This window comes from Nonomuraea mangrovi, assembly GCF_042681425.1.
In the GTDB taxonomy this organism is placed as follows: Bacteria; Actinomycetota; Actinomycetes; order Streptosporangiales; family Streptosporangiaceae; genus Nonomuraea; species Nonomuraea mangrovi.
Window position 1 is genome coordinate 56,965 of record NZ_JBHUFV010000041.1, and the last position, 57,671, is coordinate 114,635.

Annotated in this window: 57 protein-coding genes (2 of these 57 only partly in view); 43 read left to right on the forward strand and 14 right to left on the reverse strand. The window is 69.8% G+C overall.

Annotation, left to right across the window (positions count from 1 at the left end):
- The 4 genes in view from ACFSKW_RS27460 to ACFSKW_RS27475 are tightly spaced (at most 12 nt apart) and all read left to right on the forward strand, a layout consistent with a single transcriptional unit that may run on beyond the window.
- Positions 1–461, forward strand: the 3' portion of a protein-coding gene (locus ACFSKW_RS27460; protein ID WP_379575337.1) for a sensor histidine kinase. Its footprint begins 2,476 nt before the window's first position; the window shows 461 of its 2,937 coding nt (coding positions 2,477–2,937); the start codon falls outside the window, past its left edge; it ends in the stop codon at positions 459–461.
- Entirely contained in the window at positions 458–880 is a 423-nt protein-coding gene (locus ACFSKW_RS27465; protein WP_379575338.1) for a roadblock/LC7 domain-containing protein, read from the forward strand. Before ACFSKW_RS27460 ends, ACFSKW_RS27465 begins: the two co-directional genes overlap by 4 nt.
- Positions 881–892: 12 nt before the next feature.
- Entirely contained in the window at positions 893–1,336 is a 444-nt protein-coding gene (locus ACFSKW_RS27470; protein WP_379575340.1) for a DUF742 domain-containing protein, read from the forward strand.
- Positions 1,317–1,898: a GTP-binding protein gene (locus tag ACFSKW_RS27475; protein ID WP_379575341.1), complete on the forward strand. Its 582-nt coding sequence runs from the start codon at positions 1,317–1,319 to the stop codon at positions 1,896–1,898. Before ACFSKW_RS27470 ends, ACFSKW_RS27475 begins: the two co-directional genes overlap by 20 nt.
- Positions 1,899–2,002: 104 nt before the next feature.
- On the opposite strand, the gene ACFSKW_RS27480 is transcribed toward ACFSKW_RS27475, so the two are convergent.
- Both ACFSKW_RS27480 and ACFSKW_RS27485 read right to left on the reverse strand, forming a co-directional pair.
- Positions 2,003–2,956 (reverse strand): SIS domain-containing protein, encoded by a 954-nt coding sequence (locus ACFSKW_RS27480; RefSeq protein WP_379575342.1) that lies wholly within the window; start codon positions 2,954–2,956, stop codon positions 2,003–2,005.
- The gene (locus tag ACFSKW_RS27485) at positions 2,953–4,074 is read right to left on the reverse strand and encodes a hypothetical protein (protein ID WP_379575343.1); all 1,122 of its coding nucleotides are present in this window, start codon (positions 4,072–4,074) and stop codon (positions 2,953–2,955) included. Before ACFSKW_RS27485 ends, ACFSKW_RS27480 begins: the two co-directional genes overlap by 4 nt.
- 214 nt (positions 4,075–4,288) lie before the next feature.
- Between ACFSKW_RS27485 and ACFSKW_RS27490 the strand changes: the two genes are divergently transcribed.
- The 4 genes from ACFSKW_RS27490 to ACFSKW_RS27505 are packed head-to-tail and all read left to right on the forward strand — an operon-like array spanning position 4,289 to position 8,070.
- Positions 4,289–5,410, forward strand: coding sequence for a polyamine ABC transporter substrate-binding protein (locus ACFSKW_RS27490; RefSeq protein ID WP_379575344.1), 1,122 nt, complete (start codon positions 4,289–4,291; stop codon positions 5,408–5,410).
- 48 nt (positions 5,411–5,458) lie between these two features.
- A complete protein-coding gene (locus ACFSKW_RS27495; protein ID WP_379575345.1) occupies positions 5,459–6,286 on the forward strand; it encodes an ABC transporter permease in 828 nt (275 codons plus the stop codon).
- A complete protein-coding gene (locus tag ACFSKW_RS27500) occupies positions 6,279–7,058 on the forward strand; it encodes an ABC transporter permease (RefSeq protein WP_379575346.1) in 780 nt (259 codons plus the stop codon). Before ACFSKW_RS27495 ends, ACFSKW_RS27500 begins: the two co-directional genes overlap by 8 nt.
- A complete protein-coding gene (locus ACFSKW_RS27505; RefSeq protein ID WP_379575347.1) occupies positions 7,045–8,070 on the forward strand; it encodes an ABC transporter ATP-binding protein in 1,026 nt (341 codons plus the stop codon). The genes ACFSKW_RS27500 and ACFSKW_RS27505 overlap by 14 nt, the downstream gene beginning before the upstream one ends.
- Before the next feature lies 1 nt (position 8,071).
- Here the strand turns inward: ACFSKW_RS27505 and ACFSKW_RS27510 are convergent, their stop codons facing one another.
- A complete protein-coding gene (locus ACFSKW_RS27510) occupies positions 8,072–8,686 on the reverse strand; it encodes a TetR/AcrR family transcriptional regulator (RefSeq protein ID WP_379575348.1) in 615 nt (204 codons plus the stop codon).
- Between the two features lie 116 nt (positions 8,687–8,802).
- Between ACFSKW_RS27510 and ACFSKW_RS27515 the strand changes: the two genes are divergently transcribed.
- From ACFSKW_RS27515 to ACFSKW_RS27555, 9 genes are all read left to right on the forward strand, one after another.
- Entirely contained in the window at positions 8,803–10,074 is a 1,272-nt protein-coding gene (locus ACFSKW_RS27515) for a glycosyltransferase (protein ID WP_379575349.1), read from the forward strand.
- Positions 10,075–10,185: 111 nt separating this feature from the next.
- On the forward strand, positions 10,186–11,595 hold the full coding sequence (locus tag ACFSKW_RS27520) for an aminobutyraldehyde dehydrogenase (protein ID WP_379575350.1): 1,410 nt from the start codon (positions 10,186–10,188) through the stop codon (positions 11,593–11,595).
- Positions 11,596–11,767: 172 nt separating this feature from the next.
- The gene (locus ACFSKW_RS27525) at positions 11,768–15,046 is read left to right on the forward strand and encodes a sensor histidine kinase (RefSeq protein ID WP_379575351.1); all 3,279 of its coding nucleotides are present in this window, start codon (positions 11,768–11,770) and stop codon (positions 15,044–15,046) included.
- Complete coding sequence (locus ACFSKW_RS27530) at positions 15,043–15,465, forward strand: roadblock/LC7 domain-containing protein (protein WP_354923062.1); 423 nt, start codon at positions 15,043–15,045, stop codon at positions 15,463–15,465. The genes ACFSKW_RS27525 and ACFSKW_RS27530 overlap by 4 nt, the downstream gene beginning before the upstream one ends.
- 107 nt (positions 15,466–15,572) lie before the next feature.
- Entirely contained in the window at positions 15,573–15,899 is a 327-nt protein-coding gene (locus ACFSKW_RS27535) for a DUF742 domain-containing protein (protein ID WP_358140927.1), read from the forward strand.
- Positions 15,900–15,903: 4 nt separating this feature from the next.
- Positions 15,904–16,455, forward strand: coding sequence for a GTP-binding protein (locus ACFSKW_RS27540; protein ID WP_379575440.1), 552 nt, complete (start codon positions 15,904–15,906; stop codon positions 16,453–16,455).
- A gap of 73 nt (positions 16,456–16,528) precedes the next feature.
- Positions 16,529–17,875, forward strand: coding sequence for an aldehyde dehydrogenase family protein (locus tag ACFSKW_RS27545; protein WP_379575352.1), 1,347 nt, complete (start codon positions 16,529–16,531; stop codon positions 17,873–17,875).
- Between the two features lie 2 nt (positions 17,876–17,877).
- Positions 17,878–18,321, forward strand: a complete 444-nt coding sequence (locus ACFSKW_RS27550; RefSeq protein WP_379575353.1) for a DUF3598 family protein — start codon at positions 17,878–17,880, stop codon at positions 18,319–18,321.
- A complete protein-coding gene (locus ACFSKW_RS27555; protein WP_379575354.1) occupies positions 18,318–19,331 on the forward strand; it encodes a nitrilase-related carbon-nitrogen hydrolase in 1,014 nt (337 codons plus the stop codon). Before ACFSKW_RS27550 ends, ACFSKW_RS27555 begins: the two co-directional genes overlap by 4 nt.
- Here the strand turns inward: ACFSKW_RS27555 and ACFSKW_RS27560 are convergent.
- The 8 genes from ACFSKW_RS27560 to ACFSKW_RS27595 all read right to left on the reverse strand — a co-directional run bounded on the left by ACFSKW_RS27560 (position 19,300) and on the right by ACFSKW_RS27595 (position 26,182).
- Positions 19,300–20,067, reverse strand: coding sequence for an ABC transporter permease (locus tag ACFSKW_RS27560; RefSeq protein ID WP_379575355.1), 768 nt, complete (start codon positions 20,065–20,067; stop codon positions 19,300–19,302). The genes ACFSKW_RS27555 and ACFSKW_RS27560 overlap by 32 nt on opposite strands.
- Positions 20,064–20,822, reverse strand: coding sequence for an ABC transporter permease (locus tag ACFSKW_RS27565; protein WP_379575356.1), 759 nt, complete (start codon positions 20,820–20,822; stop codon positions 20,064–20,066). The genes ACFSKW_RS27560 and ACFSKW_RS27565 overlap by 4 nt, the downstream gene beginning before the upstream one ends.
- Positions 20,819–21,769 carry an ABC transporter substrate-binding protein gene (locus ACFSKW_RS27570; RefSeq protein WP_379575357.1) on the reverse strand — a complete coding sequence of 317 codons (951 nt, stop codon included), beginning with the start codon at positions 21,767–21,769 and terminating at the stop codon, positions 20,819–20,821. Before ACFSKW_RS27570 ends, ACFSKW_RS27565 begins: the two co-directional genes overlap by 4 nt.
- A complete protein-coding gene (locus ACFSKW_RS27575; protein WP_379575358.1) occupies positions 21,766–22,539 on the reverse strand; it encodes an ABC transporter ATP-binding protein in 774 nt (257 codons plus the stop codon). Before ACFSKW_RS27575 ends, ACFSKW_RS27570 begins: the two co-directional genes overlap by 4 nt.
- Positions 22,540–22,630: 91 nt before the next feature.
- On the reverse strand, positions 22,631–23,635 hold the full coding sequence (locus ACFSKW_RS27580; RefSeq protein WP_379575359.1) for a methyltransferase: 1,005 nt from the start codon (positions 23,633–23,635) through the stop codon (positions 22,631–22,633).
- A 20-nt stretch (positions 23,636–23,655) separates the two neighbouring features.
- Positions 23,656–24,435 (reverse strand): ABC transporter permease, encoded by a 780-nt coding sequence (locus tag ACFSKW_RS27585; protein ID WP_379575360.1) that lies wholly within the window; start codon positions 24,433–24,435, stop codon positions 23,656–23,658.
- Positions 24,432–25,205, reverse strand: coding sequence for an ABC transporter permease (locus ACFSKW_RS27590; protein WP_379575361.1), 774 nt, complete (start codon positions 25,203–25,205; stop codon positions 24,432–24,434). The genes ACFSKW_RS27585 and ACFSKW_RS27590 overlap by 4 nt, the downstream gene beginning before the upstream one ends.
- A complete protein-coding gene (locus ACFSKW_RS27595) occupies positions 25,202–26,182 on the reverse strand; it encodes an ABC transporter substrate-binding protein (protein ID WP_379575362.1) in 981 nt (326 codons plus the stop codon). The genes ACFSKW_RS27590 and ACFSKW_RS27595 overlap by 4 nt, the downstream gene beginning before the upstream one ends.
- Positions 26,183–26,564: 382 nt before the next feature.
- Between ACFSKW_RS27595 and ACFSKW_RS27600 the strand changes: the two genes are divergently transcribed.
- The 18 genes from ACFSKW_RS27600 (at position 26,565) to ACFSKW_RS27685 (ending at position 45,760) form a co-directional block, all read left to right on the forward strand.
- Entirely contained in the window at positions 26,565–29,519 is a 2,955-nt protein-coding gene (locus ACFSKW_RS27600) for a sensor histidine kinase (RefSeq protein WP_379575363.1), read from the forward strand.
- Positions 29,516–29,938, forward strand: a complete 423-nt coding sequence (locus ACFSKW_RS27605; RefSeq protein ID WP_358140687.1) for a roadblock/LC7 domain-containing protein — start codon at positions 29,516–29,518, stop codon at positions 29,936–29,938. Before ACFSKW_RS27600 ends, ACFSKW_RS27605 begins: the two co-directional genes overlap by 4 nt.
- Before the next feature lie 5 nt (positions 29,939–29,943).
- Positions 29,944–30,339, forward strand: coding sequence for a DUF742 domain-containing protein (locus tag ACFSKW_RS27610; protein ID WP_379575364.1), 396 nt, complete (start codon positions 29,944–29,946; stop codon positions 30,337–30,339).
- A gap of 7 nt (positions 30,340–30,346) precedes the next feature.
- Positions 30,347–30,904, forward strand: coding sequence for a GTP-binding protein (locus ACFSKW_RS27615; protein WP_379575442.1), 558 nt, complete (start codon positions 30,347–30,349; stop codon positions 30,902–30,904).
- A gap of 55 nt (positions 30,905–30,959) precedes the next feature.
- On the forward strand, positions 30,960–32,519 hold the full coding sequence (gene ffh / locus ACFSKW_RS27620; protein ID WP_379575365.1) for a signal recognition particle protein: 1,560 nt from the start codon (positions 30,960–30,962) through the stop codon (positions 32,517–32,519).
- 276 nt (positions 32,520–32,795) lie between these two features.
- Entirely contained in the window at positions 32,796–33,245 is a 450-nt protein-coding gene (gene rpsP, locus ACFSKW_RS27625) for a 30S ribosomal protein S16 (protein WP_379575366.1), read from the forward strand.
- Between the two features lies 1 nt (position 33,246).
- Complete coding sequence (locus ACFSKW_RS27630; RefSeq protein ID WP_192780433.1) at positions 33,247–33,492, forward strand: RNA-binding protein; 246 nt, start codon at positions 33,247–33,249, stop codon at positions 33,490–33,492.
- A gap of 65 nt (positions 33,493–33,557) precedes the next feature.
- Positions 33,558–34,061: a ribosome maturation factor RimM gene (gene rimM, locus ACFSKW_RS27635; protein WP_379575367.1), complete on the forward strand. Its 504-nt coding sequence runs from the start codon at positions 33,558–33,560 to the stop codon at positions 34,059–34,061.
- Entirely contained in the window at positions 34,058–34,831 is a 774-nt protein-coding gene (gene trmD, locus ACFSKW_RS27640) for a tRNA (guanosine(37)-N1)-methyltransferase TrmD (RefSeq protein WP_379575368.1), read from the forward strand. Before rimM ends, trmD begins: the two co-directional genes overlap by 4 nt.
- Before the next feature lie 126 nt (positions 34,832–34,957).
- Positions 34,958–35,323, forward strand: coding sequence for a 50S ribosomal protein L19 (rplS, locus tag ACFSKW_RS27645; protein ID WP_379575369.1), 366 nt, complete (start codon positions 34,958–34,960; stop codon positions 35,321–35,323).
- Positions 35,324–35,530: 207 nt separating this feature from the next.
- Positions 35,531–36,247, forward strand: coding sequence for a signal peptidase I (gene lepB / locus ACFSKW_RS27650; protein WP_379575371.1), 717 nt, complete (start codon positions 35,531–35,533; stop codon positions 36,245–36,247).
- A 10-nt stretch (positions 36,248–36,257) separates the two neighbouring features.
- A complete protein-coding gene (gene lepB, locus ACFSKW_RS27655; protein WP_379575373.1) occupies positions 36,258–36,833 on the forward strand; it encodes a signal peptidase I in 576 nt (191 codons plus the stop codon).
- Positions 36,834–36,863: 30 nt separating this feature from the next.
- On the forward strand, positions 36,864–37,526 hold the full coding sequence (locus tag ACFSKW_RS27660; protein WP_379575374.1) for a ribonuclease HII: 663 nt from the start codon (positions 36,864–36,866) through the stop codon (positions 37,524–37,526).
- 18 nt (positions 37,527–37,544) lie between these two features.
- Positions 37,545–37,868: a DUF2469 domain-containing protein gene (locus tag ACFSKW_RS27665; protein WP_067184127.1), complete on the forward strand. Its 324-nt coding sequence runs from the start codon at positions 37,545–37,547 to the stop codon at positions 37,866–37,868.
- A 1,745-nt stretch (positions 37,869–39,613) separates the two neighbouring features.
- Complete coding sequence (locus tag ACFSKW_RS27670; protein ID WP_379575375.1) at positions 39,614–39,967, forward strand: YraN family protein; 354 nt, start codon at positions 39,614–39,616, stop codon at positions 39,965–39,967.
- Positions 39,968–41,701, forward strand: a complete 1,734-nt coding sequence (locus tag ACFSKW_RS27675) for a YifB family Mg chelatase-like AAA ATPase (protein WP_379575376.1) — start codon at positions 39,968–39,970, stop codon at positions 41,699–41,701.
- A 1,255-nt stretch (positions 41,702–42,956) separates the two neighbouring features.
- Positions 42,957–44,090 (forward strand): DNA-processing protein DprA, encoded by a 1,134-nt coding sequence (gene dprA / locus ACFSKW_RS27680; RefSeq protein WP_379575377.1) that lies wholly within the window; start codon positions 42,957–42,959, stop codon positions 44,088–44,090.
- A gap of 785 nt (positions 44,091–44,875) precedes the next feature.
- Positions 44,876–45,760 (forward strand): tyrosine recombinase XerC, encoded by an 885-nt coding sequence (locus ACFSKW_RS27685; protein WP_379575378.1) that lies wholly within the window; start codon positions 44,876–44,878, stop codon positions 45,758–45,760.
- A 254-nt stretch (positions 45,761–46,014) separates the two neighbouring features.
- On the opposite strand, the gene ACFSKW_RS27690 is transcribed toward ACFSKW_RS27685, so the two are convergent.
- Positions 46,015–46,446, reverse strand: coding sequence for a M23 family metallopeptidase (locus ACFSKW_RS27690; RefSeq protein ID WP_379575379.1), 432 nt, complete (start codon positions 46,444–46,446; stop codon positions 46,015–46,017).
- A gap of 802 nt (positions 46,447–47,248) precedes the next feature.
- Here ACFSKW_RS27690 and ACFSKW_RS27695 point away from each other — a divergent pair.
- Entirely contained in the window at positions 47,249–48,745 is a 1,497-nt protein-coding gene (locus tag ACFSKW_RS27695) for a CoA transferase (RefSeq protein WP_379575380.1), read from the forward strand.
- Here the strand turns inward: ACFSKW_RS27695 and ACFSKW_RS27700 are convergent.
- Positions 48,729–50,051 carry an MFS transporter gene (locus ACFSKW_RS27700; protein ID WP_379575381.1) on the reverse strand — a complete coding sequence of 441 codons (1,323 nt, stop codon included), beginning with the start codon at positions 50,049–50,051 and terminating at the stop codon, positions 48,729–48,731. The genes ACFSKW_RS27695 and ACFSKW_RS27700 overlap by 17 nt on opposite strands.
- Before the next feature lie 60 nt (positions 50,052–50,111).
- On the opposite strand from ACFSKW_RS27700, the gene ACFSKW_RS27705 reads away from it, so the two are divergent.
- The 6 genes from ACFSKW_RS27705 (at position 50,112) to ACFSKW_RS27730 (ending at position 55,855) form a co-directional block, all read left to right on the forward strand.
- A complete protein-coding gene (locus ACFSKW_RS27705) occupies positions 50,112–50,849 on the forward strand; it encodes an ArsR/SmtB family transcription factor (protein ID WP_379575443.1) in 738 nt (245 codons plus the stop codon).
- A 689-nt stretch (positions 50,850–51,538) separates the two neighbouring features.
- Positions 51,539–52,477 carry a 30S ribosomal protein S2 gene (rpsB, locus tag ACFSKW_RS27710; RefSeq protein ID WP_379575382.1) on the forward strand — a complete coding sequence of 313 codons (939 nt, stop codon included), beginning with the start codon at positions 51,539–51,541 and terminating at the stop codon, positions 52,475–52,477.
- Positions 52,478–52,600: 123 nt separating this feature from the next.
- On the forward strand, positions 52,601–53,434 hold the full coding sequence (tsf, locus tag ACFSKW_RS27715; protein WP_379575383.1) for a translation elongation factor Ts: 834 nt from the start codon (positions 52,601–52,603) through the stop codon (positions 53,432–53,434).
- A gap of 131 nt (positions 53,435–53,565) precedes the next feature.
- Positions 53,566–54,264 carry a UMP kinase gene (gene pyrH / locus ACFSKW_RS27720; RefSeq protein ID WP_358140623.1) on the forward strand — a complete coding sequence of 233 codons (699 nt, stop codon included), beginning with the start codon at positions 53,566–53,568 and terminating at the stop codon, positions 54,262–54,264.
- Positions 54,265–54,364: 100 nt separating this feature from the next.
- Positions 54,365–54,922, forward strand: a complete 558-nt coding sequence (gene frr, locus ACFSKW_RS27725; RefSeq protein WP_379575384.1) for a ribosome recycling factor — start codon at positions 54,365–54,367, stop codon at positions 54,920–54,922.
- A 108-nt stretch (positions 54,923–55,030) separates the two neighbouring features.
- Entirely contained in the window at positions 55,031–55,855 is an 825-nt protein-coding gene (locus ACFSKW_RS27730) for a phosphatidate cytidylyltransferase (protein ID WP_379575385.1), read from the forward strand.
- A 24-nt stretch (positions 55,856–55,879) separates the two neighbouring features.
- Here the strand turns inward: ACFSKW_RS27730 and ACFSKW_RS27735 are convergent, their stop codons facing one another.
- Positions 55,880–56,797 (reverse strand): suppressor of fused domain protein, encoded by a 918-nt coding sequence (locus ACFSKW_RS27735; RefSeq protein ID WP_379575386.1) that lies wholly within the window; start codon positions 56,795–56,797, stop codon positions 55,880–55,882.
- A gap of 110 nt (positions 56,798–56,907) precedes the next feature.
- Between ACFSKW_RS27735 and rlmN the strand changes: the two genes are divergently transcribed.
- Positions 56,908–57,671 carry the 5' portion of a dual-specificity RNA methyltransferase RlmN gene (gene rlmN, locus ACFSKW_RS27740; protein WP_379575387.1) on the forward strand. The gene runs 346 nt beyond the window's last position, so only the first 764 of its 1,110 coding nucleotides appear in the window; the start codon lies at positions 56,908–56,910; the stop codon falls past the right edge of the window.

The following is a 57,671-nucleotide window of genomic DNA, read 5'->3' on the forward strand; positions in this document are numbered from 1 at the left end:
AGCGCCCGGCGAACATCGCCGACGCCGCCGACGCCCCCTCGCTCGACACGGGATCCGCGCAGGGCAAGTCCTCCGTGGAACACCCCACGGAGCCGCCGCCCGCCGGAGCCGACCGCCACACCGGTCAGCAGGCCGGTCAGCAGGCCGGTCAGCAGGCCGGCCAGCAGGCCGCGGCGTCTCAGGACCCCTGGTCGTCGCCCGCCGACGCGGGCTGGCAGGCGGCCCGCGCGGCCAACGACCCCAGCCTCGGCGGCATCACCACCTCGGGCCTGCCCAAGCGCAAGCCCAGGGCGAACCTGGTGCCCGGCACCGCCGCCGCCCCGCAGGCCCAGGCCCCCGCGCCGCCGATGCCACCCGTCTCTCCCGACCGGATCAGGAGCAGGCTGGCCAGCTACCAGCAGGGTGTGCGGAAGGGCCGCGCCGAGCTCGGGAACGCCGGCGAGGAAGGGGCGCAGCGGTGAAGGAGCTGAGCCAGGCCGCCAGGGATGTCAACTGGCTGGTCAGCGGCTTCGTCGAGGAGGTGCCCGGCGTCGCGCACGCCGTGGTCGTCTCCTCGGACGGGTTGCCCATGGCGTTCTCGAGGGGGTTCCCCAAGGACCGCGCCGACCAGCTCGCCGCCGTGGCCGCCGGGCTGATCAGCCTGGTCCAGGGCGCATCGAGGGTCTTCGAAGGCGGCGGAGTCACTCAGACCGTCGTCGAAATGCAGCGCGGGCTGTTGCTGGTGATGTCCATCAGCGACGGGTCCTGCCTCGCCGTGCTGGCCGCGCCGGAATGCGACATGGGACTGGTCGCCTACCAGATGACGGTTCTGGTGGAAAGGGCCGGCCAGGTGCTCACGCCTGCCGTACGGGCGGAACTGTCATCCGCGCGCCCTTGGTGATGGGAGACGATCGTGGCTTCGTGGAATGACGGCCCTTCTTACGGGCCTCCGCCGGACTACGGCAGGGGGTACGGCCAACCGGCCTCGGGCTACGACCCTGCCCCCAGCCCTCCCGAGGAGGAGCGCAGCTCGCTGGTGCGGATGTACTCGCTCACCGGCGGGCGCACCGCGCCGCGCACCAACCTGGCCATGGAGGCGCTGGTCTCCTCGGCCACCTCGGCGCAACTCGGCATGAACCACACCCGTGAATACCGCGCGATCAGCGAGCTGTGCCGGCAGATCAGGTCGGTCGCCGAGGTGTCGGCGCTGCTGGCCATGCCACTGGGCGTGGCCAGGGTGCTGATCGCGGACATGGAGGCGGAGGGTCTGGTGCGGATCTACCAGCCGCAACTGGATGCGGGCATGCCGAACAGGAACCTGCTGGAAAGGGTGCTAAGTGGACTTCGCAGGCTCTAGCGGCCTGACCTCGACGAAGATCGTCGTGGCGGGCGGGTTCGGTGTGGGCAAGACGACGTTCGTGGGTGCGGTGTCGGAGATCCTGCCGCTCACCACCGAGGCTGTCATGACCAACGCCTCGGCGGGCGTCGACGACCTCAGCCTCACCCCTGACAAGACCACCACGACCGTGGCCATGGACTTCGGCCGGGTGTCGCTGGACAGGGACCTGATCCTTTACCTGTTCGGCACGCCGGGTCAGCACCGGTTCTGGTTCATGTGGGACGACCTGGTCCGCGGCGCCATCGGCGCGGTCGTGCTCGTCGACACCCGCAGGCTGGCCGACTCCTTCCCCGCGATCGACTACTTCGAAGAGGCCAAGCTGCCCTTCGTGATCGGGCTCAACGGCTGGAACGGGCACTTCCCGCACGTGGAGAACCAGGTGAGGGACGCGCTGACGCTGGCACCGCACGTGCCGATCGTGCGGACGGACGCGCGCTCCCGGGACGCGGTCAAGACCACGCTCATCACGCTGGTGGAGCACGCTCTGACCGTCCGCTCCGCCTACGGCCCCACCTACTGACCCCGCGGCGACGGCTCGACTCCGCTCCTGGATCTCCAGGAGAGGTTCCGTCGGGAGCGCGGCGCCGGCGACCGGCGCCGCGCCGTCAGGCTCAGGCCCCCGGATCAGGCGGCGCGCCACCAGTGGGCGGCGACGAGCTCGGCGACGAGTGTCTCGGTCAGCAGGGCGACGTCGGGATCGTCGTCGTGCCGGTACCTGATCGAGGCGCGCTCGCCCTCCACGTGCCCGCCCACCGTGAGGACGGTGGAGCCGCGCTGCCGTACCCAGTCCATGGCCTGCTCGTCGTAGCGCGAGCCGGGGAACAGCAGGGCGCGGTAGTCGAGGGTCTTGGTGAGGTAGACGTCCACGTGCGACCAGTCGCCGCTCTCGCACGCGTCGGCGGGCCTGCGCGGGCCCTCTCGGACCATCAGCGCGGACTGCTCGGCCGACGACATCCGCTCGGCCGGCGCGATCGCGTAGACCCCGTGCGCCCCGTCGAGCAGCTCCAGCGCGGTGGCGAGCCAGTCGTCCCTCCGGTCCAGCAGGTCGGAGGTGGCCGCGGCGGCCCGCCGTACCAGCTCGGGGATGTCGCGGGCCGCCCCGGTGAGCCGCGACTCCAGCGCCAGCAGCAGCACCAGCGTGTGCTGGAAGGTACGGCAGGCCACGCCGCCCCGCTCCTCGCCTGCCAGCATCGGGATGACCTGGTCGGCCCCCTCTGCGATCTTCGAGCCTTCGACGTTGGTGAGGGCGACGACGGGGGAGGGGCCTCCGGCGTAGCGGGCCAGGGCGTCGAGGGTCTCCCTGCTGCCTCCCGTCGCCGAGATCGGCACGACGAGCGTCTCGGGCCCCGCGGGGAAGGTGGCGGCGGCCGAGCCGTACTCGGCGTAGGCGTCGAAGCCCCTGGCGCGCAGGCGGAGCGCGGCGACGCCTGCCGCGTAGCGGGAGCTGCCCATGCCGAGGAACACCACGCGTCTGAGCCCCTCGGGCAGGGTCAGCGGCTCCTTCTCCAGCCACGCGGCCAGGTCGGCGAGGGCGGAGGGCTTGGCCTCCAGGTCGGCGTGGAACAGCTCGGGGTTCACGGGTTCTCCTCGGTGAAGCGGGTGCGCAGGACGCCCATGGGGGCGTAGCGCCAGCGGGGCAGGTGGCGTGCGGAGTAGATCAGTTCGCGGCACTCCTGCTCGATCTCGAACGGGCCGAGCAGGCGGTCGTCCAGCAGGTCGGGCCTGCCCGCCTCCGCGAGGCGCGCGCGGTAGGCGGCCAGGAGGCCGGCTCGCGCGATGGCGGCCCACGCGGCGGCCGCGGACGGGGCGGTGCCGCGCCGCTTGACGGCCACCTGGGCGACGTGTTCCAGGCTGGTGGTGAGCTGGGCGACGTCGCGGGCGGCGGGCTGGTACGGGTCGGCCTCGGTGACGGTCGGATTGCCGTCGAAGTCGATCACCGCGTACCCGTCGCGCCACTGAAGGATTTGGCCCACGTGGAAGTCACCGTGGATGCGGATCCGTGAGGTGGTGACGATGCCGGAGAGGGGCGCGAGCTCGGCCCGCAGCGCGGGCTCGTGGGCGCGCAGCCAGGCGCCGTCCTCGCCGTCGGTGAGCGTGAGCGCCTCCTCCAGCGCCCCGGCCGCCCGCTCCATCGCGGACCGCTCACGCGAAGGAGGGAGCGCGGACTCCGTGGCGGGGAAGGTCGCGAGGGCCAGGTGCAGGTCGGCGGCCAGGTCGCCGAGCGTGGCCGCGAAGCCGGTACGGCCCGCCTCCGCCTCGTCCACGCACCACTCCCACCCGTCCCTCGCCTCTGGCAGGTAGCCGGTCACCAGGGCGAGCAGCGTCTCGGCTCCCGAAGGGGCGACCCTGGTGAGCGCCGCGTAGGGCGGGGCCGTGTGCGCGAAGCCCGTCTCCGTCAGGTGCGCGAACGCGGCCAACGTCGGGTGGGGCAGCGGCGCGGGCTCGGCCAGCCACTTCACCACGATCCGCTCGCCGACCACGACCGAGTGGTTGGTCTGGTCGACGTCGATGCCGCGCTCCTGCCACGGCGACGCGGGCGTGGGCCCTTCGGCGGGGCCGTAGGGCGCGGGCATGGGCAGGTAGCGGCGGAGCGCGAACGGCTCGGGCACCGGCTCCGACAGCGCCGCCAGGAAGGCCGCCGTCAGTCCTTCACCGGCCCTCGGCGCACCGATCCGGGCCAGGGCGGAACTGGTCACGGCGCCGTCCCGATCGGTAACGTGATTCTTACCGAGAGCCAACAGACGCCGCCAAATTGAATCGCGATTCAACACGTTCATCAAACTTCCTGGTGACAATGTCCGGAAAAGTCTTGCTCATGTTGATGTTGGCTGCAACACTCCTGCTTTGGTCTGCAGTGCCCGGTTGGTCGCGAGACCCCTCGTACATCTGAATCCAGAAGGAGTAGCGGCCGTGTCCCGTATCCGGTACACCCGTCGTTTTCCGGCCGTCGTCGCGGCGGCCGGACTCACGCTCGCCGTAGCGGCGTGTGGCGGCGAGTCGTCGACCAACAACGCCAACCCGGCACCGAGCGCCGCCGCGCAGCTGAACGCGAAGGCGGATCTTTCCAAGCAGAGCCTCACGGTGACCGTCTGGCCCGGGTACACGCCCAAGGAGCTGCCGGAGAAGGCCAAGGCCAAGCTCGGCGTCGCCGACGTGAAGATCGTCGAGCACGACACCAACGAGACCGCGATGACGAAGCTGACCAGCCAGGGCGGCGAGGGCATCGACGTCGCCTTCGTCTCCGGCCAGTACGCGCAGGCGCTGGCCGCCGCGGGCCTGCTGGAGCCGATCCACGCCGAGCTGATCCCGAACCTCAGCAACCTCTACCCCGAGGCCACGCAGCTGTCCTACGACAAGGGCAACAAGATCTCCGTCCCCTACACCTGGGGCACGACGGGCATCTGCTACCGGAGCGACCTGGTCAAGGCCGAGCCGACCAGCTGGAAGGACATCCTGACCCCGCCTGCCTGGGCCGAGAAGAAGGTCACGATGATGACCACCGAGCGCTGGCTGGCGCTGCCCGCGCTCAAGTCGCTCGGCTACTCGGTCAACACCGACAAGGACGAGGAGATCGCCAAGGCGAAGGAGCTCCTCGTCGCGGCCAAGCCGCACCTGCTGGGCTACGACGACGTCACCTTCGGCGAGAAGCTGAAGACCGGCGAGGCGATCATGGTCGAGGCGTGGGACGGCTGGTGCCCCACCACGGACGAGAAGAAGAACATCAAGTTCGCGGTCCCGAAGGAGGGCAGCGACCTCTGGGTGGACACCATGGTGATCATGAAGTCCTCCAAGAACAAGGAGGCCGCGCACGCCCTGATCAACTACATCCTCGACCCCGAGATCCACCGCTGGGCGGCCGAGAACATCAACTACAAGGTCCCGAACAAGGCCGCCATGGACAAGGTCCAGGTGGCCGAGGGGTCCCTGCTCGGCACCTCCCCCGCCGAGCTGCTGCAGGGCGAGTCGATCATCGACCTGGGTGAGGCGTCCACCAAGTACACCCGCCTGTCGACCGAGGTCGCGGCCAAGTAAGCCGTGAGAGCCAAGTAAGCCGTGAAATCAGTTGGCAAGGCCCGGCCGGTGTCCCCTGCGTGGGGGCGCCGGCTGGGCGCGTTCGTCTTCCTGGGCCCCGGCGTCGTCTACCTGGCGGTGCTGCTCCTGGTCCCTCTCGCGCTGATCCTCAGCTACACCGTCTTCAGACGCGGCCGCTTCGGCGGGATCGTCTACGAGTTCACGACGGAGAACTTCAGCAGGCTGCTCGACCCCCTTTACCTCGACGTCGTCCTGGTGTCGGTCAAGCTGGCCACGCTGACCACCGTGTTCGCGCTCCTGCTCGGCTACCCCACGGCGTACCTGATCGCCAGGCTGCCGCGGACGTGGAAGACGATCGCGCTGGTCGCGATCGTCCTGCCGTTCTGGACGAACTTCATCATCAGGGTCTACGCCTGGACGATCCTGCTGAGCGGGCCGGGCCTGATCAACTCGACGCTCGGCACGCAGTTCGAGCTGCTCTACAACCAGGGCGCGATGGTCACGGGACTGCTCTACTCCTACCTGCCGCTGATGGTGCTGCCGCTGTACGCGGCCATCGAGAAGCTCGACCCGCAGCTGCGTGAGGCCTCGGCGAATCTGGGCGCCTCGGCCTTCACCACCTTCAGGCGCGTGACGCTCCCGCTGACGCTGCCGGGGGTCGCCACCGGCTGCCTGTTCGTCTTCGTGCCGAGCTTCGGCAACTTCGTCGTCCCCGAGATCCTCGGCGGCGGACGGTCGGCCACGGTCGGCACGCTGATCCGCACGGAATTCCTGAAGTCGCGTGACTGGCCGTTCGGCTCCACGCTGGCGCTGGCCGTGATCCTGGTCCTGATCGTGCTTCTGGTGATCCAGTCGTGGGTGAACCGCCGTGGGTAGGCCGCGTTTCCTCTACGTGCCGTTCTGGCTGACCTACGTCTTCCTCTACGCGCCGATCCTGGTGCTCGTGGTGATGTCCTTCAACGCGGGCCGCTCGCCGTACGTCTACGAGGGCTTCAGCTTCAAGTGGTACGGCGTGCTCGCCGAGGACGACAAGATCATGAAGGGCCTGGTCAACACGCTGATCGTGGCGGCGGGCTCGACCGCGCTCGCCACCGTGCTGGGCACGCTGCTGGCGGTGGGCCTGGCCAGGCACACCAGGTCCAAGCTGCTCGACGCGCTCGGGCTGATGCCCGCGATCCTGCCCGACCTGGTGCTGGCCATCGGCCTGCTGGTCTTCTACGACCTGGTGAAGTTCAGCCTCGGCCTCCACTCGGTGATCCTGTCGCACGCGCTGTTCGGAATGGCCTTCGTGGCCGCGGTCGTGCGTACCAGGCTCACCCACGCCGACTCCTCGCTGGAGGAGGCCTCGCGCGATCTCGGGGCGGGACCCGTCACCACCTTCGTCAGGGTGACGCTGCCGCAGCTCGCGCCCGGCATCGTGGCGGGCGCGCTGCTCGCCTTCACCCTGTCGATCGACGAGTTCGTCATCGCGTTCTTCACGGCGGCGCCGACCGAGCCGACGCTGCCGATCGTCATCTACTCAATGGTCAGGTTCGGGGTGACCCCGGAGATCAACGCGCTCGCGTCGATCCTGCTGCTGGTGAGCTTCACCGTGGTGATCGCCGCCCAGCGCATGACGAAGATCGGGGAGATTCGTGCTCAAGATTGACGGCGTCACCCGCAGGTTCGGGGACGTCACCGCTCTCGACGACGTCTCGCTGGAGATCGAGCAGGGCGAGTTCTTCGCCCTGCTCGGCCCCTCGGGATGCGGCAAGACGACGCTGCTGCGCATCCTGGCCGGCTTCGAGACGCCCGACGCGGGCACGGTCACCCTTGACGGCGACGACCTGCTGTCGATGCAGCCCAACCGGCGGCCGATCAACCTGATGTTCCAGTCCTACGCGCTGTTCCCGCACATGACCGTGGCCAAGAACATCGCCTACGGCCTGGAGCAGGAGAAGCTCGGCAAGGCCGAGATCAGGCAGCGGGTCGGCGAGGTGCTGGAGACCATCGGCCTGGCCGAGATGGCGGGCCGCAAGCCCGGCCAGCTGTCCGGCGGCCAGCGCCAGCGCGTGGCCCTGGCCAGGGCGATCGTCAAACGTCCTCGGCTGCTGCTGCTGGACGAGCCGCTGTCGGCGCTGGACAAGAAGGTCCGCGCGGGCATGCAGCTGGAGCTCAAGCGGCTGCAGCACGAGGTGGGCATCACCTTCGTCGTGGTCACCCACGACCAGGAGGAGGCGATGTCGCTCGCCGACCGCATCGCGGTCTTCGAGTCCGGACAGGTGCGCCAGGTGGACGAGCCCGTCGAGCTGTACGAGCGGCCGCGCACGCCGTTCGTCGCCGACTTCGTCGGGGCCAACAACATCTTCGAGGGTACGGCGGTGCCCGAGGGTCTCGACGTGCCCGACCTCGGAGTCCTGCCGGGGGAGGGGGCCGAGCTCGCGGGCGTCAAGGCGCTGCTGGCCGTACGCCCGGAGAACGTGCGGCTGGCCGACAAGGGTCTGCTCGGCACCGTGCTGGACGTGAGCTTCTACGGCGGCATCTCGCACATCGCGGTCGCCGTGGAGGGAAGGGCCAAGCCGGTCCTCGTGGCCCAGCAGGGCGCCGCGAAGGTCGAGGTGGGCGCCCAGGTCAGGCTCGGCTGGGACGCCCACGACGCGGTGCTGATCCAGGAAGGCTGAGTCAGTGGGCAGCCAGGTCGCAGCCGGTGGCCGTTCGGGCGTAGCTGAGGATCAGCTCGACGGCCTCCTCGGGGCCGATGAGGGGGTGCCTGGCGGTGATGCGATAGCCGTAGGCGTCCTCGAGGGCCACCAGGTTGCGCGCGATCGTCAGGGAGTCGGAGGTCGGGGCGAACACGCCGAGTGCCGTCCCCGTGTCCAGGACGGCCTGGTACATCGACACCTGGCGGTCGTACAGGGTGGTCAGCAGCAGGCCGTAGATCCTGTTGCGGCCGGCGGCCCCGCCCAGCTCGTTCAGCAGCCGCACGTCCGGGTCGAGCGGCCCGGTGGGCAGCCCCGAGCGGATCGTGATGACCAGCTTGCGCGCGGGATCGCTGACGGCCGAGATCTGCCGCATGCGGTGCTCGTAGAAGCGCTCCACGCTGGCGTGGTGCGCCTCGACCAGCAGCTCGCTGAGGTCGGGGTAGTGGTAGAGCACCGCGCCCGAGGTCAGTCCGGCCTCCTCGGCCACGTGGGCCAGCTGCACCCCGTCGATGCCGTGGCGGACGATGGCCCGCCGCGCCGCCTCGATGAGGTCGATCCGCCGGTCCGAGCGACTCTTGCGCGCGGTCACCAGCACCCCCGTTCCTGTGGCGTCATTAAGGTCATTCGGGCACATACTGCCTTGAAGTTGACCATCCCGCTAGACAAGTATTTGAATCGAAATTCAACTGAGCGTTCCCTCCGGAGTTGATCATGTCTCTCACCATTCTGTTCATGCCCGAGAGCGCGTACGGGCCCACGAACAACAGCATCGGCATCGGCGACATCCTGCGCCGTAGGGGCCACCGGGTGGTCTTCGCCGCCGAGGCGTCGTGGAAGGGCAAGCTCGAGGCGCTCGGCTTCGAGGAGGACCTGGTCGACCTGGCGCCCCCCGCCGAGGAGGCCGAGGAGCAGGACCCGGGCCAGTTCTGGAAGGACTTCATCCGCGACACCGCGCCCGAGTACCGCAAGAGCACGAGGGAACAGCTCGAGACCGTCACCAAGCCCATCTGGGACGCCCTGATCGACGGCGTGAAGTACTGCGAGCCCCAGCTCAAGGCGATCATCGAGCGGGTCAGGCCCGACATCATCGTCGAGGACAACGTCATCACCTTCCCCGCGCTGCTGACCGCGGGCAAGAAGTTCGTCAGGATCGTCTCCTGCAACCCGCTCGAGGTCCGCGGCGAGGCGGTCGCGCCCGTCTTCTCCGGTCTGCCCGCCGACGACGGCTCCGAGTGGGGCGCCTTCCGCGCCGAGTACGACCGCACCCACCGCGAGATCTGGACCGCCTTCAACGAGTGGTGCGTCGAGCAGGGCACCCGGCCGCTGCCCGACCTGGACTTCATCCATGAGGGCGACCTGAACCTCTACGTCTACCCCGAGCTGCTCGACTACACCGACGCCCGCCCGCTGGGCCCGAGCTGGCACCGCCTCGACTCCTCGGTCCGCGAGACCGACGAGGACTTCGCGCTGCCCTTCGAGCGCAACGGCGGCGCGCTGGTCTACTTCTCGCTCGGCTCGCTCGGCTCGGCCGACGTGGAGCTCATGCAGCGCGTCATCGACGTGCTCGCCACCACGCCGCACCAGTTCATCGTCTCCAAGGGCCCGCTGCACGAGGAGATCAAGCTCGCCGACAACATGTGGGGCGCGGAGTTCCTGCCGCAGACCAAGATCATCCCGCAGGTGGACCTGGTCATCACCCATGGCGGCAACAACACCACCACCGAGGCCCTGCACTTCGGCAAGCCGATGATCCTGCTGCCGCTGTTCTGGGACCAGTACGACAACGCCCAGCGCGTGGACGAGCTCGGCTACGGCGTGCGCCTGTCCACCTACACCTTCAGCGACGACGAGCTCAAGGGCGCCCTCGACCGCCTGCTCGGCGACGCCGAGCTGCGCGCCAGGCTGACCGCCGAGGGCGAGAAGATCCGCGGTCGCGACGGCCTGCGCAAGGCCGCCGACCTGATCGAGCAGCTCGGCAAGTAGGCCGCGTCCGAACAGCACGACCCCGAGGGAGCACCCCAGCGCGTTCCCTCGGGCCCGGTCCCCGGCCGTCACGGCAGGCGACCGACCCGATCGTTTCCGAGGGAAGACACGATGCGTCAACTGATCAACCCGGCCACCGGCCGGCCGTTCGCCGAGGTGCCCGACACGCCCGTCGCGGAGGTGGCGCACGCCGTACGGCGGGCGAAGAAGGCCTTCGACGAGTGGTCGCAGGCCACCCCCGCCGACCGCGCCCGCGTGCTGCTGCGCCTTGCCGACCTGGTGGAGGCCGACGCGGAGGAGCTGACCAGGCTCGAGGTGGAGGAGACGGGCAAGCCCGCGGCCGTCTTCAGGGACGGCGAGCTGCCGTTCGCCGCCGACAACCTGCGCTTCTTCGCCGGTGCCGCGCGCTCGCTCGACGGCAGCGGTGCGGGGGTGCTCAGCGCCGGCTACACCTCGGTGCTGCTGCGCCGCCCGGTCGGGGTGGTGGGCTCGATCGCGCCGTGGAACTTCCCCTTCGTCATGGCGGTGTGGAAGCTCGGTCCGGCGCTGGCCGCGGGCAACGCGGTGGTCATCAAGCCCGCGCCGCACACGCCGCGCACGACGATCCGGCTGGCCGAGCTGATCGCCAAGGCGGGTGCGCCGGAGAACCTGGTGCAGGTCGTGACCGGCGACGCCGAGGTCGGCGAGGCCCTGGTGACCGACCCCGGCGTGGACATGGTGAGCGTCACCGGTTCCACCGAGACCGGCCGCGCGGTCATGACGGGCGCGGCGCGCACGCTCAAGCGCGTGCACCTGGAGCTCGGCGGCAAGGCGCCCGCCCTGGTCTTCGAGGACGCCGACCTGGCGGAGACCGCGCGTGGCGTGGCCATGGGCGCCACGTACAACACCGGCCAGGACTGCACCGCGGCCACGAGGGTCTACGTCGCCCGCCAGGCCTACGGGGACGCGGTGGAGGCCATTCGCGCTACGCTTGCCGAGATCCAGGTCGGCGATCCGTGGAGCCCCACGACGGACATCGGTCCGCTGATCTCGGCCGCGCACCGCGACAGGGTGCACGGCTTCGTCTCCCGCGCGGCCGCCGACTCGGGAGGCGAGGTGATCTTCGGCGGTGCACCGATCGACGCGCCCGGCTTCTTCTACCCGCCCACCCTCATCGCGGGGCCCCGGCAGGACAGCGAGGTCGTGCAGGGCGAACTTTTCGGCCCCGTCCTCGTGGTGCTGCCCTTCGACGACGAGGACGAGGCTGTCAGGCTGGCCAACGACACCCGCTACGGGCTGGCCTCCTCGGTCTGGTCGCGCGACGTGGCCAGGGCCATGCGCGTCTCGCATCGGCTGGATGTCGGGGTGACGTGGGTGAATGATCATCTGCCGATCGCCAGTGAGGCTCCGCACGGCGGCGTCAAGGGCAGCGGGTTCGGCAAGGACATGAGCCAGGAGGCGGTGCAGGAGTACTCGGTGACCCGTCACCTGATGATCAAGCACGCGGCTCCGGCGGAGCGGGACTCGTTCCGGCCGGCCTAAACAGCATGTGGCGTTATGGGCGAAAAGGCCGGACTTGTGGGTGTTTAGCGAACTTTGTCTCGTTCGCTGATCTGGTCAGGTTGTGTTCCAATTACGATCGCTCCTGCAATCCCATGCGCCACATGCGTGTCAGAGATTTTCGAGCACGCATGGCGAGAGGTAGCGACACTCAGTGAGGACGGAAAACCCCCGGCACGCCGCCCCGGGGGAGGACACAGGAAAGAAGCCCGGGTCGGGCAGTCGTTTCCAGCTGGGCAACTGGCGGGTGCGATCGCGCCTCATCCTGCTCATCCTGATTCCCACGGTCGTGGGCGTCCTCCTCGCGGGCATCCAGCTTGCCAACTCCATCGGAACCGCAGCCGAATACCGCCGCCTGACCCAGGTGGCCGAACTCGTGCAGCGGCTCGGCTCGCTCTCCCACGAGCTGGGCAAGGAACGCACGCTCACCGCCTGGTACATCGCCGACAACCGTCGTGCGGGCCGGCTGTCCCAGCTGCGCAACCAGCGTGACGTCGTAGACGCCGGCAAGAAGAAGGTGCTCGAGAGCGCCAGGGCGATCGACGAGGCCCACCCCCTCCGCGTGCGCCACGAGGTCGACGAGGCGGTCCGCTGGCTCGACGGCCTCGACGGCCTGCGCGAGTCGATCCTCGGCGACAGCGTTCCCGCCCGAGCGGCGATCCGAACCTTCACTTCCATGATCGACGTCATGGAGGGCCTGCAGGGCGAGCTGGTGGCCGCGGGCAACAACGAAGGCCTGCTCGGCGACGCCACCGCGCTCGGCGCGCTGGAGCGCGCCAAGGAGGAGGTCTCGCGCCAGCAGGTCATCCTCGTCGTCGCGCAGATCGAGCGCCGCCTCGACTACGACGACCTGTCGGACTTCCTCGGCTCATGGAACGCCCAGCAGGCCGAGCTCACCGTCTTCGAGGCCGAGTCCCAGGCAGACGACCTGGCGTTCTTCCGCAAGACGGTCAGAGGCCAGGAGATCGACCGCGGCGACGCCATGCGCCAGCGCGCGCTGGCCCAGATGCGCGAGTACAAGGAGATCCGCGACCTCGACATCACCTCGCGGCGCGACCTCAAGCTCTGGTACGACAGCACCGAGCAGACGGTCGACGCCATGCGCAAGGTCGAGGACCAGCTGGCCACCTCGATCGTGGCGCAGACCAGGATGCTGGCCGACGCCGAGCAGCGCAACGCCATCGTCTCGGGCGCCGTCATCCTCGTCCTGCTGCTGCTCGTCCTGCTGATCACCACCCGGGTCGCAGGCTCGCTCGTACGGCCCCTGCGCAAGCTGCGCGCCGAGGCGCTGGAGGTGGCCGGCAGCACGCTGCCCGACACGGTCCGCATCCTGCGCGAGTCCGGCGACGGCGCGGCCATCCCTGAGGTTCCCTCCATCGGGGTGCTCACCCGAGACGAGATCGGTGAAGTGGCGCGGGCCTTCGACGAGGTCCACCGCGAGGCCGTACGGCTGGCCGGTGAGGAGTCCAAGCTCCGCGCCAACGTCAACGCCATGTTCGTCAACCTCTCCCGCCGCAGCCAGACGCTCGTCGAACGCCAGCTCTCGCTCATCGAGGGTCTGGAGAACGGCGAGGAGAACGAGCAGCGGCTGTCCGACCTGTTCAGGCTGGACCACCTGGCCACCCGTATGCGCCGCAACAGCGAGAACCTGCTGGTCCTCGCCGGCCAGGAGGCCGCGCGCAAGTGGACCCAGCCGGTCGAGCTCGTCGACATCGCCCGCGCGTCGCTGTCGGAGGTCGAGGGCTACGAGAGGGTCAACATCCAGGTGCCGACCGGCACACTGGTGGCCGGTCCCGCCGTCACCGACGTCGTCCACCTGCTCGCCGAGCTGATCGAGAACTCCATCTCCTTCTCCCCGCGCGAGACCAAGGTCAGCGTCTCCAGCAACCGCGCCGAGGGCGGCGTGATGATCGCGGTCGTCGACCTCGGCATCGGCATGACCCCTGACGAGGTCGCCCAGGCCAACTGGCGCCTGGCCAACCCGCCCGTCGTCGACGTGTCGGTCTCGCGCCGCATGGGCCTGTTCGTGGTCGGCCGCCTGGCCCTGCGCCACGGCATCAAGGTGCAGCTGCGCTCGCAGCCGACGGGCGGTGTCACGGCACTCGTCGTGCTGCCCGACACCCTGCTGGTGTCCGCGTCGGCTCCCACCCAGACGGGCTTCCCTTACCAGCAGACCCCGGGCTCCTTCAGCCCGTTCGACTCGCCCGTCATGGCGGCCCCTGTCGCCCAGTTCGGCATGGACAGCCCCGACGTTCGCGGGTTCGACGAGCCGATGCACACGCCGTGGCCCGGCACGCTGCCGCCGCCCGGCAACACGGCCTGGCCGTCGATGGGCGAGGACCATGCCTTCGGCGCGGCCGACACGGGGACATCGAGCAACGGGTTCTCCGGCGGCGCCTTCGCCGACGGCGGGACGCGCGACACGGGCTTCCCCGACAGCGGGACGCGTGACGGCGGGCTCGCCGACGGCGGGTTGAACAGCGGCTTCCGGGACAGCTCCTTCCAGGACGGCGCCTTCCAGGACAGTAGGTTCCAGGACGGCTTCCAGGACAGCGGCTTCCAAGACAGTGGCTTCCAGGACGGCTTCCAGGACGGCGGGCTCCGCGACGGCGGATTCGCCGACGCCGGCTGGCCGCCTGCCGCGCCCGCCACGTCCGAGCCCGCCTTCGACCCGTTCTCCAGGAGCCTGCCCGAGCCCGAGCCGCGGCCGATGGACGCCTTCGGCCGCACGCCAGAGCCGGAGGCCCACCCCACCTTCGACCACGTCTCGCGCGAGTCCGCCGGCGCCTTCGGCACCCTGGGCAACGAGTCCCACAGCTCGTTCATGGGGCTGCCCGAGTCCGACATGACCGGCCCGCTGCCCGTCGTCCGTTCATCGCCGATGGACGAGGACGGCGAGGAGTTCCTGCCGATCTTCTCCTCGGTCGGCTCCGACTGGTTCCGCAGGCCCGACCCCGAGCAGCTGAAGGCCGCGAAGGAGAGCCTGGAGGAGGAGCCGAGAGAGGCAGCGGACAGCGCGTCCGCCCAGTACAACGGCCGTTCCTCGCGGCTCGCCGACGAGCAGCCGCCCCCGCAGGACAGCCGCCCGCAGGACAGCCGCCCGCAGGACAGCCGCCCGCAGGGGCTGCCGCAGCGCAGGCCTGGCGAGAGCGTGACGCCGTCGTGGTCCTCGCCCGCCGACAGCGGTTTCCAGGCCGCGCGCGCCGCCGCGCAGCCCGCCCAGGGCGGCACGACCTCCTCGGGCCTGCCGCGAAGGGTCCCCAAGGCCAACCTGGTTCCCGGTACGGCGATCGCGCCCGAGAGCGCGGCTCCCGAACCGCCCGCGCCGATCTCGCCCGACCGGGTGCGCAGTCGCCTGTCCAGCTTCCAGCAGGGAGTTCGGCAGGGCCGTGAATTCACTCGCGACACCCGCGAGAACAAGGAGGACAGATGAGAGAGCTGAGTCAGGGCGCCCGCGGCGTCAACTGGCTGATCACCGACTTCGTGAACAACGTGCCGGGTGTCGCGCACACCGTGGTCGTGTCGTCCGACGGTCTGCCACTTGCCTACTCTGAGGGTTTCCCCAAGGACAGGGCCGACCAGCTCGCAGCGGTCGCCTCCGGTGTGATCAGCCTCACCCAGGGTGCGGCCAGGGTTTTCGAAGGCGGCATGGTCACCCAGACGGTGATCGAGATGCAGCGCGGCCTGTTGATGATCATGTCGATCAGCGACGGGTCGTGTCTTGCGGTCCTCGCCGCGGCCGACTGCGACATGGGTCTGGTGGCGTACCAGATGACGCTGCTGGTGGAGCGGGCGGGACAGGTTCTCACGCCTGCCGTACGCGCCGAGCTGCAGGCGGCGCGCCCCCGCTAGCGGGGGCGTGAGATGGGGGACAGGAGAAGGCTGTGACAGATCAGGGTTGGGCTGGTGATAACAATCAGGGGCGTCAAGGAGCCCCACGCCCGCAGGGGTCGAGCTCGCTGGTCAGGCCGTATGCCGTGACCGGAGGGCGCACGGCGCCCAGGGTGAAGTTCGCGATGGAGGCGTTGGTCTCCTCCGCCACATCCGAACATCGCGATCTTTCTCTCCTCAGTCCGGAGTATCAAGCGATCATCCAGTTGTGCCGGTCGGTCAGGTCGGTCGCCGAAATCTCCGCCCTCTTACGAGTTCCGCTCGGCATCACCCGGGTGCTGATCGCGGACATGGCGTCCGAGGGCCTGATTCGCGTCCACCAGCCTCAGCTGGAAGCGGGTAAGCCGGATCTCAACCTGCTCGAAAGGGTGCTAAGTGGACTTCGCAGGCTCTAGCGGCCTGACCTCGACGAAGATCGTCGTGGCGGGCGGGTTCGGTGTGGGCAAGACGACGTTCGTGGGTGCGGTGTCGGAGATCCTGCCGCTCACCACGGAGGCGGTCATGACCGACGCCTCGGCGCACATCGACGACGTGTCGCTCACGCCGAACAAGACGACCACCACGGTGGCCATGGACTTCGGTCGCGTGTCCCTCGACCGCGACCTGATCCTGTACCTGTTCGGCACGCCGGGTCAGCACCGGTTCTGGTTCATGTGGGACGACCTGGTCCGCGGCGCCATCGGCGCCGTCGTACTCGTCGACACCCGCAGGCTGGCCGACTCCTTCCCCGCGATCGACTACTTCGAAGAGGCCAAGCTGCCCTTCGTCGTCGGGATCAACGGGTGGGACGGCCACTACCTCCACGCGGAGGAGGAGATCAGGGAGGCGCTGACGCTCTCCCCGCACATCCCGCTGGTCCGTCTCGACGCCAGGTCGCGCGACTCGGTGAAGAGCACGCTGATCACCCTGGTGGAGCACGCGCTCACCAGCCACGTGGGTCCTCGCGGCTGATCGCCGCGAGGGCCCGCGGCCCGATGGTGGAGATCCACCGGGCTTGCGGCTATTGTCGGCTCTGATCATGGTGGTGAACCCCCTCACTGGAGAGCCCGACCGCCCGCTGTCGCCGATGCCGCCCGAAGAGCTGGCCGCGACGGCGGGCGAGCTGCGCTCGCGGTCGGCGACCTGGCGCGCGGCCGACAGGGGCGAGGCGCTGTCCGCCTTCGGCGCGGCCATCGCGGGTGACGAGCACCTGCTGGCCGCGCTGGTCGCCGACACCGGCCGCCACGCGGAGTCGGAGCTGGAACGGCGCGCCGTGGCCGCCGTCATCGACCGGTGGGTACGGCAGGCGCCCGCGCTCCTGGCCGACCGGCCCGACGAGCCCGCCGCGATCCCGGGGATCGTGGTAGGCGGGCAGGCGGTGCCGTACGAGTTGGTCGGCGCCATCAGCCCGTGGAACTTCCCTCTCCTGCTCGGCCTGATCGACGCGGTCCCCGCGCTCGCCGCGGGATGCGCGGTGCTGGTGAAGCCCAGCGAGCTGACGCCCAGGTTCATCGAACCCCTCATGCGGCTGGTGCCGCCCGAGCTCCCCCTACGCGTGGTCGAAGGCGACGCCAGGACGGGGGAGACTCTGGTGGGGCTCGTCGACGCGCTGGTGTTCACCGGCGGTGTCGCCACGGGCAGGAAGGTCGCGCAGGCCGCCGCCAGGGCCTTCATCCCCGCCTTCCTCGAGCTGGGCGGCAAGGACCCCGCGATCGTGCTGGCCGGCGCCGACCTCGACAGGGCCGCCACGGCGATCCTGCGCGGCGGCACGGCGAACGCCGGCCAGGCCTGCCAGTCCATCGAACGCGTCTACGTCGCCCGCGAGATCTTCGACGACTTCCTCGGCCTGCTGGTGGCCAAGGCGGAGGCGACATCGCTCACCTGCGAGGGAGGGCCCGTGGGTCCGCTGGTCAGGACCGGGGTGATTCCCGCCCAGCTGGCCGAGGCGGCCGCGCGCGGAGCCGTCGTGCACACCGGCGGGCAGATCGAGCGGCACGGCGGCGGCCACTGGATGCGGCCGACCGTGCTGTCCGGCGTCGACCACTCCATGCGGGTCATGACCGAGGAGACCTTCGGTCCCGTCCTGCCCGTGATGGCCTTCGACGGCGTCGACGAGGCGGTCGCGCTGGCCAACGACTCCGACTACGGCCTGTCGGCGGCGGTGTTCGCGGCCACCGAGGAGGAGGCCAGGCAGGTGGCCTCCCGCCTGCGGGTGGGCGCGGTCAGCGTCAACGACGCCGCGCTGACCGCCTTCGTCCACGAAGGCGAGAAGCACTCGTTCAACCTGTCGGGGCTCGGCGGTTCCCGCATGGGCCCTGCCGCCGTCAACCGCTTCGTCAGGCGCAGGGCCCACCTGGTGAACCGGTCACCCCGATCCGTCTGGAGCGTGTAGCGATGGGACTTCGCGCGGAGATGCCGCTGCTGGCCAGGCACGAGGGCGAGTGGGAGGGGACCTACCGCCACCTCGACAGCATGGGCCAGGTGGTGGACCTGCACCGCTCCCGCCTGACCTGCTCGATCGTCGACGACAGCGTCTACCACCAGGTCAACGAGTACACCTGGGAGGATGGCAGGAGCGAGCGTCACGAGTTCCCCGGCACCTACCTCGGCGACGGGCGCTGCGCCTTCGACACCGAGCGGATCAGGGGCGAGTTCTGGGAGGTCGACGCCTCCACCATCTACCTCACCTGGGCCTTCAAGGCCGAGGACGAGGACCTGCGGCTGTTCGAGCTGATCGTCCTGAGCGAGGACGGCACGACCCGCAGCAGGGTGTGGCAGTGGATCCAGGCCGGGCAGTGCGTGCGCCGCACGCTGATCGACGAGAAGCGCGTCGGGTGACCGCCTACCGGGCGCTCGCCCTCCAGGTCAGGACCCAGGCGGTCAACGGCTCGGCAGAGCCGCGCGCGCTCATCGCCTCCGCGATCGGCAGGATCGCCGCCCAGACCGCCGCGGCCAAGGCATGGGTCGGTCCCGACCTGCGTCTCGTGGTGCTGCCCGAGTACGTGCTCACCGGCTTCCCCTTCGGCGAGAGCGTCGCCGAGTGGCGGACCAGGGCGGCCCTGGCCCCCGAAGGCTCCGAATACCGGGCGCTGGGCGAGATCTCCCGGAGCAACGACCTCTTCCTGTGCGTCAACGCCTACGAGAGCGACCCGCACTTCCCCGAGCTGTTCTTCCAGGCCACGGTCATCCTCGACCCTGCGGGCGAGTGCGTCCTGCGCTACCGGCGGCTGCACTCGATGTTCTCCCCGACCCCCTACGACGTGTGGGAACGCTACCTCGACGTCTACGGCCTGGACGCCGTGCTGCCCGTCGCCCGCACCGAGCTCGGCAACCTCGCCGTGATCGCCTCGGAGGAGATCCTCCACCCCGAGCCGGCGAGGGCTCTGGCGCTGCGCGGCGCGGAGGTGTTCTGCAACCCCACCGCCGAGGCCTCCTCGCCCGCCCTCACCCCGAAGGCGATCGCCCGGCGGGCCAGGGCCATCGAGAACCTCGCCTACGTCGTCTCCGCCAACAGCGGAGGGCTGGACGGGCTGCCCATCCCCGGCGACTCCACCGGCGGCGGCTCCGAGCTCATCGACTTCGAGGGCCGCCCGCTGGCCCAGGCGGGACACGGGGAGTCGCTGGTGGCCGCGGCCGAGCTCGACCTGGCGGCGCTGCGCCGCTTCCGCCGCCGCCCAGGTATGGGAAACCTGCTGGCCAGGGTGAAGCCCGCGCTCTGGGCCGAGGAGTACGGCCGGCACGACGTCGAGCGCCCCGACGAACTCGCCTCGGGGCCGCCCACCAGGCAGTGGTTCCTGGAACGGCAGCGGGCGGCGATCAGGCGGCTGTACGGCCCCGATGCCACCTGAGCGCCCGGCGCTCCACCGCGAGGAACACTCCGTTCAGCACCACGCCGAGGATGCCGAGCAGCACGATGCCCGCCCACATCGCGGGGATGTCGAAGCTGCCCTCGGCCTCGCGCATGCGGTGCCCGATCCCCTCGCTGCTCGCGTACAGCTCGGAGATCACCATCATGATCAGGGCGAGCGCGACGCTCAGCCTCAGGCCCGCGAAGATCTTGGGCCCGGCCGCGGCCAGCACGACCGGCCAGCGTCGCAGGTGGAAGACCTGGGCCGTGTCGAGATACTGCCTGTCGACGTAGCGGGCTCCGTCCATGGCGTTGATGAGCACCGGCCACAGCACGCCGTACACGATCGCGGCCAGCTGGATCGGCGTGCCGACCCTGAAGAAGACCAGGAACACAGGCAGCAGCGCGGCGGGCGGCACCGACCTGCCGAAATGGACGAGCGGCTCCACCAGCGCCGACAGCAGTCTCGAGCGGCCCAGCGCGACCCCGAGCGCCACGCCGGCCGCGGCGGCCACCGCCCATCCCGCGGCCAGCCTGCCCAGGCTCGGCAGCAGGTCGCCCGCGGCCTCCTCGGTCAGGAACAACCGGGTCGGCGGCCCGGCGAACCACATCTCGTGCATCCTGGCCAGGATCGTGGAAGGAGGAGGGAAGTAGACCGCGCCGATCGAGCGGGTGGCCACCTCCCACGCGATCGCCGCGACGGGCAGCAGCCAGTACCAGGCGAGTCGCCTGATCACGCGCCCTCACCCGCCCTCGCCCTGTGCCAGCCGAACAGCCGGCGCTCCGCCGCCGTGAACAGCGCGTTGGCGCCCAGCCCTATCGCGCCGGCCCAGACGGTGGCCGCCAGCATCCTGTCGACCCTGTTGGCGCTGCCCGCCTGCACCAGGAAGGTGCCGATGCCGCCCGCACCGCCCGCGATCAGCTCGACGCTGACCGCCACGATCAGCGTGACGGACACGGCGATGCGCACGCCCGTCGCGATGAACGGCGCGGTGCTCGGCAGGGAGACGCGCCACAGGATCGCCAGGGGTCCGAAGCCGAAGCCGCGCATCGTGTCCTTGGCGACGGGGTCGACGTCGGCCAGGCCGTACATCGTGTTGATCAGCAGTGGCCAGGAGCAGGTGTAGACGACCAGGGCCGTCTTGGCGTCCTGGCTGTCGGTCCAGACGAACATCGCCAGCGGGATCAGCGACAGCGAGGGGATCGGGCGCAGGAACTCCACCAGCGGACGCACCGAGCGCTCCACCGCCGGCACCGTGCCGAGCAGCAGCCCCGCGGGCACCGCCGTGACGATCGCGATCAGCAGGCCTGTCGCGCAGGCGGCGAGCGTCACGCCGACGTCGGCGAGGAAGACGCCGTCGACCACCAGGCCCGCCGCCGTCACGAGCACGGCGGACACCGGCGGAAGCACCTCGATCAGTCCGGTGCGCCCGGCGACCTCAAGCAGGAGCAGGAAGCCGAGCACGCCCGCGACGCCCAGCGCCTTGGTCATCCGATCCTGGCGGGGATCAGCGTGGTGACGTCGGGCTTGGCCTTCAGGTAGCCGTAGCCGTGCAGCAGGTCGGCCAGCTTCTGGAACTCGCCCTTGTCGACGTCGGCGGAGAACTGGCCGAGCTTCATCGCCGCGGCCGTCTCCGCGGGGATCTGCGTGTATGTCGGGATGACGGCGTTGATCGCCTCCCGGTCCGTGCTGGCGATCTGCTGCGCCTTGGCCAGCGCGCGGTGGAAGGCCGCGGCCGTCTTCGGGTTCTTGGCCAGCCAGTCCTCCGACACGCCCCACGCGTCGAGCGGCAGTCCGTCGGTCGGCCCCGAGGTGGTGTCGATGATCTCGACGGCGCCGTCCTTCTTGGCGGCGCTCAGGAAGGGTTCGACCAGCCACGCGGCGTCGATCTTCTTGGTCGACAGCGCCGTGAGCTGGTCGGCGAACGGCACCGCGACGAACTTCACGTCCTCGGGCTTGAGACCCGCCTGCTGCAGGTGCGCGTTGGTGACGGTCTGGCCGAGCGCCCTGAGCACGTTGACGCCCACCGTCTTGCCCTTGAGGTCGGCCGCGCTCTTGACGGGGGAGTCCTTGGGGACCACGACGCTGGCGATGCCCGGCGCCGCCGTCTGAACGTGCTGGAACAGCTTCAGCTTGGCCGCGCCCGAGTCGTTGATGGCCAGCAGCGAGACGTAGCTGGTCAGGAAGGCGTCCATGCTGCCGTTGAGGATCTTCGGCATGACGGCCTGCGGGGCCTGGATGATCTCGGTCTTGACCGTGAGCCCCTCCGCCTTGAAGAAGCCGTTCTTCTCGGCGATGAACAGCGGTGCCGACGAGGGCACGGGGACCACGCCGACGGTCAGCGTCGTCTTCTCCTGAGCCGTGGCGCCGTCACCGCCGCCCCCACCGCAGGCGGCCAGGGCCGACACCAGGACGATCGCCAGTGCTGCTCGCTTCACGCGTGGGTCCTTTCGACGCCGCGCACGAGGCGTCCTACCTCGGCGCGCAGGTGGACGAAGTCGGGATGCTCACGGGTGGAGATCTGGTCGCGCGGGGAGGGGAGCTCCACCTTCAGATCGCCGACGACGTGGGCGGGCGCCTTCGACAGCACCACGACCCTGTCGCCGACGTAGACGCTCTCGTCGATGTCGTGGGTGATGAGCACGATGGTCATCTGATGGTGCCCGCGCACCTGCAGGACCAGGTCCTCCAGGTCCTCCCTGGTCTGCGCGTCGACCGAGCCGAACGGCTCGTCCATCAGCATCAGCGTGGGCCGGTAGGCCAGCGCCCTGGCGATCGCCACCCGCTGCTGCATGCCGCCGGACAGCTGGAAGGGGTACTTCTTGCCCGCGCCCTCGAGGCCGACGGACTCCAGCGCCTCCTGCGCGGCGGCCCTGCGCTGCCGCTTGTCCATGTCCTTGCGGCGCAGGGGCAGCGCCACGTTCTCGGCGACGGACATCCAGGGGAAAAGGGAGCGGCTGTAGTCCTGGAAGACGACGGCCAGGTTGTCGGGGGTCTGCCTGACCAGCTCGCCCGCGATGCGCACCTCGCCGCCCGTGGGCTGGATGAGCCCGGCGATGGAGCGCAGGAGGGTGGACTTGCCCGCGCCCGAAGGGCCCACGACGCACAGCAGCTCGCCCTCGGAGACGCTCAGATTCAGCCCCTCGATGGCATGGTGGGCGCTGGGACCGCTGCCGTAGACGTGGGAGAGGTTCGATATCTCAAGCACGCTGAATCCTCAGGCCGCTGGGGGGTTGGAGTTGTGATCCGGACTCTATCGGAGCATGTGATCGAACGGCCATCGCCTTGACACCTTCCTGTCAGACGGGCACGGCTTCCACGAGGCTCGCCCCGGCGGACAGGTCGAACACCTCGCTCAACCTGAACCCGGTCTTCTCCAGCAGGACGGCGTACTCCTGGCGAGTCCGCTCGGTTCCGCCGTCGAACAGGGCGAGCATCCGCATGTCCATGTCCTTGCCGACGTGCGGCTCGTCCTCGTCGGGGAGGACCATCTCGAGGATGAGCAGGCGCCCGTCCTCCCTGATCGCCTCCCTGACCCTGCGCAGGATGCGCTCGGCGTCGTTGTCGTCCCAGTTGTGCAGGATGCTGGCCAGCAGGTAGGCGTCAGCCCCCTCGGGGACGCCCTCGAAGAAGTCCCCCGCCAGCACCTCGCACCGGTCCGTCAGCCCGTGCGCGCCCAGCGCCTCCGCCGCGCCGGGAACCACGTGCGCCAGGTCGACCAGGACGCCGCGGACCCCAGGGTGGGCGTGCAGCACCGCCGCCAGGATGTGGCCCTTGCCTCCCGCCACGTCCACGAGCGTGTCGACGGCGGAGAAGTCGTACCGCTCGGCCACCTGCCGGGCGAACGGCATGGCTCGGGAGGTCATGTAGTCGTCGAAGACGGCGCCCACCTCGGGGTGCCGCCCGAGGCGCTCGTAGAGCGGGCCGTACCGCTCGACGAACGCCGAGCGGCCCTGGCGCACGGTCGAGGGCAGGTTGCCGAGGGCATACCAGAAACCCTCCTCGGCGATCATCCGTACGGCGGGCAACGTGGAGTCGGGAGCGTCGGAGCGCAGGGAGGAGCCCTCCTCGGTCAGCTCGTACCGGTCGGGCTCGACCGATCGCACGATCCCCATGCCGGCCAGCTCGCGAAGGACCCGGCGCAGCGAAGGGGCGTGCGCGCCGCACCTCAGAGCGAGCTCCTCGGCGTTCAACGGTCCTTCGGCCAGGTGGTCGGCGCATCCCAGCTCCGCCATCGTCGCCAGGGCGGCGAACCTGGAGATGCCCGAGATGGCGTTCCAAATGGGGCCGGCCGGGTGTGACACGATTTCCTCCAACGCGTGATCTAGTGAGTGCGCCTGGCATGGTGGTGCCAGACCAGTAGTCGTCGTTCGGCCACGGTGAACAGCCCGTTCACCAGGTAGCCCAAGAGGCCGAGAAGCGCGATGGCGCCCCAGACCGCAGGGGTGTCGAAGCCGCGCTGCGCCTGCAGGAGCTGGTATCCGATGCCGTCCGCGCTGCCGAACAGCTCGGAGATGACCATCAGGATGAGCGCGAGCGACAGGCTCAGGCGCAGCCCCGCGAAGATCTTCGGCGCGGCCGCGGGAATGACGACGTTCCGCAGCTGCTGCGCCCTGGTCAGGCCGAAGACGATGGCGGTCTCGGTGTAGGTCCTGTCCACGGCCTTGGCGCCGTCGATGGAGTTGAGCAGCACGGGCCACACGACGCCGAAGACGATGGCCGCGATCTGCATGGCCAGGCCCGCGTGAAGGAGCACCAGGAGCAGCGGCAGGAGCAGCGGCGGCGGGATGACCCTGGCGAACTGGATGAGCGGTTCGACGTAGTCGGCGGCGGTGCGGGACCGGCCGAGGACGACCCCGATGATCACGCCGAGCACGGCGGCGAGGATCCAGCCGGTGAACATGCGGCCCAGGCTGGGCAGGATGTTCTCGATCGCGTCATCGGTCAGGAAGAGCCTGCTGACGGGGCCCGAGAACCACATCTCGTGCATTCTGAGCACGATGGTGGAGGGCGGGGGGAAGTCGGTGTCCTGGAGGATCCGCGTCGTCAGCTCCCAGAGCGCCACGACCAGCGGAACCAGCCATACACGCTTGAGAGCGTTCACGTCGTCGCTCCGGTTCTGGCCTGGTGCCAGTGGAAGAGCCGCCGCTCGGCGGCCACCAGCAGGAGGTTGGCCACCAGGCCGATGATCCCGGACCAGAACGTGGCGGCCATGATGAGGTCGGTACGGTTGCCGCTGCCCGCCTGGATGACGAACACGCCGATCCCGCCGGTGCCGCCCGCCAGGAGTTCGGAGCTGACCGCGAGGATGAGCGCGATGCCCGCGGCGATGCGCACGCCCGTGAGCATGAACGGCGCCGCGCTCGGCAGGCTCACCCTGCGCAGCACGTCGACGGGGCCGAAGCCGAAGCTGCGCAGCGACTCCTTGGCGAGGGGGTCGACGTCGTGCATGCCGTACAGGGTGTTGATCAGCACAGGCCACAGCGAGGCATAGACGATGACGGACACCTTCATCAGCGAGTCCGTCGAGATCAGCAGGATCGCCAGCGGGATGATCGCCACGGAGGGGATCGGCCGCAGGAACTCCAGGAGCGGCCTGGTGGCCCGTTCCACGGACGGCAGGCTCCCCAGGAGCACGCCGAGCGGCACCGCGACCACGACCGACAGGAGCAGGCCCAGGGCCCAGTTGGTGAGGGTGGTCGCGACCCCGGACAGGAAGACGGGGTCGGCGAGCAGGCCCGCCGCCTCCCACAGGACCTGCGAGGGGGGCGGGAAGACCACGTCGTCGGTGAGCGCGAACCTGACGGTCAGCTCACCGACGAGGAGGAACCCCGCGACGCCTGCGGCGCCGCGGAGGATTCGCGCCCTGCTCATCCGGTGGCGCCGACCAGAATGGTCTTCACGTCCAGCGGGCTCTGGATGTACTTGTACTCGAGCATGAGGTCGGCGACCCGCTGCAGCCGCGTCTCGTTGAGCGAGGTCGGGAACGTCCCGAGGGTGATCACCGAGGCGGTCTTGGCGTCGATCTTGGTGTAGGTGGGCAGCACCGCCTCGACCTCCTTGCGGTCACTGGCCACCAGCTGCTGGGCCTTCGCGATGGCGCGCTGGAAGGCGGCCAGCGTCTTCGGGTACTTCTTCGTCCACTCCTCGGTCGCCATCCAGGCGGCGATCGGCAGGTCGGCGGTCTGGCCCGAGATGGTGTCGGCCAGCTTGCGGAACCCGGCCTGGCTCTGGGTGGCGGTGATGAACGGCTCGGTCATCCACGCCGCGTCGCCCTGGCCGGTGCTGAGGGCGTTGGCCATGTCGGGGAAGGGCTTCTCGATGAACTTGATGTCGTCCTTCGTGAGTCCCGCGACCTTCAGCGTGGCTTCCACGGTGAGGGTGCCGATGTTGTTGAGGGTGTTGACCAGAACGGTCTTGCCCTTGAGGTCGGCCACCGAGTTCAGCGGGGAGTCCTTGGGGACCATGAGGTTGAAGGTGTTCGGCGCGGCCTGGTAGACGTCACCGACGACCTTGATCTTCTCGCCCTTGCTTGCGGCGAGGAAGGTCGAGACGTAGTTGGTGTGCGAGATGTCGAGGGCGCCGTTCTTGATCTGCGGAAGCGCGGCGGCGCCGCCCTGGATGATCACCGGCTCGACGGTGAGTCCCTCTGCCTTGAAGAACCCCTTGGCGTTGGCGATGTAGAGCGCGGCCGGGTCGGGAATGGGAAGGGCGCCGACCTTGATCGTGGTCTTCTCCAGCCCCTTTCCCCCGGCGGGGGCGCTGGCCGTATCCGATCCACCGCAAGCGGCTAGGGAGAGCGCCGCCGCCAAGCCGAGAACGAGCGCGCGGGCGCGGACTATGCGAGTCATCGAGGAGCTCCTGCGAGGGGGGGAAGCGTGGATGTCCGTTATGACGGGCGTGAAGCGTACAGGAGCGCGATCTTTCCTGGAAGACGGGTGTCTCGTATAGGGGGTCATGCGCGAAAAGGAGGAATTACGACATGTCCCCAATGTGGTGATTGCTATACGTAACGGGATGTATGTCTGATTTATTGGCGGATGTGGCAGGGCGTCCTGTGGGCGGAGTGGCAATAAATGCGTAACCCCTTGGAGCGTTCCAAAAGTTGCATTGCATTGGCGTGAGATAGAAGGTTGTGCTCCAATTGCCCCGATACTTGCCTGCAACCACTCGTCTCACCGGCGAATCGGTTCGCTCCGCACAAGCGCAGGCATCCGCGAGAGGTTACGACTTGTGAGGACAGCAACGACCGGCTCCGGTCGTGGCATCGCGCCGGAACCCCCGGGCCCCAAAGCGGCTCGCGAGCCGATGCCCGAGCCGGGCGAGGACGCCGGTAGCAAGATCGCCCTGCGCAACTGGCGGGTGCGCACGCGGCTCGTGGCGCTCATCGCCGTCCCGACCGTCGTGGCCGTTCTGCTCGGCGCGCTCCGCGTGACCACGTCGATCAGCAGCGCGGAGGAGTACGGACGAGTCGCCGACGGGGCGGAGCTGGTGGTCGCGCTCGGCGGGCTCGGTCACGAACTCGCCCTCGAACGGGACCTCTCGGCCAGGTTCGTCGCGGCCAACAGGGACGACGGCGACCTCCAGGGCCTCAAGACCCAGTACCAGGCGGTCGACGCCGCGGTCACCAAGGTCAAGTCCGCCGCGCGGACGGCAGAGGAGTCGATGTCGGAGCTGGGCCGCCGCGAGCTGGCGCAGGTCCGGATCCGGCTCGACCAGCTGCCCACCCTGCGGACGACGGTCACCGACACCCAGCTGCCCCCCGTGCCGGTCATGGAGAAGTACTCCGAGACCATCGCCGAGATGCTGCAGCTCTACGACGAGACCGTCCAGGGTGTCTCCGACGACGAGCTCATCGTCACCAACGCGGCCCTCGGCGCCGTCGCGAGGGTCAAGGACGAGGTCTCGAAAGAGCGGGCACTGCTGACGATCGCCCTCGTGCGGGGCCGCTTCGACGGCACTGAGTTCGACGCCTTCCTGGCCGCCCGATCCGGCAGGGACAGCGAGCGCAACGCCTTCCGCGCCGCGGCCACGCCCGCGCAGCGGCAGTTCTTCGACGACACGGTGACCGGCCAGGAGGTCGGCCGCGCCGAGCTGTACGTCGCCAGGGCCGTCTACCTGCACAACCAGCGGACGTCGCTGCGCGCGCTGGACACCTCCACGACCCAGGACGCCCAGCGCTGGTTCGACGCGATCTCCAAGACCGCGGACCGGCTCTACGCGGTGGAGAAAGCGCTGTCCGGCTCCATCACGATCAAGAGCACCGAGCTGAAGGCCGCCGAGCAGCAGGTCGCCGTCATCAACATCGCGCTCGTCCTCGTGCTCCTCATCATCGTCCTGGTCATCACCGCGATCATGGCGCGGTCGCTGGTCCGCCCGCTCCGCCGGCTGCGCGGTGACGCGCTGGAGGTCGCGGGCAGGACGCTGCCGGGCATCGTGCAGCGGCTACGCGAGGAAGGGCACGGCACGGAGACCGTGGAGGTCCCGCCGATCGGCGTCTCCTCCCAGGACGAGATCGGTGAAGTGGCGCGGGCCTTCGACGAGGTCCACCGCGAGGCCGTACGGCTGGCCGGTGAGGAGTCCAAGCTCCGCGCCAACGTCAACGCCATGTTCGTCAACCTCTCCCGCCGCAGTCAGACGCTGGTCGAACGGCAGATCACCCTCATCGACGGCCTGGAACAGGGCGAGCAGGACGAGCAGCGGCTCGCGAACCTGTTCAAGCTGGACCACCTGGCCACCCGTATGCGCCGCAACTCCGAGAACCTCCTGGTCCTCGCCGGGCAGGACCCGCCGCGACGGTGGAGCCAGCCGGTGCAGCTCGTCGACGTCGCCCGTGCCTCCCTTTCCGAGGTCGAGAACTACGACAGGGTGAACCTCCAGGTGCCGGGCGGCGCGGCCGTCGCGGGCCAGGCCGTCAACGACGTCATCCACCTGCTGGCCGAGCTGGTCGAGAACGCGCTTGCCTTCTCCCCCCGCGAGACCCACGTCGTGGTCTCGGGCAACAGGATCGACGGCGGCGGCATGATGGTGTCGATCACCGACTCCGGCATCGGCATGACCCAGGAGGAGCTCGTCCAGGCCAACGCGCGCCTGGCCGAGGCGCCGACCGTGGACGTGTCGGTGTCGCGGCGCATGGGTCTGTTCGTGGTCGCGAGGCTGGCCCACCGGCACGGCGTCAGGGTGCAGCTGCGCCCGCACGGCGGCGGCGGCCTGACCGCGATGGTGCTGCTGCCCGAGTCGCTGCTGGGCGGCGCCACGCCCGCCATGGCGGGCACGGGAGCCAGAGGCGTGGAGACGCACTCGCCCGCGGGCTGGCCCGCCGACACCCAGCGACCCGCCCCCTTCACGGCCGACACCGGCCCCGCCTGGGCCTCCGAGCCAGGGCCGGGCACCGGCGGGCCCAGTGGCTGGAGCTCCGACCCTGGGTCCGTGCCGAGCTGGGGCGGCGCCGACACGGGCGGCGGCATGGGTTCGTGGCCGTCCTCGGCCCAGTGGCCCTCCTCCGACGGCGGCGCGCCGCAGTGGCCCTCTTCCGACGGAGCCGCCCCCCAATGGCCCTCCTCCGACGGAGCCGGGGCCCAGTGGCCGTCCGAGAGCGGCGCGTGGGCCTCGGGCCCCCGCGTGGCGGGCGGCACCTTCGACAGCGGCGAGGCCGACGTATGGGCGCCCAGCAAGGGGGCGTGGCCCGAGTCCACGCCCGCCGAGCAGCCCTCCACCTGGTCGTTCCAGGACAGGGCGAGCGCCGCGCCGGGCACGGGACGGTACGACTTCCCCGAGGTCGAGTCGAACCCGACGGGACCCATCCCCGCGGTGAAGGGCGCCAAGGGCGACGAGTTCCTGCCGATCTTCGCCTCCGTCGAGTCGGCCTGGTTCGACAAGGGCGAGGAGTGGGGCGCGGCCAAGGCCGACGCGGGCTGGTCGGCGGCGGAAGCCGTACGCGAGCCCGTCAAGGACGGGTCCACGGCCGCCGGGCTGCCCAAGCGGGTGCCCAAGGCCAACCTTGTCCCCGGCTCCGCCGACACCTCGGCGCCCAAGGGAGTCGCGCCCATGCCGGCGATCTCGCCGGAACGGGTGCGCAACAGGTTCTCGAGCTTCCAACAGGGGTTCAGGGCCGCACGTGACGACATCAGCGAAGGCCGCTACACGGGCGGCCCGAGGACCGTTGATAGCAGGGAGGAGGACGAGTGAACGACCTGAGTCACGCGGCACGCGGGGTCGACTGGTTGATCACCGACTTCGTCAGTGGCGTTCCCGGAGTCGCCCACGCGGTGGTGGTCTCTTCGGACGGCCTGCCGCTGGCGGCCTCTTCTGGATTCCCGGCCGACCGAGCCGACCAGTTGGCCGCCATCGCCTCAGGGCTTATCAGCCTGACGCAGGGAGCCGCACGGGTCTTCGAGGGAGGGCCCGTCACCCAGACGATCGTCGAGATGCAGCGCGGGCTGATGCTGATCATGGCGATCAGCGACGGCTCGTGCCTGGCGGTGCTGGCAGCGCCCGACTGCGACATGGGGCTGGTGGCGTACCAAATGACGCTGATGGTGGAGCGGGCCGGTCAGGTGCTCACGCCTGCCGTACGCGCCGAGCTCCGCGCGACCCAGACCAGGTGATGTAAGTGACGGACCCCAGATGGAATCCCGGCGGCGGCTGGCAGCCCCCGCAGCCCGTCCATGCCGAGCCGGCCTCACCGGTCCGTCCATACGCCGTGACGGGCGGGCGTACGGCGCCGCGGGTGAAGTTCGCGATGGAGGCGCTGGTCTCCTCCGCCACGGTGGAGCCGCGTGATCTCTCGCACATGCCGGAGTACGCGGCCATCAGCCAGCTCTGCCGCAGCGTGCGGTCGGTGGCGGAGATCTCGGCGCTGCTGCGGATCCCGCTCGGCGTGGTCAGGGTGCTGATCGCGGACATGGCGACGGAGGGACTCGTGCGGGTGCACCAGCCACAGCTCGACGCTGGAAAGCCCGACATCAACCTGCTCGAAAGGGTGCTCAGTGGACTTCGCAGGCTCTAGCCGCGGGCTGACCTCGACGAAGATCGTCGTGGCCGGCGGCTTCGGCGTGGGGAAGACGACGTTCGTGGGTGCGGTGTCGGAGATCCTGCCGCTCACCACCGAGGCTGTCATGACCAACGCCTCGGCGGGGGTGGACGACGTCTCGCTCACCCCGAACAAGACCACCACGACCGTCGCCATGGACTTCGGCCGGGTGTCGCTGGACAGGGACCTGATCCTCTACCTGTTCGGCACGCCGGGTCAGCACCGGTTCTGGTTCATGTGGGACGACCTGGTCCGCGGCGCCATCGGCGCCGTCGTGCTCGTCGACACCCGCAGGCTGGCCGACTCCTTCCCCGCGATCGACTACTTCGAGGAGGCCAAGCTGCCCTTCGTCGTCGGCCTGAACGGCTGGGACGGGCAGCAGCTCCACTCGGAGGACGAGGTGCGCGACGCGCTCACGCTGTCGCCGCACATCCCGATCGTCAGGCTGGACGCCCGCGCCCGCGACTCGGTGAAGAGCGCGCTGATCACCCTGGTCGAGCACGCGTTGACCATCCGCATGGCCGTCCCCGGTCTCCAATAGCGGTTAGGCTGAGTCGCAAGACCACGCATATTCGCTTCGAGGACTGGCCTACCACGTGTTCGAGACGCTTTCCGACCGGCTGACATCGGTCTTCTCCTCCCTCCGATCCAAGGGTCGGCTGTCCGACGCCGACATCGACGCCACAGCGCGCGAGATTCGCATCGCGCTGCTCGAGGCCGACGTCGCGCTGCCTGTGGTCAAGGCGTTCGTCGCCCAGGTCAAGGAGCGGGCTCGCGGCGCCGAGGTCTCCCAGGCGCTCAACCCCGCCCAGCAGGTCGTCAAGATCGTCAATGACGAGCTGATCGCGATCCTGGGCGGGGAGACCCGCAGGCTCCGCTACGCCAAGACGCCGCCGACGGTCATCATGCTGGCCGGTCTGCAGGGCGCGGGCAAGACGACGTTGGCGGGCAAGCTGGCCAAGTGGCTGCGCGACCAGGGCCACGCGCCCATGCTCGTCGCCGCCGACCTGCAGCGACCCAACGCGGTCACCCAGCTGCAGGTCGTGGGCGAGCGGGCGCAGGTCGCCGTCTTCGCCCCCGAGCCTGGCAACGGCGTGGGCGACCCCGTCGGCGTGGCCAGGCAGTCGATCGACTTCGCCAGGCAGCGCCAGCACGACATCGTCATCATCGACACGGCCGGCCGCCTGGGCATCGACCAGGAGCTGATGCGGCAGGCCGCCGACATCCGCGACGCGGTCTCGCCTGACGAGGTCCTGTTCGTCGTCGACGCCATGATCGGCCAGGACGCGGTCACGACCGCGCAGGCCTTCATGGAGGGCGTCGGCTTCGACGGCGTCGTGCTCACCAAGCTCGACGGCGACGCCAGGGGCGGCGCCGCCCTGTCGGTACGCCACATCACCGGCAGACCCATCATGTTCGCCTCGACGGGTGAGAAGCTCGAGGACTTCGACGCCTTCCACCCCGACAGGATGGCCTCGCGCATCCTCGACATGGGCGACATCCTCACCCTGATCGAGCAGGCACAGAAGACCTTCGACGAGGAGCAGGCCGCCAAGATGGCGGGCAAGCTCACCTCGGGCGAGAACTTCACCCTCGAGGACTTCCTCGAGCAGATGCAGATGGTCCAGAAGATGGGCCCCATCAAGAACCTGCTCGGCATGATGCCCGGCATGGGGCAGATGCGCGACCAGATCAACTCCATCGACGACCGCGACCTCGACCGCATCGCCGCCATCATCCGCTCGATGACGCCGGGCGAGCGGCACGACCCGAAGATCATCAACGGGTCGCGCAGGGCGCGCATCGCGGGTGGCGCCGGCGTGTCGGTGACGGCGGTGAACAACCTGGTCACCCGCTTCTTCGAGGCGCAGAAGATGATGAAGCGCATGGCGGGGGGCCTGGGCATCCCCGGCATGCCGGGCGGCAGGGGCAAGGCCGCCAAGGCGGCGCAGAAGAAGTCCAAGAAGGGGCGGCGCGTCAGCGGCGACCCGCGCAAGGCGGCGCTGGGCAAGGCCAACTCCGCCGAGGAGGAGGCGGCGCCCCGCATGGGCGGCGCCCTCGGCAACCTCGGCGGCCTGGGCGGCAAGCTCCCCAAGGGAATGGAGCTGCCGCCGGGCTTCGACCCCTCCAAGCTGAAGCTGCCAGGCCAGCAGTGATGTTCGACAAGCGGGCACGAGTGATCATCGCGGTCCTCGTGCTCGCCATCTTCGCCCTCACCGCGTTGCAGCAGTTGGGCGTCAGTTTCCGCTGAGGGCTGTGTCGGGTTCGCTCACCCCTTTGGATCTGGCACAATGGCATGTTGGAACACCGTGGCCAGGTGGGTGCCCTCTCACCTCCCGCCGGTCACGCCTGTCCCTCGAGCCGACACTCCGCCGTGCCCCACTCGGCGAGGCGAAGCTCACCCACGCTCTAATGCAGGAGAGACCACACCAGTGGCAGTCAAGATCAAGCTCAAGCGGCTCGGCATGATCCGCAACCCGCAGTACCGCATCGTCGTCGCCGACAGCCGTACCAAGCGGGACGGCAGGGCGATCGAGGAGATCGGCCTGTACCACCCGAAGGAGAACCCTTCGTTCATCAAGATCGACGCCGAGCGCGCCGCGTACTGGCTGGGTGTCGGCGCGCAGCCGACCGAGCCGGTCCTCAAGCTGCTCAAGCTCACCGGCGACTGGCAGAAGTTCAAGGGCGAGGCCGCCCCTGAGCCGCTGAAGGTCGCCGAGCCCAAGGCCGACCGTCACGCCATCTACGAGGCTGCGGCCAAGGAGGCGCTGTCCGGTGGCGACACCGGCACCGCCGCCACCACGCCGAGGAAGGCCAAGAAGAAGGAAGAGGCCGCGGAGCCCGCCGCTGAGGCTCCCGCTGAGACTCCGGCCGAGGCCTGACATGCTCGAGGAGGCCCTCGAGCACCTCGTGAAGGGCATCGTCGAGAATCCCGACGACGTCCGCGTCCGTGCCCGCCGCATCAGAAGCGGGCGCGTTCTCGAGGTCCGGGTCCACCCCGAGGACCTCGGCAAGGTCATCGGTCGCGGCGGCCGCACGGCCAAGGCGTTGCGCACTGTGATCAACGCCTTGTCCGACGGCAAGTACGTGCGGGTCGACCTGCTCGATCTGCACGAGGCCGTCCGCTAGCGAGGAGTGTCGTGCCCCCACCGGCCTGGCCGGTGGGGGCCGTTTTCGTGGAAGGTAGTGCAAAGGTGCAGCTAGTCGTCGGCAGGATCGGCCGCCCCCACGGGGTGCGCGGCGAGGTGACCGTCGAGGTCCGCACCGACGAGCCAGGCCTGCGCTTCGCCCCGGGATCGTCCCTGGCCACCGAGCCCGCCGCGCGCGGCCCGCTCTCGGTCGAGGGCCACCGCTGGCACAAGGGCATCCTGCTGGTGCGTTTCGAGGGAGTCTTCTCCCGCGAGGCGGCCGAGGACCTGCGCGACACGTTGCTGGTCATCGACTCGGCCGATGTGGCGCCGTCCGACGACCCCGACGAGTTCCACGACCACCAGCTCATCGGGCTGTCCGTCGTCACCGTCGGCGGCGAGCGGGTCGGCGAGGTCACCGACGTGCTCCACCACGGCCAGGACCTCCTGGTCGTACGGCGCGCCGACGCCGACGACGCCCTCATCCCGTTCGTCAAGGCACTCGTCCCCGAGGTCGACGTGCCAGGGGGAAGGCTCGTCGTCGACCCGCCGGAAGGCCTGCTGTCATGAGGCTCGACATCGTCTCGATCTTCCCCGAGTACTTCGCCCCGCTCGACGTCTCCCTCATCGGCAAGGCGCGCGAGCGCGGCACCCTCGACGTGCGGCTGCACCAGCTGCGCGACTGGGCGCACGACGTCCACAAGACCGTCGACGACACCCCCTACGGCGGCGGCCCCGGCATGGTCATGAAGCCGGAGGTCTGGGGCGAGGCGATCGACTCGATCATCGGTGACGGCGCGCCCCGCATGGTGGTGCCCACGCCGAGCGGCCGCCCCTTCACCCAGGAGCTGGCCCAGGAGCTCGCCCACGAGCCGTGGCTGCTGTTCTGCTGCGGACGCTACGAGGGCATCGACTCCCGTGTCATGGCCGAGTACGGCACGCGCCTGCGCGTCGACGAGGTCAGCATCGGCGACTACGTCCTGGCGGGCGGCGAGGCGGCCGTCCTGGTCATGGTCGAGGCGATCGGCAGGCTGCTGCCAGGCGTGCTCGGCAACGCCCACTCGGCCGTCGACGACTCCTTCGCCCCCGGCGCGATGCAGAACCTGCTCGAAGGGCCCGTCTTCACCAAACCGCCGGTCTGGAGAGGGCGCGAGGTGCCTGACGTGCTGCTTTCCGGACACCACGGAAAAGTGGCCAGATGGCGCAGGGACGAGGCGCTGCGCCGTACGATGAGGAACCGGCCCGATCTGGTCGAGGCGCTCGACGCCTCGGCTCTCGACAAGCGGGACAAGGAGCTGCTGCTCTCGTTTCGCGCCGAGCCGGAAGATATGGCAGACTGAATCGCTGGTGTGCCCGTCGTAGGCCACCTGATTCATCCAACCAGCAGGCGTGTCCCCCTCGTCGCAGTGCCCAGGCGCTGCCGGGTGGACCTCCGCATGCTCGCTAAACGTTGAGGAAACGCTCTCATGCACACGAAGATCCAGGAGCTCGAGAAGGCCACCCTGCGCAGCGACGTCCCGGCCTTCCGCCCCGGTGACACGCTCGAGGTGCACGTCCGAGTCGTCGAAGGCAACCGCTCCCGCGTCCAGGTCTTCAAGGGCTTCGTGCTCCGCCGCCAGGGCAGTGGCGCCCGCGAGACCTTCACGGTCCGCAAGGTCAGCTACGGTGTCGGCGTCGAGCGCACCTTCCCGGTCCACAGCCCGGTCATCGAGAAGATCACGCTGGTCACCCGCGGTGACGTGCGTCGCGCCAAGCTCTACTACATGCGCGACCTGCGCGGCAAGGCCGCCCGCATCCGCGAGAAGCGCGAGGCCGTGCCCGCCGGCAAGTAGGTTCTCACCGAACGGCCCCGTGACCACGCAGGTCACGGGGCCGTTCGGCTTTGCAGGGGCATTTCCTTTATGTGGAGCGACGCGGGGTCGCGTGTACCCTCCCTCGGGCAGGGCCTTCATCTAGGCTCGTCAGCGATGAAAAGCGAGAGCCGGAACAAGGTGGAGACAGCTGCACGGAGGAAAGGGTCGTTCTGGAAAGAACTACCCGTGCTCGTGGTCATGGCACTGGTGCTGGCTCTCGTCGTCAAGACCTTCGTGTTCCAGGCGTTCTACATCCCGTCGGAGTCGATGGAGAACACCCTCCTGACCAACGACAGGGTCCTGGTCAACAAGCTCGTCTACCGCACCCGCGACATCGAGCGCGGCGACATCGTCGTCTTCTCCGGCGCGGACTCCTGGGACGCGGGCGTCGCCCCCGAGATGCCCACCAACCCCGTCGCCGCCTTCTTCCGCTGGGCGGGCACCGCCTTCGGCGTCGTGCCCGGCGAGAAGGACTACATCAAACGGGTCATCGGCGTCGGCGGCGACACCGTCACATGCTGCGACATCAAGGGACACATCACGGTCAACGGCGTCGCGCTGGACGAATCGCCTTACCTCTATCCTGGCAACGTGCCCTCCCAGAGCTTCTTCACGACCAAGGTGCCCGAAGGGCGGCTCTGGGTGATGGGCGACCACCGTCAGGTCTCGCTCGACTCCCGCGAGCACACCTCCGCCCCCGGCGGCGGCTCGATCCCTGTCGACCAGGTCATCGGCCGCGCCTTCGTCATCATCTGGCCCCTGTCCAGGGCCACGACCCTGTCCATCCCCGAGACGTTCGCGCAGCCCGCCGGCGCTCTGGCAGGGGCGGCACCGGCACTGGCCGGGCTCGCAGGCGCCCTGCCGCTGTTCTGGCTGCGCCGACGCTGGCACACGAGGCGGTAGCCGTACCCCCATGGCAGTTGAAGAGAGCAAGAGCAAGAAGCGCAGAGGCGGGCTCAAGGAGACGTTGTTCCTGATCGCCCTGGGCGTCGGCGCGGCGCTGCTGCTGCAGGCGTTCGTCGTGCGGTCGTTCTACATCCCCTCCGAGTCGATGGAGAACACGCTCAGGATCGGCGACAGGGTGAGCGTCAACAAGCTCCACGGCGCCAGCGAACGCGGCGACATCGTGGTCTTCACGGGGTGGAACGGCGAGGACACCATCAAGCGGGTCATCGCCGTCGGCGGCGACAAGGTCGCCTGCTGCGACGCGAAGAAGCGCATCACCGTCAACGGGATTCCGCTCGACGAGAACTACCTCTTCCCCGACGACTTCCCCTCGGGCGAGGAGTTCTCCTACACGGTGCCCCAGGGCAAGCTCTGGCTCATGGGCGACCACCGCTCCGCCTCCGTCGACTCCAGGACCCACGTGCGCCAAGCCGGCGAGTGGATCTCCGAGGACCAGGTGATCGGCAGGGCGTGGGCCATCTACTGGCCCTTCTCCCACGCCACGATCCTCAGCCGGCCCGAGATCTTCGACAAGGTGCGGTGAGTCGCGGATGGGGCGTACGCTGCGTGTGTCATGTTTCGACCACGTCCTAGCGTTGTCCGGCGCGATTCCGGGCTCTACGCCTACGAGCGGGCGCTGGCGCGCAGGGGGCTGACCCCGATCGCCGGAGTCGACGAGGCGGGCAGGGGCGCCTGCGCGGGACCCCTCGTGGTGGCTGCCGTCGTGCTCAGGCGCGAGATCGAGGGGCTGGCCGACTCCAAGCTGCTGGCGCCCCCGATCAGGTCGGCGCTGTACGACAAGATCATGGCCACGGCCGAGGTCGGCGTCGTCGTGATCCCTCCCGCCGAGATCGACGCGCGCGGGCTGCACAAGTGCAACGTCACGGGAATGCGGCGGGCGGTGGCGCGGTTGCCGTTGGTTCCCGGATACATCCTCACCGACGGCTTCCCCGTCCCAGGGCTGCCCGCGCCGTCGCTGGCCGTGTGGAAGGGGGACCAGGTGGCGGCCTGCGTCGCGGCCGCGTCCATCGTGGCGAAGGTGACGCGGGACAGGATGATGACGGAGCTGTCCTCGGACTTTCCCGAGTACGGCTTCGCGGAGCACAAGGGGTATGTGACTCCGGCCCACCGGCGGGCGTTGCGCTCGTATGGGCCATGTTCACACCATCGCTTCTCCTTCGTGACGGTGTCACGGACCTTCGTGGGGGAGAATGGAGTGGGGGCAGGAGTTGCCTGATCAGGCTGGAGGACCGGGATGAGCGCAGAGGATCTCGAGAAGTACGAAACCGAGATGGAGCTGCAGCTTTACCGCGAATACCGTGATGTGGTCGGGCTGTTCACGTATGTCGTCGAGACCGAGCGGCGGTTCTATCTGACGAACTCGGTGGATCTCGACGTGCGGACGGCGGAGAACGGGGACGTGTTCTTCGACGTGAAGATGCAGGATGCTTGGGTTTGGGATATGTACCGGCCTGCACGGTTTGTTAAGAATGTACGGGTGGTGACGTTCAAGGACGTCAACGTCGAAGAACTGGCCAAGCCTGACCTGGAAATGCCCAAGGAGGGCTTCTCGGGCTGAATTCCGTGACGGGTCCGGTCAGGGGCTTCCATCAGCGCCTTACGGGCGTGGAGACCGGGCCGGCTCGGAGACTCCACCCGGTCTTCCAGACGCGGCCCGGACCGGGCCTGGCCGGAGCGCTTCCACTTCCGTCTTCCAGATGTGGCGCAGATCGGGGCCGGGCGGAGGGCTTCCGCCTCCGTCTTCCAATGTGGCGCAGATCGGGGCTGGCCGGAAGGTTTCCACTTCCGTCTTCCAGGGGTGGCCGCAGTCCCGGGCCGGGCGGAGGGCTTCCACCTCCGCCTTCCAGATGCGGGCAGATCGGGGCTGGCCGGAAGGCTTCCACCTCTGTCTGCCAGGGGCGGCGCAGACCGGGGCCGGGCGGAGGGCTTCCACCTCCGTCTGCCAGGGGCGGCGCAGACCGGGGCTGGGCGGAGGGCTTTCACCTCCGTCTGCCAGGGGCGGCGCAGACTCGCGCGGGGGCAGAGGGCTTCTACCCGCAATTTCCCGGCGTGGCATCATCTGCGCATCGCTCTTTCGACGGCATTCGCCGTGGTTCCCACCCGGCGAGGTGGACGGGCGTTCCCTGACCACGCCACGCTCGCCTTCGGGCCCACGCCCCCTCTGGCCGCCGACGAACAGCACCAGTCTGCCGACCCGGTCACCCGCGGGGCTCGTTGGCTCACACCCCTTCGGGCTCACACCCCCTGGCCGCTGACGAACCACACCCGTCTGCCGACTCGGTCACTCACGAGGCTCGTTGGCTCACACCCCTTCGGGCCCCACCTCCCTGCGGGCCGCCGCGCCCCTGCGCTCCGCGTCCATTTGGGGCCTGCGCCCGTCCGGGACCGCCGCTTGTCTTCCCCCGCGTCCTCTGTGCCTCGTGCCCTGTGCCCCGTGTCCGTCTGGGGCCTACGCCCGTCTGCCCGCGTCGCCCTGTGCCCGGCTCCCCTGCCTATGCCATGCGTCGCCCTGCGCCCCGCGTCTACCCGCGCCCCGCGTCCGTCTGGGGCCTACGCCCGTCTGCCCGCGTCGCCCTGTGCCCGGCTCCCCTGCCCATGCCATGCGTCGCCCTGTGCCTCGCGTCTGCTCCGCGTCCATCTCGGCCTGCGCCCATCCCGCGTCAGTGCAGCCAGCCGAGGCCCTTTGGCCAGTCCAGCCTGGCCGGAGTCGCTAGGCCCGCCCATGACGAGCCGTTCGGACGCCCGCCCGCCGAGTTGTCTCCTGACCGTTTCCCTTTGGCGGATGCTCCCCACGTCCGGCCCATACACGCCGAGCCACCTAGGTCCCCTGGTCACCTTCAGCGGGAAGCCCTGCCCCGCCCTGGGGACGCATGCTTGCCGCAGCCGCAGCCGCAGCCGCAGCCGCAGCCGCAGCCGCAGCCGCAGCCGCAGCCGCAGCCGCAGCCGGAGGTGTGAGGGCGACTCATCCGCGCCCCAGACGCACACCCGTTCCAAGGTCACAAGCCGGCCGTTCCCAAGGCCGCGAGCCGCTCCGGCCGTTCCCAAGGTCGCGAGCCGCTCCGGCGGTTCCCAAGGTCGCGAGCCGCTCCGGCGGTTCCCAAGGTCGCGAGCTGCCCCGGCGGTTCCCAAGGTCGCGAGCCGTCCCTCGCACCTCCATCATCAAGACTCCGCGGACCGCCCCACCTACCCGGCCATTCGGTTGTCCACAGGCGCTCAGCCCCACACCCCCGCCGTCCACAGAATCCGATTCACCCCCCTCCACCCCACCCCCGCTCCGGAACAGTCAGCCCCGGAGGTGGTCCCATGTCACCCAAAGACGAGCTGGGCAAACACGGCGAGCAGGTCGCCGTCGACTACCTGCGTGCCGAGGGCATGCAGATCCTCGATCGAAACTGGCGCTGCCGCCACGGCGAGATCGACGTCATCGCGGAAGACGGCACGAACCTCGTCGTCATAGAGGTCAAAACCAGATCAGGCCGCACCCACGGCACCGCACTCGAAGCCGTCCGCCCCGCCAAGCTGGCCCGTCTGCGCATGCTCGCCGCCAAGTGGCTGGCCGCCCAACCCCGCCGCTTCGACTTCGTGCGCGTCGACGTCATCGCCTTGGAGCGGATCGGCGACGACTTCGCGATCCGCCACGTCCGGGGGGCGATCTAGATGGCAGTGGCACGCACGCGCAGCGTCACCCTCATCGGCGTGACAGGCCGAAGCGTCGAGGTCGAGGCCGACGTCGGCAGCGGCCTGGCAGGCATCCACCTCATCGGCCTGCCCGACACCGCGCTCAGCGAAGCCCGCGACCGCGTCCGCTCGGCGATGGTCAACAGCCACTACCCCTGGCCCGACGCCCGCATCACGGTGAGCCTCTTCCCCGCCAGCCTGCCCAAGCGTGGCAGCCAGTTCGACCTCGCCATCGCCATCGCGATCCTGGGTGCGGCGGGTGCCGTACCGGCTGATCGCGTCGCCGAGCCGTTCTTCCTCGGCGAGCTGGGCCTCGACGGCAGGCTCAGAGCCGTACGAGGAGTCCTCCCATCGGTGCTCGGCGCGGTCCGCAGCGGCGGCACCACGGTCGTCGTCCCTGCGGCGAACGCCGCCGAGGCAGCCCTCGTCCCGGATGTCACCGTGGTCCCCATCACCGACCTGCGCCAGCTCGTGGAGTGGTTGCGCCGAGGCGACGCCCCACCCCGCTACACCCCACCCGAGGACGAACCCCCCACCGACGGAACGGCCTCAGCGTTCCCCACGCCTGCCGGACCTCCGCTCAGGAACACCAGACCGGCCGGCGACCAGAGCGACGCCCCCGCCGCCGAACCAGGCCACAACGGCACAATGACCGGCCATTTGACGGGCGCCGACCTGTCGATCGGCAGCACCACCACCCCCTTCAGGTACGCCACAGGCAGCGCATCGGGCGGGCCCCTCGCCGCCCCAGACCACGGCATGGACCTGTCCGATGTCGTGGGACAGCCTCTCGGCCGCCGCGCCCTCGAAGTGGCCGCGGCCGGTGGCCACAACCTGTGGATGGTCGGCCCGCCAGGCACCGGCAAGACGCTCCTCGCCGAGCGCCTGCCCACCCTCCTGCCCGACCTCGAGATCGACCACGCTCTGGAAGTCACCGCGATCCACTCGATCGCCGGCGTCCTGCCTCCCGACAGCCCGATGATCAACCGCCCGCCGTTCGTGAACCCGCACCACACCGCCAGCATCGCCTCCGTCGTCGGCGGCGGCAGCAATGTGGTCCGCCCCGGGGCCGTCTCCCTGGCCCACCGAGGCACTCTGTTTCTCGACGAGGCTCCCGAGTTCCCCAGGCACGTCCTCGATTCGCTACGCCAGCCGCTGGAGGCGGGCAGGGTGACGGTGTCCCGCTCGGTCGGTACGGTCACCTTCCCCGCGAAGTTCATGCTGGTACTGGCCGCCAACCCGTGCCCATGCGCCCAACCGGCCGGTTCAGGCGAATCCTGCCGATGCTCGCCTGCCGTACGGCGCCGCTACCTCGGCAGGCTGTCGGGTCCCCTGCTCGACCGCATCGACATGAAGGTCACAGTCGCCCGCTCCAGCCGACGCGAGCTCATGGCCGACCGCCAGTTCGTCGAGACCAGCAAGATCGTCGCCGAACGCGTCAAGCTCGCCCGGGAACGCGCCACCAAACGCCTGTCCACAACCCCCTGGCGAACGAACGCCGAAATCCCCGCAGCGGTCCTCCACGCCGACTACCGTCCGTCCGACGAGGCCATGCGCCCCATGACCGCCTGCCTCGACTCCGGCTCGCTCAGCGCCCGCGGGCTCGACCGCGTCGTACGCGTCGCCTGGACCATCGCCGACCTCGCCGGCAAAGACCGCCCAGGCCCGGAAGAGACGTCCGCCGCCCTCGCGATGTGGCTGGGCGTCGGCTGACACCCGCCTGGAGCGGAAACCGCGCCCCAACCAGACACCGCCTGACCGCCTGACGCCTCGCCTCCCCAGCCCAAGGACCATCTGGCCCCGCGAGGACTTCACAGGAGTCGGGCCCCCGAACTCCCGGGCGGGAACGACCCACCTCACCGTGCCGACAGCCGCGCTCACCGGCCTCACAGCACTACCAGCACGCCACCTCCAACCCATGACAGGAGCAGACAACATGAACAGCCCCACGCCATCGACCCCGGATGGCCTGGAGCCATCACCCCCCGTCAACCAGCCAGGCAAGGAGGCGACAACACCGAAGACCTCCCCACCATCCATGGCCTCACCACCATCAAGCCCACGCATCCTCACGGAAGCGCATCCCACGCCCTCCAGCCCACCATCGAGCCTCACGCCACCCGGTCTCACGCCACCCGGTCTCACGCCATCCAGCCCTGCGCCACCCGGTCTCACGCCATCCAGCCCTGCGCCACCCGGTCTCACGCCATCCAGCCCTGCGCCATCCAGCCCTGCGCCATCGAGTACCGCTGCATTCAGCCCCGCGTCATCGAACCCTGGGTCATCGAGCTCCACGCCGTCGAGCTCCACGCCCTCGAGCACTGAGCCACCCTCGGGCCCCTCACCGACCCCATCAACGTCACCGACCGCAGCGATCCCGCCGGTGTCACCGACACCGCCGCCACCAGCCCTGACATCAGTGTCGGCATCACCACAGTCGGCGCCACCGGCTCCGCCGTCACCAGCCCTGGCATCACCAGCTTTGGCGTCACCACAGTCGGCGTCACCGGCCCCGCCGTCACCACGCTTCGACTCGTCGAGTTGCCCACCCGCTTCCCGCCGACCAGGCACCCACTTCATCTCGTCGATCCCGCCGTCCTACGAGAGCGGCGAGCTCCCAAGCTCGGCGTCCCATGCCACAGACCAAGGCGTTCCCTCACCTCTGGCCGAACACAGGCCGGTCGGACTCACCCCCACCCACGACCAGCTCCACTCACTGCCACCCGCACCCGCTACGAGCCACCCCTCGCTGGTACTGCGTCCGCGAGATGCCGAGGCGACGCCTGCCGTACCCACGACACCACCGCCCGCCGATCATCCATCCCCAACCCCGCACCGCCCTGATGACGAGCCAGAAGACGCGTCGCTGCCAGCCACCGCCTACCCGACGTCGAACCCTCGGCACACGTACCCGCAGCTCACGGCCATGGATGGTGACCGCCAAGAGCGCCTCGCGAGGGCCGCGCTCATGCGTGCAGCCGACGTCGGCGACCCCATGATGGGCCGGCTCGTACGCTGGCAGGGCCCCACCGCGGCCGCCGAAGCGATCCGCAGGGGCTCGCTACCTGAGGAGTTCGTCGTCAGGGAGAACATCCCAGAGCACGGCCCGAGCCGTATCGCCGAGCTGCATCGCCGGTTCCAGGCCTGGCGGGCGCGCCTCGAGATCGCCGACCCCGCTGCCGACCTCGAGACCGGGCATCGTGCGGGAGCACGCCTGGTCATCCCGGGTTCGGCAGAGTGGCCCACCCAGCTCGACGCCCTCGGCCACAGCAGGCCACTGGCCCTGTGGGTGCATGGGTCAGCCGACCTGCGCTTCTCCTGTCTACGTTCCGTGGGCGTGGTCGGTGCGCGGGCCGCCACCGCGTACGGCGTGCATATCGCGGCCGAGTTCGGCGTCGCGCTGAGCGAGGCCGGATGGGCCGTCGTCTCGGGCGGCGCCTACGGAATCGACGGCGCGGCCCATCGAGGAGCCCTCGTCGGCGACGCCCCGACCATCGCCGTCCTCGCCTGCGGTACCGACATCTGCTATCCGAGCGGCCACCACGAACTGTTCGCGGCGATCCGCGAACATGGCGCGGTGGTGAGCGAATGCCCTCCTGGTGTGCACCCGACACGGGCGCGCTTCCTCATCCGCAACCGCCTGATCGCGGCTCTGTCCAGGGGGACACTCGTCGTCGAGGCGGCGGTGCGCAGCGGTGCGCTCAACACGGCAGGACACGCCGTCTCCCTCGGGAGGCATCTGGCCGCGGTGCCAGGCCCGATCACCTCCGAGATGTCCATGGGTTGCCACAAGCTGATCCGCGACCGCAACGCCGTCTGCGTCACCACACCCGGAGAACTGATCGAGCTGGTCGGGCTGATCGGCGACGACATGGCTGTGCCCGCCCGCGGGCCCGTGGTGCCACGCGACTCGCTGAACGAGGCCACCCGCAGCGTCCTCGACGCCGTCCCCCTTCGTGGTGGTGCGGGACCCGCTTCCATCGCGGTGTCCGCCGGGGTCGACCTGACCACGGCGCTGAGTTGCCTGGGCGGCCTGGCGGCAGCCGGGTACGTGGAGCGCGTCCCCAAGGGCTGGAGACTCCGCAAGGACCAGCCGCAATGATCGTTCCTGCGGGGGCCGGAAGGTCGTCGATGTGCGAGCCGACCAGGTGGCGCCCTGCAGCCGTCATGCGCGGGGTGCTTGTCGATCACGATGACGCTGAGTCGATGGTGACGCCCTACCGCTGCTGAACGCAGATGCCAGAGACGCGGAAGCGGGGCAAGCAGGGCGATCGCATCCTGCTCACAGCGCCGTCTTGGAGTAGATGACGTGGACAGCGCAAGTCCGCGGATGGCCTGCGGCCTGGAGAGTAGGGCGATCGCATCCTGCTCACAGCGCGTCTCGGAGTCGGTGATGTGAACAGCGCAAAGTTCTGCGGATGGGCGGCCTGGAGAGCAGCGCGATCGCCGCTTGCTCGTTGGGCTTCTCGGTGCCGGCGACGGAGGGCAGCCCGGGTGTCGGAGATGAGGGAGCGCCGGAGGTGGGGGAGCGTCGGAGGTGGGGGAGCATGGCAAGCGCGACTGCAGCCTGGCGCAGGGCCTCCGGAGTCGGTTGCGCGGACGGCGCGTGCGCCGGACTTGGGGATGCCGGGCGAACAGCGCGATCGAAGCCTCCTCGAAGGAGCCGTCGGAGTCGGTGACCTGGACGTGATGGTCTCATGCTCCGGTCGTGCAGCCCGGTGAGCCCGTCGCGGCCTCGGACCCTTCGGACGATGTCCGGTGATGGATGGCTGAAAGTCCGAGCGCTGGTTATCCGTCGACTGGCCGGTGAAGGGAGATGATGGGTGGCAGTCGGGCGACCCGGAGGGTGGGCCCGGGCGCCACAGAGTCCACGTGAAGGAGGGCGGCGTGACGGACCCGGACGAGGCGCTGGCGGAGTTCGAGAAGCATCTGCGGTTCGAGCGGGACCTGTCGCCTCACACCGTGCGCGCCTACCTTTCCGACGTCACCGCCCTGCTCGCTCACCTGGACGAGGGGCTGGCCGGACTGGATACGGCGGCGTTGCGTGAGTGGCTGGCCGAGCAGCACGCCGCAGGGTTGTCGCGGGCGACTCTGGCGCGGCGTACGGCATGCATGCGGACCTTCACCGCCTTCGTTCATCGGCGGGGATGGCTGCCCGAGGACCCAGGTCTGCTTCTGGGCAGCGCGAAGGCGGCGCGCCCGCTGCCTGCCGTACTCGATCAGCAGCAGGCGCAGGCGGTGCTCGACGCGCCGCAGGCGAGCGAACCCAAGGAGTTGCGGGACCAGGCGGTCATGGAGCTGCTCTACGCGACCGGCGTCAGGGTGAGCGAGTTGTGCGCGCTGGACGTTGACGACGTCGACAGGGACCGCAACGTGATCCGCGTGTTGGGCAAGGGCCGGAAGGAAAGGTCGGTGCCGTTCGGGTTGCCCGCGCTGCGGGCGGTCGATCGATGGTGTGTGCACGGGCGGCCACGCTGGATCAAGGAGGGGACCGGGCCTGCGCTGTTCCTCGGCGTGAGGGGTGGGCGGCTGGACGCGGGCACAGTACGGCGGATCGTGCACGCGCGGCTGGGAAACGTCGAAGGGGTGCCGGACATGGGGCCGCACGGCTTGCGGCATACCGCGGCGACGCACCTGCTGGAGGGTGGGGCTGATCTGCGCAGTGTTCAGGAGATGCTGGGGCATGCATCGTTGAACACAACCCAGATCTACACGCATGTGTCGATCGAGCGGCTGCGGGCGGCCTACCGGCAGGCTCATCCTCGCGCGTGACGCGCCTGGCCTACTGGCAGGCTCATCTCCGCGCCTGACGCCTGGCTTACCGGCAGGCTCATCCTCGCGCCTGAGCCTGGCCCACCGGGGCAGCGGCCAGGGCCGAGTGGACTGGTCTTCTGGGGAAGATTCGCCTGGACCTGCGGCGGGTCACCTGACGGGGCGCGTGGTGGCCTGGGGAGTCCGCTGAAGAGGTGGCATGGCCCGGGGGTGTGGCCCGTTGGGCGATGGCTTGGTGGTCGGCGTGGTTGGAGTCATGGGGGAGGCAGGATCGCTCGCGGCTCTTGGGGTGGGGGCATCGCTGGTGTCTCCGGCCAGTGGGGGAGGAGGCGGATGGGCCCCCAGCCGAGCAGGAGCAGCGGGTCCAGGTAGCGGAAGCCGCGGCGGAGGCCCCAGTGAAGGCAGGACGCGATGCAGTGCCATGAGGTGGATTCGAGTACGCCGAGTTCGTCGCCCATGGAGATCGTCTGGCCGCGTCGCACTACGGCACGCACAGGCAGGTAGGTCGTTCGGAGGCCGCCCGGATGCTGGATGCTGACCACGCCGCGGCCTGCCAGGGGGCCTGCGTAGGTGACGGTGCCGGGGCCTGCGGCGAAGACCGTTGAGCCAGGGAGGGCGGCGAGGTCGATGCCGCGGTGACCGGCGCGCCACGGCTCAGGCGGAGGGTTGAAGCGGCGGATGATCACGGGCTGTCCGTCGAGGGGCCAACGCCAGGCGGGTGGGTCGGGGGTTTCGGGCGCGGGTGACGAGAGCGAAGCGGCTTGGGTTGGTTTTTGGGTGGTGGTCGTGGGTGGAGGGGGCGGGAGGGAGGCGGACGCAGGGTTCGGGGTCGGGTTTTGGGCGTTGGACGTGGGCGGAGGCGCTGGGAGGGAGGTGGTGGACGTGGGCGTAGGAGCTGGGGGCAAGACGGCGGCCACGGGTGAAGGGAGCGGGGGCAAGGCGGTGGCCGCGGGTGAAGGCGGCACGAGCAAAACGATGAGCGTCAGGGTCGCCATGAGGACGTTGCGGTGCCGCGATGGTGGACGTGGTGCTTGGCGTTCGGCGGGGTCGGTGGCCGTGTGCGGCGGGAGGAGAAGCACGCGGGCAACTGTCGTCGGCGGGACGGGTCGCACGGGGTGGTGAACACGGTTCTGTGGACGAAGCGGAAGTCTCAGCGGTTGGGCTGTGGAAAGGCAGTGCGGGCCAGGGCTGGTGCTTGGGTGGTGGTCGTGGGTGGAGGGGCCGGGAGGGAGGTGGACGCAGGGTCCGGGATTGGCCTTTGGGTGGGGCGTGGAAGGAAGCCGTGGCAGCGGGCGTTGGCTGGAAGCCTCAGCCGAGGGCGTGGAGGGGGAGCCTCAGTAGTGGGCTGTGGAGGGGGAGCCTCAGTAGTGGGCTGTGGAGGGGGAGCCTCAGCAGTGCGCTGTGGACGGGGAGCCTCGGTGGTGGGCGGTGGAAGGGAGCCTCGGTGGTGGGCTGAGGGAGGTCGACGATGGCGCAGGAGGTGATCCGGTGATCGAGGCGTTTGCCGAGGGGATGGTTCGGGACCTGGGGCTGCAGGCGGGTGTGGAGCTGCCTCGGGTGCGGGTCACCGATGACGGCTCGCGGCTGCCGTCGCCGTACCCGGTCGAGGTGGCCGCCGCCGTGTCCGTGGGAGCGGCGACGGCCGCGGCGGCGGCCATGCGGGGTCTGGACGCCGAGATCGATGTCCGGGAGGCGCTGGCCGCGTTCCTGGACGAGCGGCTCTTCACGATCGACGGGAAGTCGAAGAATCTGTGGTCGCCGTTCTCGGGTGACTACCGTACGGCGGACGGCTGGGTCAGGCTGCACTGCAACTTCGATCATCACCGCGATGCCGTGTTCGAGGCGCTCGGCACGGAGGAGATCGGCGCGGCGTGCGCGAGCCGTACCTCTTTGGAGATCGAAAGGGCTGTGACGGAGGCCGGAGGGTGCGCGGCGGCGTTGAAGACGCCGGAGGAGTGGCGGCGCGATCCCCGGTCGCGGGCGGTCGCGGGGCTGCCGCTGGTGCGGATGAGGAGAGTGGGGGAGGGGCCGGCTCGACGGAGGGAGACGCCGAGGGTCCTCGACCTCACCAGGGTGATCGCGGGGCCTGTGGCGACCAGGACGCTGGCGGCCTACGGGGCGGATGTGCTCAAGGTGGGCATGCCGGGGCTGCCCGAGGTGGACGGTCTGGTGATCAGTACGGCGTTCGGCAAGCGGTCGTGCCATCTCGACCCGGGCGATGGGGCGTTCGCACGGCTGGTCGAGCAGGCCGATGTGGTGGTGAGGGCGGTCAGGCCCGGGGCGCTCGGCGTCGTCGACGAGGTGGCGAGGAGGACTCCTGGCTTGATCGTCGTGGACATCACCGCGTATGGACCTGCCGGAGGGCGGGGGTTCGACAGCCTGGTGCAGATGGCGACGGGCCTCGCGTGGGGTGATCCGCCGAGACCGCTGCCCGCGCAGGTGCTCGACCACGCGACCGGGTATCTGGCCGCGTTCGGGGCGATGGCGGCGCTGCTCCGGCGACAGGAGGAGGGCGGGTCGTGGCGGGTGGAGCTGAGCCTGGCCAGGACCGCCCAGTGGCTCGCCGAGCTGAGCCAGACCGGGACGACGAGGCCGGAGGTGGAGCGGGGTGAGGCTGGGGCGGTGCCGGTGAGCGGCGGGGGCTCAGGACAGGCCGGGAGGGCGAGGCAGGGAGGCGAGCGGGGCGAGGCCGGGACGGCCGGTGAGCTGGAGCCGACCGCGAAGGCGCGGTTGGGGGATGAGCGCCGGGTCGGGACGGTGCCGCCGATCGGGGAGCCCGCGCAGGTCGCGGAGGAGCCGAAGCCGAGCGGGGAGAGCGCGAAGGGGGTCGATGTCTCGGGCCTCATGGGGGAGATGGACAGCGCCTTCGGCAGGCTCGGGTACGTGTTGCCGCCCGGACGGGTCGGAGGGTGGCGGCCCGGTTGGGGGACGGCGCCGCCGCGCCAGGGCGAGCACGCCCCCGAGTGGCTCACGTACCCGTCCTGATCTTGGTCAGTGAGAGCTCCCTCATCGCCGCGCTCAGCGCGGGATCGGGTGCAGGTGCGGGTGCGGGCCTGACACGGCGTGGGCGCATCGGGGAGGTCCAGATCCACAGGCCCGCGAGGGCGATCCCGCAGGCGCAGATGAGGATGACCGCCCGCAGGCCGACCACCTCGGCGAGCAGGCCGCCCGTGAGGCTGCCGAGGGCGAGCACCCCCTGGATGGCGAAGGTCATGGTGGCGTTGACGCGTCCCATCATCTCGGCGGGCGCCTCGCGCATGCAGACGACGTTCATGCAGGTGGCGAAGGAGGTGACGAGCGCCCCGATGAGCAGCCCCGACGCGGCCATGATGGGGACCTTGACCCAGAGCGGGCCGCTGACCAGTCCGACCACCAGCATGTCGACGGGGAAGAGCAGGATCGTGTAGGCCATGAGCCTGTCCTCGCCGAAGCGCTTGGCGAGCCTGGTGGCCGCCCACGCGCCGATCAGCCCGCCGACGCCGGAGATCGCGGTGAGCGCGCCGATCATGCCCTGCGGGATCCCCAGGACGTGGAGCATGTAGAGGATGGCGATGGCGATGTAGGCCATGGCGAAGAAGTTCAGCGTGATGCCCGCGCCGAGGATGGCGCGCAGCACGGGGTTGGTGACGCTGACGCGCAGCCCCTCGAGGACATCCCGCCACATGCCGCGTGACGCGCTCGGCTCGTGGTGCTCGGGGGTGCGGATGGAGCGCAGCATCAGCGCGGAGGCCAGGAACGACACCCCTTCCACCAGTACGGCCAGCGGCGCGGTGAGCGCCTGGACCAGCAACCCTGCGAGGCCAGGGCCGGCGATGGAGGCGACCGAGTAGGAGGCGTGGAAGCCGGCCATCGCCTCGGTCCGCTTCTCGGCGGGAACGACCACGGCCAGATGGGGGAAGTTGGCCGCCTTGAACACCACGCCCGCCGTACCGATGACGAGGGCGACGGCGATCAGCAGCGGCATGGTCAGCACGCCGGCGAACCAGGCGATGGGCACCGTGAACGCCGCGCAGGCGGCGACCAGCTCGCAGGCGATCATCAGCGGGCGGTGCCGCCTGAGCCGGTCGGCGAGCGCTCCGGCGTGCAGGCCGAACAGCAGCACGGGCACGGAGGCCATCGCGGTCAGGACGCCCATCTGCGCCGGCGTGGCGGCGAGAAGCGTGACCGCGGTGAGGGGGACGGCCAGCCTGGAGACCTCTGAGCCGGTGATGGAGATCGTCCTGGCCGACCACAGCAGACGGTAGTCGCGCTGCCTGCGGAGCGGAAGGGAGTCCTGAAGGGTTTGCTTCACAACTGTGAAAGTAATCCTTCAGATTTGTGAAGGCAACCCTTCAGGTATGTTCGTCATGTGATGCAGGAGGAACGGCGCCCGCCGCTGAGCGACCCCAAGGCGATGCGCGCGCTCGCGCATCCGGCCCGCCTGTCGATGCTCAACGAACTGATCATGCGCAGGACGGCGACCGCGACCACGCTCGCCGAGGTCGTCGGCGTCTCACCGAGCGCGGCCAGCTACCACCTGCGCATGCTGGAGAAGTACGGCTTCGTCCAGGACGCCCCGGCCAGTGGCGATGCCAGGGAGCGGATGTGGGCCATCGCACCGGGCGGCATCACCTTCGGCTACGAGAACGACGACGGGCACGGCATCCGCGAGGCCAAGCGGCTGCTCGTCGACTCGATCTGGGCGGACAAGGACAGCGAGGCCAGGCGGGCGCTGGAGGCGGCGCCCAGCGAGTCGGAGGAGTGGCGCGACGCAATGTCCTTCGGCCGCGCGCACCTGATGATCACCGCGGCGGAGCTGAAGGAACTACGCGAGCGGATCGAGGAGCTCGTGCGCCCCTACTCCACCTCGAGCAGGACCGACGCGCCGGAGGCCGCCCGGTATGCGGAGATGCACCTGTCGCTCTTCCCCAGGGCCGCCCGATCCACGCCGGGTCTGCCGACGGAGGACCACGACGCCGCGAGTGTGGCGGCGGAGGATCGCGCCGCACCGGGGGCTCGGCCGGAGGACCGCGACGCGCCTGGTGCGCCGGCGGGTGATCGCGGCGCGCCCGGTGCGCCGGCGGCGGATCGCGACGCGACTGGCGGGTGATCGCGGCGCGCCCGGCGGGTGATCGCGGCGCGCCCGGTGCGCCGGCGGCTGATCGCGGCGCGCCCGACGTTTCCCGCGGGAGGCTACGGCGCGCCCGACGTTTCCCGCGGGAGGCTACGGCGCGCCCGACGTTTCCCGCGGGAGGCTACGGCGCGCCCGACGTGTCCTCGGGAGGCCACGGCGCCCGACATGCCGTGGGGGCCATGGTGCGCCCCGCGTGCCGGCGGGGGCCGCGATGCGTGTTTCCCGCGGGAGGCCGCGGCGCCCGACATGCCATGAGGGCCGCGGTGCGCCCATGTGCCGGCGGGGGCCGCGGTGCGCCCCGCGTGCCGGCGGGGGTCGCGCTGCGCCGGGCGTGCGGGCAAAGGAGCGCGGCGCGTCGGGCGTGACCGGTGTGTCGGCGGAGGATCGTGATGCGGCGGGCACGTCGGCGGACGATCGCCCTGTGACGGGCCCGCAGGCGGAGAATCGCGAGGCGGGTTGACGTGCGCCGTCAGCCGGAGCGGTCAGGCCGGGCCTCCCTGCAAGGTATGCTTTTCGGTGGCCTGTCAGCGACAGGCCGACTTCGCATGCCCCGTCGCGAACCGTTCCTTCGGTCCGGGCGAGAGTCCGGCAGGAGCGGGTGCGGGGCATCAGGGCGGCAGGCCGTACGGCTGCCGCGCACAACCGAGAAACTGGAGGACCAGCACATGGCCCCCGTCGTCACCATGCGACAGCTCCTCGAGAGCGGCGTTCACTTCGGCCACCAGACCCGCAGGTGGAACCCGAAGATGAAGCGCTTCATCTTCACCGAGCGCAACGGCATCTACATCATCGACCTGCAGAAGTCGCTGTCGTTCATCGACCGCGCTTACGACTTCGTCAAGGAGACGGTCGCCCACGGCGGCACGATCCTGTTCATCGGCACGAAGAAGCAGGCTCAGGAGGCCATCGCCGAGCAGGCCGGCCGCGTCGGCATGCCGTATGTCAACCAGCGCTGGCTGGGTGGCATGCTCACCAACTTCTCCACCGTGCACAAGAGGCTCCAGCGTCTGAAGGAGCTCGAGGAGCTCGACTTCGACAACGTGGCCGCCTCGGGGCTCACCAAGAAGGAGCTCCTCATGCGCCGCCGCGAGAAGGAGAAGCTCGAGCGCACGCTCGGCGGCATCCGCGACATGGGCCGCGTGCCCAGCGCGGTGTGGATCGTCGACACCAAGAAGGAGCACATCGCGATCTCCGAGGCCAAGAAGCTCGGCATCCCGGTCGTCGCGATCCTCGACACCAACTGCGACCCTGACGAGGTCGACTACCCGATCCCCGGCAACGACGACGCCATCCGCGCCGTCGGCCTGCTGACCAGGGTCGTCGCCGACGGTGTCGCCGCCGGCCTCATGGCCCGCTCCGGCGCCGCCCGCGGCGACGAGAAGCCCGCCGCCGCCGAGCCGCTGGCCGAGTGGGAGCGCGAGCTCATCGAGCAGGGCGCCGGCGAGCAGAAGGTCGAGGAGGCCGCCGAGGTCGCTGAGGTCGCCGTCGAGGAGACCGCCGAGGTCGCGGCCGAGGCCGAGGCCGCTCCCGCCGAGGCCGCTCCCGCCGAGGCCGCTCCCGCCGAGGCGCAGGCCGGTGTCGAGGGCGAGACCGAGCAGGCCTAGGGGCTTGCGCTGGTACGGCTCGCGCCGGGCGCGCGAGCCGTACCTCACGCCGGTGGTCGCACCGGCACTGAGGCTTTCCGGGTCCACACCCGATCCACGACGACATCCCACGAGGAAAAGCACATGGCTTCCGTGAACATGGCCGACGTCAAGCGGCTTCGCGAGCTGACCGCCGCCGGCATGATGGACTGCAAGAAGGCGCTGGAGGAGTCCGAGGGCGACTTCGACCGCGCCGTCGAGATCCTGCGCCTCAAGGGCGCCAAGGACGTCGGCAAGCGCGAGGCTCGCACCGCCTCCAACGGCCTGGTCGCGCTCAAGCAGGACGGCGACTCCGCCGCCGCGCTGCTCGAGCTCAACTGCGAGACCGACTTCGTCGCCAAGGGTGAGCGCTTCCAGGAGCTGGCCGCCCAGGTCGTCGAGCACATCCTGGCCACCAAGCCCGGTGACGTCGACACCCTGCTCGCCTCCACCTTCGACGGCAAGTCCGTCAAGGAGCACCTCGACGAGGCCAACGCCGCGCTGGGCGAGAAGATCGAGATCCGCCGTTTCGCCGTGCTCGAGGGCGGCTACGTCGGCGCCTACATGCACAAGACCGACCCGCAGCTCCCGCCGGCCGTCGGTGTGCTCGTGCAGCTCGACAAGCCCAACGCCGAGGTCGCCAAGGACATCGCGCAGCACGCCGCCGCCATGGCGCCGAAGTACCTCAACGCCGAGGCCGTTCCCGCCGACGTCATCGAGAAGGAGCGCGCGCTCTTCGAGGAGATGACCCGCGAGGAGGGCAAGCCCGAGGCCGCGATCGCCAAGATCGTCGAGGGTCGCGTCAACGGCTGGTACAAGGACTTCACCCTGCTGCAGCAGGCCTTCGTGAAGGACAACAAGAAGTCGATCGCCAAGTACGCCGACGAGAACGGCGTCGAGGTCCTCGCCTTCGTCCGTTACAAGGTCGGCCAGGCTTAGTCTCGAGGTGGGAGGCGGGGTCGTCTCCCACCTCGACGACAGCTTTACTAGAACCACCACCCGAGGAGGCCGCCGCCGTGCAGGAGAATCAGGAGCCCGTCACGCCGGCGGCTTCGTCGTACAAGAGAGTCATGTTGAAGCTGTCCGGTGAGGCTTTCGCCGGCGGTGAGCCGATGGGCATCGACCCGGAGGTGGTCGGTCACGTGGCCGACTCGATCGCCGAGGCCGTCCGCGAGGGCGTGCAGGTGGCGGTCGTGGTCGGCGGCGGCAACATGTTCCGCGGCGCCGCCCTGTCCGCCGGCGGCCTCGACCGCGGCAGAGGCGACTACATGGGCATGCTGGGCACGGTCATCAACTGCCTGGCGCTCCAGGACTTCCTTGAGAAGCGCGGCATCGAGACCCGTGTCCAGACCGCGATCACCATGCAGCAGGTGGCCGAGCCGTTCCTGCCGCGCCGCGCCATCAGGCACCTCGAGAAGGGGCGCGTGGTCATCTTCGGCGCGGGGCTCGGCATCCCCTACTTCTCCACCGACACCTGCGCCGCCCAGCGCGCGCTGGAGGTCGGCGCGGAGGCGCTGCTCAAGGGCACTCAGGTGGACGGGGTCTACGACTCCGACCCGCGCAAGAACCCCGACGCGGTCCGTTTCGACCACCTCGACTACGCGGAGGTTCTCGTACGTGACCTCGCCGTCATGGACCAGACCGCGATCAGCCTGTGCAAGGAGAACGACCTGCCCATCGTGGTCTTCGACCTGATGGGCGAAGGCAACATCCTGCGCGCGGTGCGCGGTGAGAAGATCGGCACGCTGGTGAGTCCGGCAGGGAAATAGGGAGCGAGCCTGACGAAGCGCGCGAAGCGGTACCTGGCGCAGACTGATGGGACCGCGGAGCGAGCCAGGAAGGTGAGCGACCAATAGACAGGGAGCCGCTGTGATCGACGAAACCCTCCTCGAAGCCGAGGAAAAGATGGACAAGGCCGTTTCGGTCGCGAAGGAGGACTTCGCGGGCATCAGGACCGGCCGCGTCACCCCGTCGATGTTCAACAAGATCAACGCCGAGTACTACGGTTCGCCGACCCCGATCCAGCAGCTGGCCTCGTTCCATGTTCCCGAGGCCCGCATGGTCATCATCCAGCCCTACGACAAGGGCTCGATGGGGGCGATCGAGAAGGCGATTCGCGACTCCGACCTCGGTGTCAACCCCAGCAACGACGGCCAGGTGATCAGGGTGGCCTTCCCCGAGCTGTCGGAGGAGCGCCGCAAGGAGTACGTCAAGGTCGCGCGTAACAAGGGCGAGCACGCCAAGGTCTCCATCCGCAACATCCGCCGCTCCGCCAAGGAGACCCTTGACAAGATGATCAAGGATGGCGACGCCGGCGAGGACGAGGTCCGCCGCGCGGAGAAGGAGCTCGACGACCTGACCCAGAAGCACGTCGCCAAGATCGACGAGCTGCTCAAGCAGAAGGAAGCGGAGCTGCTCGAGGTCTGAGCGGTCGCATCCGCACGGCCCTCGCGTGATGCGGGGGCCGTGGCTGTATCAAGCGAAGCGTGCGCATCAGACGGCTCGGCGCGGTCTGACCGCCGAGTGGGAGAGTCAGTGGAAGAACGCACGCCGGGCAGCCGTACCGGCAGGAACCTGCCGGCCGCGATCGCGGTCGGCGCCGGTCTGGGCGCCCTGGTCCTCATCTCCCTGCTGACGATCAAGGAGATCTTCCTCCTGGTGGTCGCGGGGGCCGTGGGGGTGGGAGTGGCGGAGGTCGTCCATGCGCTGGGCACCCGCGGCATCAGGGTCCCGCTGATCCCCGTGCTCGTGGCGACTGCCGCGATGCAGGCGGGCGCGTACTGGGGCGGGGCCTCGTGGCTGCTCGGCATCTACGTCGTGTTCGTGTTCGCGCTGCTGCTGTGGCGCATGTTCGACGGCGAACAGGACGGCTACGTCCGTGACGCCACGGCGTCGGTGTTCGCGCTGGCCTACCCGCCGCTGCTGGCGGGGTTCGTGGCACTGCTGCTCGCCGAGCCGGGCGACGGCCACTACCGGGTGCTGATCTTCATCGCGGTCACGGTCAGCAGCGACATCGGCGGCTACTTCGCCGGGGTCCTGTTCGGCAGGCACAAGATGTCGATCATCAGCCCGAAGAAGACCTGGGAGGGCTTCGCCGGGTCGGTGATCGCCTGCACGGCCGTGGGCGCCTGGCTGGTGGCCTGGCTGATGGGCGGCCAGCTGTGGCAGGGCGCGCTGATCGGCGTGCTGGGAGCCGTCATGGCGACGCTGGGCGACCTGATCGAGTCGATGATCAAGCGGGATCTCGGCATCAAGGACATGGGGTCGGTGCTGCCGGGTCATGGCGGGCTGATGGACCGGCTCGACTCCCTGGTGGCGACGCTGATCCCGGTGTGGCTGCTGTTGTCGCTGTTCTTCTAGCCGCGTCACAGGGGCGGGGACCGGTCAGGCATTGTTCCAGGCTTCCAGCCAGAGCCAGCGGACGGCCTCGCCGCCGAACCCGAACCCCGATAAGTCAGGCATGTGAGGGGCTTCGGCCAGCATGATCACCCCGTCGTACTGGGCGCCGAGCGGGAACGTCGACGGCTCGTGGTACCACTTGGCGGTGTGCCCGTGACCCAGCCACGTCACCGAGTGCCACGGGTACTGCGCCAGCCACACCAGCAGGAGCGCCGCCTCGCGCGGATCGCCGTGCGTGGCGACGGCCAGCTCGATCCTGGCGTAGGCGCGGGGCCTGTCGATCCACTGCTCGACCGTGGGCATGCGCTGGCAGCTCATGCCGACCGTCGACAGCACAGTGAAGTCCCTGCCCGCGTACGGCGGGCGCTCGGTGATCCCCACCGTCGGGAGGCGTTCGCCGCTGGCGTCCCAGTATCGCCCCGAAGGCCCGACCGTCCGGTCGAGATGCCCCATGACGAACTGCTGGAAGGACGCCCACGAGCCCTCGCTGTGGCGCCACTGCCAGTAGGCACGGGCATGGGTGAGGCGCGGCTGCAGCCCTTCGAGCGCCTCGGACAGCGCCCAGGCGAACGGCGTCTCGCCGACGGCGTCGCGCGCGTAGCCCGGCATGCCCCTGCTCATGTCCGCCCAGCCAGGAATGACCGCGAGAAGCTCGTCGTTCTCATAGAGGGCGACACCGTCGCCCTCCTCGAACCACAACGTGGTCAACTGGCCGAGCGCGTGCCGTCCCTCGGGATGGCGGGTGTTCGGCCGTGGCATGACAGGCGGCGCGCCCGCGTTCAGTCTCGCCAGATCGACGACCTCGGGAGCGGGTGCGTGGTTGGCCAGCCAGACGGCTCCGTGCACCTCGCCGCCAGGGGAGCACAGGTAAGCTACCGACGCGGCTTCGTCGCGTTCGACCACCAGAGTGCGGCTCCCATAAGGGTTCCCATCGGTGAGGACGACCTCGGTTTGCCCCTCGCCAGACGATCGGTATATCGCCACATCTGGACTTTAGATCAAAGAGAGGGCTCATGACCGCCGAGAAGACCGAGCGCCCGTTGCTGCAGTTCGCGGCACCGCGCCGGGCCAAGCCCGCGAGACATCTGGCGGACCTGACGATGCCCGAGCGCCGCGCGGCCGTCGCCGAGCTCGGCGAGAAGCCCTTCCGCGCCGACCAGCTCTCGCGCCACTACTTCTCGCACCTCACCACCGACGTCGCGGAGATGACCGACCTTTCGGCCGCCGCGCGCGAGAAGCTGTCGGTGCTGCTGCCACCGCTGCTGACCTCCGTGCGCGAGCTGACCACCGACGCGGGCACCACCCGCAAGACGCTGTGGCGGCTGTTCGACGGCGCGCTGGTCGAGTCGGTGCTGATGCGCTACCCGGACAGGGTCACGATGTGCGTGTCCTCGCAGGCGGGCTGCGGCATGAACTGCCCGTTCTGCGCCACGGGGCAGGCGGGGCTGACCCGCAACATGTCCACGGCCGAGATCGTCGAGCAGGTCGTCTCGGGGGCGAGGGCGCTGGCCGCGAACGAGGTCCCCGGCGGGCCCGGCCGGGTCAACAACGTGGTCTTCATGGGCATGGGCGAGCCGCTGGCCAACTACAAGGCCGTGATCGGCGCGGTGCGCCGCCTGGTCGACCCCGCGCCCGACGGGCTCGGCATCTCCGCGCGCGGCATCACCGTCTCCACGGTCGGCCTCGTGCCCGCGATCAACAAGCTCGCCGACGAGGGGCTGCCCGTCACGCTCGCGCTGTCGCTGCACGCGCCCGACGACGAACTGCGCGACAGCCT

Coding starts and splice junctions, on each gene's coding strand:
- ACFSKW_RS27515 (WP_379575349.1), top strand. CDS start 8,803: ATGTCTCTCACCATTCTGTTCATGCCCGAGAGCGCGTACGGGCCCACG.
- ACFSKW_RS27520 (WP_379575350.1), top strand. CDS start 10,186: ATGCGTCAACTGATCAACCCGGCCACCGGCCGGCCGTTCGCCGAGGTG.
- ACFSKW_RS27530 (WP_354923062.1), top strand. CDS start 15,043: ATGAGAGAGCTGAGTCAGGGCGCCCGCGGCGTCAACTGGCTGATCACC.
- ACFSKW_RS27550 (WP_379575353.1), top strand. CDS start 17,878: ATGGGACTTCGCGCGGAGATGCCGCTGCTGGCCAGGCACGAGGGCGAG.
- ACFSKW_RS27565 (WP_379575356.1), bottom strand. CDS start 20,822: ATGACCAAGGCGCTGGGCGTCGCGGGCGTGCTCGGCTTCCTGCTCCTG.
- ACFSKW_RS27590 (WP_379575361.1), bottom strand. CDS start 25,205: ATGAGCAGGGCGCGAATCCTCCGCGGCGCCGCAGGCGTCGCGGGGTTC.
- ACFSKW_RS27595 (WP_379575362.1), bottom strand. CDS start 26,182: ATGACTCGCATAGTCCGCGCCCGCGCGCTCGTTCTCGGCTTGGCGGCG.
- ACFSKW_RS27630 (WP_192780433.1), top strand. CDS start 33,247: ATGCTCGAGGAGGCCCTCGAGCACCTCGTGAAGGGCATCGTCGAGAAT.
- trmD (WP_379575368.1), top strand. CDS start 34,058: ATGAGGCTCGACATCGTCTCGATCTTCCCCGAGTACTTCGCCCCGCTC.
- rplS (WP_379575369.1), top strand. CDS start 34,958: ATGCACACGAAGATCCAGGAGCTCGAGAAGGCCACCCTGCGCAGCGAC.
- lepB (WP_379575373.1), top strand. CDS start 36,258: ATGGCAGTTGAAGAGAGCAAGAGCAAGAAGCGCAGAGGCGGGCTCAAG.
- ACFSKW_RS27660 (WP_379575374.1), top strand. CDS start 36,864: ATGTTTCGACCACGTCCTAGCGTTGTCCGGCGCGATTCCGGGCTCTAC.
- ACFSKW_RS27665 (WP_067184127.1), top strand. CDS start 37,545: ATGAGCGCAGAGGATCTCGAGAAGTACGAAACCGAGATGGAGCTGCAG.
- ACFSKW_RS27670 (WP_379575375.1), top strand. CDS start 39,614: ATGTCACCCAAAGACGAGCTGGGCAAACACGGCGAGCAGGTCGCCGTC.
- ACFSKW_RS27675 (WP_379575376.1), top strand. CDS start 39,968: ATGGCAGTGGCACGCACGCGCAGCGTCACCCTCATCGGCGTGACAGGC.
- dprA (WP_379575377.1), top strand. CDS start 42,957: ATGCGTGCAGCCGACGTCGGCGACCCCATGATGGGCCGGCTCGTACGC.
- ACFSKW_RS27705 (WP_379575443.1), top strand. CDS start 50,112: ATGCAGGAGGAACGGCGCCCGCCGCTGAGCGACCCCAAGGCGATGCGC.
- rpsB (WP_379575382.1), top strand. CDS start 51,539: ATGGCCCCCGTCGTCACCATGCGACAGCTCCTCGAGAGCGGCGTTCAC.
- tsf (WP_379575383.1), top strand. CDS start 52,601: ATGGCTTCCGTGAACATGGCCGACGTCAAGCGGCTTCGCGAGCTGACC.
- pyrH (WP_358140623.1), top strand. CDS start 53,566: ATGTTGAAGCTGTCCGGTGAGGCTTTCGCCGGCGGTGAGCCGATGGGC.